This window comes from Flavobacterium noncentrifugens, assembly GCF_900100375.1.
GTDB lineage: Bacteria > Bacteroidota > Bacteroidia > Flavobacteriales > Flavobacteriaceae > Flavobacterium > Flavobacterium noncentrifugens.
This window is the reverse complement of record NZ_FNEZ01000002.1, coordinates 461373-519043: the sequence shown is the minus strand read 5'-3', so window position 1 is coordinate 519043 and position 57671 is coordinate 461373. Positions and strand designations below refer to the sequence as shown.

Sequence of the window (57671 nt, the reverse complement as noted above, 5' to 3'; positions counted from 1 at the left end):
TCAGGAATGAAGTGAGGGAATTGATTTAAAAAAAGCCTCCGGATTGGAGGCTTTTTTTATTTTACAAATTAAGGCTCCTTTACCTCACTCATAATCTCACTTTTATTCTGTGCATATTCATAACCCTGATGCCACCATTGTTTCATCTGGGTTTTATTAAAGATCAATGCATTGTTCGTAAGCTGCACCGGAGTATAATACATATTAAGTTTTACATTCTTATTGTTTGCCGCAAGTTTGCCAATGGTAATGTCGTGTTTTTCGACCTGGTCTAAAAGCGTCGCAAACAGATCGACCATCAGTGAAAACGGATTTTTCCCGATGACACGTGGCGCGGTTTGCACTTCCGTTTCCAAAATCACCACATCAATTTCTGTGGCACCGCGCTGGATGGCTTCACGAATTGGCACGAGGCTCGAAAATCCGCCGTCGCCATATTCGCTGCCATTCTTTTCGACCAAACTCATAAACGGAATGTAGTTGCACGAGATCCAGATCCAGTCGCAAAATTCATCATACTCAAAATCGCGGATGCATTTGTATTCGACTTCATTTTTAGACAAATTTGTTACCGTCACTACAATGTTGCATTTCGAAGATTTAAGCTGGTTAAATTCCGACAACGAAAAATTATCGCGAATGTATTTTCTAAGTCTTTGGCTTTCACCGAAAGTACGTTTTTTCTTCAAAAACTGCCGGATCACATTGTAATGATTGATCGAAACCGTTTCAATTCCGTTTTTATTTTTGATGACAAACGGATTGACATTGAAGATTTTATCCATGTCGACGCTCGTATAAATGCCGTAAATTTTCTCGACATTTCCCAACGCCAGATGCGGAATCAGCAAGCTCCCGGTCGAAGTCCCAAGCAGCAAATCATATTCGTGCTTGTTCTCCTGAATCAGGTATTGCGCCACCCCGCCGGCAAATGCGCCCTTGCTGCCGCCGCCGGAAATCACCAGCGCTCTCATATTTTTCTCATACATTTATTCTTCAAGCAGTCGTTGCAATTGGGTTTTCTCGCGAATCGGAAGATCGGTGCGTATTTTAATGAAAATCTCGCGGTATTTTTTATCTTTCAGCAATTTCCTGATGTTGTCTTTTGAAAATTTGACGAACTGCCAACGGTGGCTTCCAAGTCCGTATGTCAGACTGCGCAATACATCTTCGGTGTAAATCTCAAGGTTTAGCAGTTTTTGCAAAGCATTTTGCTGCAAAGTCGAATCGTAATTCGTTCCGGTGTATGAAAGCAATTCCTGATAGATTTTCGCTTTTGCGGGTTGTTCCTTTAGCGTGATAAACGCCAAAGACAAATGCAGCAACCTCAGATTTTTGTCCTGAAAACCTTCCCAGTCTTTTGAAATGGTAAGGTATCGATTTTGTTCTGCCGGAAATTGGTTCCACAAATTAAAAAGCGCAATTTCCTGCGTTTCATAAGATCTGTCATTTAAAAGCGTTTCATAATCGGCGCGGAAATTTTCTGGAATTTCTTTTAAAGAAGTCGCAACTGCCTGCCGAACCTGCAGGTCATTCGTTTTTAAAGCTGCGAGCAGAACGTCCTTTTTAAGTTCCATCGGATGCGATGCCGATTGATACACGAGCAATTCTTTTACCGGATAATACACGTCGCTTTGCATCATCCTGATGATTTCGGCTTTGTCTTTTGTCAGGAATAACGGTTGGTCACGCAGTTTGATATATTGTTTCATTAACTCGTTTTTCTGTAATAAAACAGTGGCTTCTGCTGTTGGAAACCCAGCCGATTCGAGCCAGGTTTTCTTAAATTTTACAATATCAAAATCAGAAACGGCTCTGATTTCATTCAAAAAATCATCCGTAGTCACATTCGCATAAGCGTATTTCTCCAGATAATTTTTAACCGCCAGGTTGAATTTTTCTTTTCCTACGCTTTCACGAATGGCATGCAACGCCCACGCGCCTTTCTGGTAAAACGTAAGCGAACTCGCCTTTGGATTCAGCACCGGAATCGTATCGGTTTTTGCCGCATCTTCAAGCTGGCGCGAAGTATTGTATAATTTATTGTAAAAATAATCCTCCCCGAAAATTTCGCGTTCAGCCAACAGCGCATAATACGTCGCAAAACCTTCCTGGAGCCAATGGTCTTTACCCGATTTTGCAGTCACCAGATCGCCAAACCACTGGTGTGCCAACTCATGCGCGTTGACATTCACATAACTTCGGTCGTTGTAACCTACGCTGTCTACAACGAAATCACGCGAGAAAACCGTGGCCGAAGTATTTTCCATTCCGGCATACAAAAAGTCATGCACCGGAATTTGCTTGTAAATTTCCCATGGATATTGCACACCGATTTCGCGTACTAAAAAATCGAAAATAGCCACGCTGTAACGATACGTTGGTTCGACTTTATCATCATCGCCTTTTTCATAATATTCGTCAAGCGGAATTCCCGAAAGCGACTTCTCAGTACGTTTTTGAAAATGCCCGATCGCAACCATTGCCAGATAACTGCTCATGGGTTTTTGCATGCGGTATTGCCAGGTAATTTCTTCTGCGTTTGGGATTTTTTTGAGCAATGTCCCATTTGAAATGACTTCGAAACTTTTCTCAAACGTAATGTCGAGATTGAAAACGGTTTTCTCATTTACATCGTCAAAACTCGGAAGCCAATGGCTGGTGTTTTTCCCTTGGCCTTGTGTCCAGATTTGTCCGTTGATATTTTCGGGTTTTGTATCTTCTTTGGTAAAATCCCAATTTACAAAATACATGGTTTGGGTTGGAAACGCTTCGTATTCGAACGTCAATTTATTCTCGCCTTTTCGAAATCCGTTAAATAAAAGCAGTTGTTTGTTGCTGTTCTTGAATTTAACGTTGCTGTTGTTGATCTTGACATTTGTGAATTCCATCTTTTGTGCGTCGATGCGGATCGTATCGATCTTTTTGTCCTTGACTTCAAACGTATAAGTGCCTTTTCCGACAACATTCCGCTTTACCGGATTGATGGCTATTGAGGCAGAAATAGTTTTAAAATCGACTTGTTCCGATTGTTGGCAAAAAGCCATCTGAAAAAAAAACAATAACAACAGACTTGGGAATTTCATGCAAAGTTTTTTTGAATATTCCAAAGTTATTGAATTCGTCAGAAAAATAATAATGTTTAAGGAAAATTGATATTGGATAATTGACAAAGGATAATGAGTGTTAAATCCTGATTGTCCATTTCCCAATTAAAAACTATCTTCGCTCCTTAGTATAACTGTCTAATTGGCTGATTGTCTAATTTGCCCATTCGCTAATTTCAATGAATAACCTCCTGCAAACACCGATCGAATACCTCAAAGGCGTTGGCCCTGCCCGCGGCGAATTGCTGCGCAAGGAACTCGGGATTTTCAAATACCAGGATTTAATCAATTTCTATCCAAGCCGCTACATTGACCGCACGCGTTACTACAAGATCAACGAATTGCAGAACAGCAATACCGAAGTGCAGGTCGTTGGAAAAATCATCAATATCAAAACCGTCGAGCAGAAAAATGGCAAGCGTCTGGTGGCCACTTTCGCGGATGACACGGGCCAGATGGAACTCGTTTGGTTTCAGGGACAAAAATGGATCCGCGAGAATTTAAAGCTCAACTTGCCGTATGTCATTTTCGGAAAAACAACATCTTTCGGCGGCATTTTCAATATGGCGCATCCCGAATTGGAACCGCTCACCGAACACGAGCAAAGCCTGAGATCAGCCATGCAGCCCGTTTATCCATCAACCGAAAAACTTACGCAGCGCGGCGTTTCAAACCGTGTCATCAATAAAATGATGCAGCAATTGTTTATGGAAACACAGGCATTGTTCGTCGAAACTTTGCCACAATATTTGATCGAAGAATTAAAATTGATTCCGAAAAACGCGGCGTTGTTCAACATCCATTTCCCGAAAAGCAGCGACATTTTGGCGAAAGCGCAATTCCGGTTAAAATTCGAGGAATTGTTTTTCATCCAATTGCAATTGATTACCAAAAACCTCGTTCACAAACACAAAATCAAAGGCCATGTTTTTGATAAAGTTGGAGAAAATTTCACGAACTTTTACAACCATCATTTGCCTTTTGATTTGACGAATGCACAAAAAAGAGTGTTGAAAGAAATTCGGAACGATATGGGAAATCCGGCGCAAATGAACCGCATGTTGCAAGGCGATGTCGGTTCGGGAAAAACAATCGTCGCATTAATGAGCATGCTTTTGGCGAAAGACAATGGCTTTCAAAGTTGTTTAATGGCGCCAACGGAAATCCTCGCAAACCAGCATTTCATCGGCCTGACCGAACTCGCAAAAGACCTCAACATTACGATAAAAATCCTGACCGGATCGGTAAAAACCGCCGAAAGGAAAATCATTCACGAAGCGCTTGAAAATGGCTCACTCGACATTTTAATTGGCACACATGCGTTGCTTGAAGACAAAGTGCAATTTCAAAATTTAGGTCTTGCGATCATTGACGAGCAACACCGTTTTGGTGTAGAACAACGCTCGAAATTGTGGAAGAAAAACGACATTCCGCCGCACGTTTTGGTCATGACCGCAACACCAATTCCAAGAACTTTGGCAATGAGTTTGTACGGCGATCTTGATATTTCTGTCATTGACGAATTGCCGCCCGGCAGAAAACCGATCCAAACTGTGCACCGGTTCGACAGCAACCGTTTGAAAGTATGGAAATTCATCGCAGACGAAATTGCAAAAGGCCGCCAGATTTATATCGTTTATCCATTGATCCAGGAATCTGAAAAAATGGATTATAAAGATCTGATGGATGGATACGAAAGCCTTTCGCGCGATTTTCCGTTGCCGAAATATGCAATTTCCATCGTTCACGGAAAAATGAAACCTGCCGATAAAGATGCCGAAATGAAACGATTTTCTCAAGGCAAAACCAACATTATGGTCGCAACAACTGTGATTGAAGTCGGCGTGAATATTCCGAATGCCAGCGTCATGATCATCGAAAGCGCCGAACGTTTCGGATTGTCACAGCTGCATCAATTGCGCGGGCGCGTGGGCCGAGGCGCCGAACAGAGTTATTGCATATTAATGACTTCCCAGAAATTATCTGCCGACAGCAAAATCCGGATGGAAACAATGGTGCGCACCAATGACGGATTCGAAATTGCCGAAGTCGACCTAAAATTACGCGGTCCGGGCGACATCATGGGAACGCAACAAAGCGGTGTCCTGAATCTTCAAATTGCCGATATCGTCCGCGATAAAGACATTTTATTATTGGCCAGAAATTACGCCGTTCGCCTACTCAAAGACGATGCGCAAATGATCAAACCAGAACATCAGGCGATGCGAAATGTATTCATTGAAATGACCAAAAAGAAAAACATCTGGAATTACATTAGTTAAATTTTCGGTTATGTTGTTAAATAAAAATTAACAGCAAAAAAATTTCAACTTTTAACGGTTAGATTTGTTTAAAGGCGAAAACGACTTCGCAAATAGCGACTTACCTGAACTTTATGAAAATAAAATACATTGTCTACACTTTATTAATTGTCGGAATCGGCGCGTTGATCTTCCACCGGATTTCCGAAAATAAAGCTGCAAAAGAAGATCCGAAAGAAAAAAGCGGCAAAAAAAAACCAGTCAACGTCACCGGAATCATTCTGAAACCAGAAGTTTTCGCCGATAATTTATCGCTTTCTGGTTCGCTTGAAGCCAATGAGCAAATCGAGATCCGCAGTGAAGTTTCCGGCGTTGTCGAAAGCATTAATTTTACAGAAGGCAGTTCGGTAACCAAAGGACAAGTTTTGTTTAAAGTTAATGATATCGAGCTTCGGGCACAACTTGGAAAAGTCAAAAGCGCACAAAGCCTGGCGTCTGAAAACGAACGCCGCGCCAAATTGCTCTTGCAAAAACAAGCGATCAGCCTGGAAGAATACGACATTGCGAGTGCCGACTTCCAATCTGCGAAAGCAGAAACGCAATTGATCCAGGCGCAATTGGGAAAAACAACGGTCCGCGCGCCATTTTCTGGAAAAATCGGGCTTCGTTACATTTCAAAAGGCACTTACGTCACTCCGGAAACGGTGATCGCAAATCTTGTCAATACGAGCCAGCTCAAAATCACGTTTTCCATTCCTGAAAAATATGCGGCTCAGATGAAAATCAACAGTTCGCTGAGTTTTACCACTTCTGATTCTAAAGAAAAATATACGGCCAAAATTTACGCTTTCGAACCCGGCGTTGATGTGGCTTCAAGAACGTTAAAAATGCGCGCCATTGCACAAAATCCGGGTGGAAAATTATTACCTGGAACTTTTGCAAAAGTCGCATTGCCGTTGGAAAAAGTCAACGATGCCTTATTGGTGCCAACCGAAGCTTTAATTCCGATCCAGAACGGAAAGAAAATATTTATTGCCAACGGCGGAAAAGCAAAAGACATCGTAGTTGAAACCGGCGCCAGAACGGCAAAAAGCATCTTGATCTTAAGCGGTTTAAAAGCCGGAGACACGATTTTGACCAGCGGTGTCATGTCGCTAAAAGACGGCAGCCCGGTAAAAGTAAAACTTCAAAAAAATTAGATTTGAATCGTAAAATAAACATCTGATTTCCATGAGTTTATCCACTTTAAGCATCAAACGCCCCGTATTTACGATTGTAATGAACCTTGCGATCATCCTTTTTGGAATTATTGGTTACACCTATCTTGGCGTCAGGGAATTTCCATCGATTGATCCTGCGCAGATTTCTGTTCGTACGAATTATTCGGGCGCGAATTCCGATATTATCGAATCCCAAATCACCGAACCGCTCGAAAAAGCGATCAACTCGATTGACGGAATCAGAAACATTACGTCTTCAAGCGCGCAAGGTTCCAGTACGATTACGATCGAATTCAACCTCGACAAAAATTTAGAAGAAGCCGCAAATGACGTGCGTGACAAAGTGTCGCAGGCAATCCGGAGTTTGCCTCAGGATATCGATGCGCCGCCGGTAGTTTCTAAGGCTGATGCCGATTCAGAACCCATCATTACGATGACCGTTCAGAGCGATACGAAAAATGTGCTCGAGCTTTCCGATTATGCTGAAAATGTCATTGCTGAAAGGCTGCAGACGATTCCGGGCGTGAGTTCGGTTCAGATTTATGGCCAGCGCCGATATGCGATGCGTTTGTGGCTTGATCCGGTGCGAATGGCTTCTTATGGCTTAACTGTTTCCGATGTCCGAACAGCACTCGAAGCACAAAATGTCGAACTGCCTTCTGGAAAACTGACTGGTGCAAATACCGAATTGACCGTAAAAACCCTCGGAAATCTTTCTACCGAAGAAGAATTTGAAAACATCATTTTAAGCGCAGATGGTGAAAAAACGATCAAATTAAGCGATGTTGGAAATGCGTCACTCGAAGCCGAAAACCTTGAAACCAAACTCAGCGATTCCGGGCAGGTTATGGTTGGTTTGGCGATAATTCCGCAGCCGGGAACGAATTACCTCGACATTGCAAAAGCGTTCCATACACAATACGACCAGCTCAAAAAAGACCTTCCAAAAGGGTTTAAGCTCAACATTGCGATCGACAATACGCTGTTTGTAAAAAAAGCGGTTGTGGAAGTTGCAGAAACGCTCGGAATCGCGATTGTTCTCGTAATTTTAATTATTTATTTATTCTTCCGGGATTGGGCGATTGCATTTCGTCCGCTGATTGACATTCCGGTTTCATTGATCGCGACGTTTTTTATTATGTGGCTTTTCGGATTTTCTGTAAACGTACTGACGTTGCTTGCCATCGTACTGGCAACCGGACTTGTAGTTGATGACGGAATTGTAGTCACCGAAAATATTTTTAAGAAAGTCGAAGAAGGCATGTCGCCAATTGAAGCGGCAATTAAAGGTTCAAACGAGATTTTCTTTGCCGTGATTTCGATTTCGATTACACTTGCTGCGGTATTTCTTCCGGTGATTTTCCTCGAAGGTTTTGTCGGGCGGTTGTTCCGGGAATTCGGCGTTGTCATTGGCGCAGCCGTATTGATCTCGGCCTTTGTCTCGCTTTCGCTGACACCGATGCTGAACGCATATTTAATGAAAGGTGGCGAACAGAAAAAATCAAAATTCTACAATTTCACCGAACCGTATTTTGTCAAATTAAACAAAGGTTACGCCGAATCTCTGGGCAATTTCATGAAACGAAAATGGATCAGTTTTCCAATATTGATCGGCTGTCTTGGATTGATCTGGCTGTTCTTTAGCATTATCCAAAAAGAAACCGCTCCTTATGACGACCGAAGCCTCATTTCTGTAAATGTCACGACACCCGAAGGTTCGTCTTATGATTACACCGACCGGTTCATGACTGAACTCAGCAACCTGATCAACGATTCGATTCCGGAAAAAAAAGTCAGTTTGGTGATTACCGCGCCAGGATCTGGAACATCAGTAAACAGCGGCCGCGTCAGGCTTTCGCTGGTAAATCCCGAAGATCGCGAACGCTCCCAAAAGGAAATAGCCGAAAAACTCACCAAATGGACTAAAAGATTTGCCGAAGCGAAAACAAGTGTTTCAGAAACGCCAACCATTGCCGTTAACAAACGTGGCGGTTTGCCGATTCAATATGTGATCCAGAATCAGGATTTCGAGAAATTGCGGGAAAAAATTCCGGTTTTTATGGATGCGGTTTCACAAGATCCGACCTTTTCAAATTCAGATGTCAATCTGAAATTTAACAAACCTGAAATCTATGTAACCATTGATCGTGAAAAAGCGCAAAGTTTGGGCATTTCTGTCATGGATGTTGCACAAACACTGCAATTGTCGCTTAGCGGACAACGTTTTGGTTATTACATGATGAACGGAAGGCAATACCAGGTCATGGGCCAGTTTGACAAAAAAGACCGCGATACACCGATGGATTTGACGTCGATGTTTGTCAAAAATAACAAAGGCGAATTGATCCAGTTAGACAACGTCGTGACCACTGAAGAGCAAAGCAGCCCCCCGCAATTATACCACAACAATAGGTTGATGTCGGCAACGGTTTCTGCAGGTTTATCTCCGGGAAAAAGCATCAGCGACGGCATTGACGCGATGGAGCGCATTAAAGAGAAAGTGCTCGATCCGACTTTTACAACCGATTTACAAGGAGAATCCCGCGATTATGTGGAAAGCAGTTCGAATACGGCATTTGCATTCGGACTCGCATTATTGCTGATTTTCTTAATTTTAGCAGCACAGTTTGAAAGTTTTATCGATCCATTCATTATCATCCTGACAGTTCCAATGGCTGTTGCCGGAGCGTTATTTTCATTGTGGCTTTTCGGGCAGACGTGGAATATTTTCAGCCAGATTGGAACAATTATGCTGATTGGGCTCGTAACGAAAAACGGAATTTTAATCGTAGAATTTGCAAACCAACTCCGCGAACAGGGAAAAACAAAAATGGAAGCGATTATGGAATCTGCCGAATCGCGTTTGCGGCCGATCTTGATGACTTCGCTCGCAATCGGTTTTGGTGCTTTGCCAATTGCGTTGTCGCTCGGAGCTGCATCAACGAGCCGGATCGGAATGGGCGTCGTAATCGTTGGCGGAACCTTATTTTCATTGGTTTTAACCTTATTCGTTATTCCCGCGATTTATTTTATGTGGTCAAGGGAACGCAAACACCGTCCAGAATTTGACCATATCGAAGAATATGAAAAAGACATTAAACAACATTCGTAAATGAGATTTCTTTATTATATCAGCTTGCTTTTATTGGCTTTGCCTATTTCTGCGCAGCAACTTTTAACGGTTGAAGATGCGATAAAAATCGCGTTGGAAAACAATTATGAAATTAAGATTTCGAAAAATGACCTTCGGATCGACCAGACAAATGTAACAGTAGGAAACGCCGGATTGTTGCCGACTGTTGCTGCGAATATCGTTGACAACAACGGCATCCAGAATACTTCACAAACCCGAAGCGATGGAACGGTCAACAATCTCGACAATGCCAAAAACAACAGTCTGAATTATGGCGTGGGTTTAAACTGGACTATTTTTGACGGTTTTGGGATGTTTGCGCGTTACGACCAGTTGAAGGAATTGCAAAAACTCGGCGAGAGCGAACTAAAATTGACTGTTTTGAGTAAAGTCAGCGATGTGATGACGACATATTTTGACCTGGTTCAGCAACAGCAGCAGCTCAAAGCGCTAGATACGACGATTTTAATTTCTCAGGAAAGAGTCACATTGGCACAAAACCGTTTTACCATTGGAAAGGCTGCAAAATTGGAAGTGCTGAATGCGAAAGTCGATCTGAATACAGATGAAACGGCTTTGTTGCGTCAGAAAGAAACGTATGCGAATACTAAAATCGCCTTGAATCAAATCCTTGCCCGCGATACAACAGCCGACTTTTTCGTTGCCGATACAATCATAGTCGATTCGAAATTACAACTTCCGGAATTGACCACATTGGCACAAAAACAAAACCCGGAATTGCTGCAGCAAATCATCAACAAACGCATCGCCGAATTGCAACTGAAGCAGGTCAGAGCCATTCGATATCCAACAATTGCGGTGAATACCGGCTATAATTTTGTCGATACACAATCGAGTCTGGGATTTACAACACAAACCAATTCACGCGGACTGACATATGGTTTTACGGCTTCGGTGAATTTATTTGACGGATTGAACCAGCATCGGAACGAGCGTGTCGCAAAAATCCAGATTGAGAATTCCGATTTGTTGATCCAACAGCAAAACCAGACGTTGATGTCGCAACTTGCAACGGCTTATCAAACGTATCTGACGAATATCAAACTGATTGAACTCGAGCAAAAAAACGAGGAAATCGCGAAGGAAAATTTACAGATTACGCTCGACAAATTCAAGATCGGAAACATTACGACGATTGAAGTCAGGACTGCACAGTTGAATTACGTGAATGCAAAAGTCCGCAACAGCGATGCCCAATATCAGGCCAAATTATCCGAAATCACTTTAAAAGAACTTGCCGGAAACCTGAGTTTCTAAGATCATAATTTGCTTATATTTGTGGAAATCCACTCTGAAAAATGATTTCATACAATACCAAAGACTGGTTTACTTTTATTTTTAAGTTTCACAAGGCCGATACATTCCGGACGCTTGCTCCTATTATGGCCGCCATTGGATTGTACTCCGGAATTGTGGGTTACATGGAAGTCGAATTCTGGAAATTATCTGATACGAGCTACATTAAAAACATCACGATCATGCACAGCATGCTGGGATTTGTAATCTCGCTGCTGCTTGTTTTCAGGACAAATACAGCATACGAACGCTGGTGGGAAGGCAGAAAATTGTGGGGCGCTTTGGTCAATAACAGCCGGAATCTGGCAATTAAATTATCGGCGATTTTAAAGTCGGATGACGATAAGAAATTTTTCAGGGAAATGATTGCAAATTATGCTTCGGTGCTGCACATTCATTTGAAAGACAGCGACGTCAGCAAGGAGCTTTTTGACAATTTGGATTTGGAGATCGATCATCACAAACACCGCCCGAACCAGATTGCACAGATGATGTTTGAACGCATTAATATTTTATACGAACAGCAAAAAATCACAGGCGACCAATTGATCATTTTAAATTCAGAGTTGCAGTCTTTTACTGATATCTGCGGCGCTTGCGAGCGGATTAAAAACACGCCAATCCCTTATTCTTATAGCGCTTTCATCAAGAAATTTATTTTCTTTTATGTGATGACTTTGCCTTTTGGGTATGCGTTCAGTATTGGATATTATGTTGTTCCTGTGGTCGTTTTTATCTTTTATGTATTGGCCAGTTTGGAATTGATCGCGGAGGAAATTGAAGATCCGTTTGGCGATGATGAAAATGATTTGCCAACGAGAAAAATCTCTGAAAACATTAAAAAGCACGTCGAAGAACTCATCTGATTTTCATTCGAAAACAAAAATTTAGCATTTCCTTGAAAACGTTTTCGCAAATTATTCCTTACTTTTAAGGCTTACTCCTTTTTGGTATGAATGCACAGAAAACGCTTCTTCACACACCGGTTTTATCGAATGAAAAATCCCTCAAGACTTTGGTCGAAAACCGCACCGTTTACTCTTTAAACAATTGCGAACTCAATCTTTTTGAAACCTATGAAGCATCGCAATTGGTGCCTCTGAAGTTCAATGATCTTGTGGTGACGAGCATGTTGCGCGGAAAGAAAGTCATGCATCTTTTTGACGACCCGGGTTTTGATTACCTGCCGGGAGAAACTGTTGTGATTCCGTCCAATGTCGAAATGAAAATTGATTTTCCTGAAGCGGCAAAGAATAATCCTACGCAGTGTCTGGCATTGGCGATCGATCAGAGTAAAATTACCGACACCTTGAATTTCCTGAACGAGCGTTATCCGAAAGAAGGCAGCGACCAATTCTGGCAGCTTAATTACCAGAATTATTTCTTTTACAATAATGTAGATTTGGCCGCGACCATTAATAAACTGATCAAAGAATGCATGAGTACGTCGATCACGAAAGATGCGCTGGCCGATTTGACTTTGCAGGAATTATTGATCAGAATTATCCAGACGCAAACCGCAAAATCGATAGACGACGGATTTTTCAATGATCCGAACAATCCGATCAGCGCTGTTGTTGAATACATCCGAAAAAACTTAAAAGAAAACATTTCGCTCAAAAACCTCAGCGACAAAGCGTGTATGAGCACGACTTCGTTTTATCGTTTTTTCAAGCGTGAAATTGGCATGAGCCCGATTGAATTTGTATTGAACGAAAAAATCCGCTGTGCCAAAAAACTGCTCAAAAATCCCGGAATGCAAATTAATGAAGTGTGTTATTTATCAGGATTTGAAGATTGCAATTACTTTATCAGATTGTTTAAAAAACATGAAGGCATTACGCCCAAACAGTATCAATTGCTGTATGTGAATTAGGACAATTAGAAAATTTGCTACCCGAGGCTTTAGCCGAACTGGCGAAGCAATTAGAAAATTAGATAATTTCTGCTACTCTATATATTTTACGGGTTCTAATTTTAATTCTTCTTCGGGCGTAAAAATGCGGTATTCAATTTTAAATGTTTTTTTTAAAGGCGTTTCCAATGAAAATCCGCCAACCCCAAAAGCATCGATCACATCTAACGTGAAATGTGCGTGTTTCCAGTATTCGTATAAATCTTTGTCGACCCAGAATTCGGTATCTTCAATTGTTCCGATGCAAACGTCGCCCATTCGTTGGTAATAACCGCCTTTTTCAAAACACTGCGGCTGCGTGCCTTCGCAACATCCTCCGGCCTGGTAAAACATTAAATCGCCGTGTTTTTCTTTTAAAACTGCAATTAAATCTTTGGCTTTTTTTGTGGCGTCGATCCTGGTTTTCATAGTCTGGATTTTATTAAAGGTACAATATTGGCAAAATTAAAACGATATAAAATAAAAAACACCGCACCAAAAATCAGGTACGGCGTTTTCAACAAATCAATTTTTAAAAGAATCCGAGTTTCTTTTTGTCGTAAGAAATCAGCATATTTTTAGTTTGTCGGTAATGTCCGAGCATCATTTTGTGGTTTTCACGCCCGATTCCGGATTGTTTGTAACCTCCGAAAGGCGCGCCAGCAGGATAAGAATGGTATTGGTTGATCCAAACACGCCCGGCCTGAATCGCTCTCGGAACCTGATAAATTTCATGTGCATCGCGTGTCCAGACTCCGGCTCCGAGTCCGTACATCGTATCATTTGCAATTTCAATCGCTTCTTCAGTGGTTTTGAAAGTCGTTACGGCAAGCACCGGCCCAAAAATTTCTTCCTGGAAAATACGCATTTTGTTGTGGCCTTTGAACAAGGTTGGCTTAATGTAATAGCCGCCTTCGAGGTCGCCGCCAAGATGATTTTCATCGCCGCCGGTCAAAACCTCTGCGCCTTCTTCTTTTCCGAGTTTGATATACGAAAGGATTTTTTCTTTTTGTACGAGTGAAGCCTGAGCACCAATCATTGTTGATTTATCCAAAGGATTTCCTGCGATAATCGCTTCGGTTCTTTCGATTACTTTTGCAATGAATTTGTCGTAAATGTCTTCGTGGATTAACAGTCTTGACGGACAAGTACAAATTTCGCCTTGATTCAATGCAAACATTACCGCGCCTTCAATGGCTTTGTCAAAGAAATCATCATCGTGGTCTGCGACTGAAGGAAAGAAAATATTTGGGGATTTTCCACCGAGTTCCAAAGTCACCGGAATGATATTTTCAGTCGCATATTGCATCACCAAACGGCCTGTTGTAGTCGATCCGGTGAATGCCGCTTTTGACACTTTTTTGTTCGTTACCAAGGCGCGTCCAAGTTCAGCTCCAAATCCGTTTACGATATTAACCACGCCCGCCGGCAATAAATCCCCGATCAGTTCCATCAAAACCAAAATGGAAATTGGCGTACTTTCAGCCGGTTTTAAAAGCACTGTATTTCCTGCTGCCAAAGCCGGAGCAAGTTTCCACACAGCCATCAAAATCGGGAAATTCCACGGAATGATTTGGGCAATCACGCCTAAAGGTTCGCTTAACGCGATGGAAACCGTATTTTGATCGAGTTCGGCAATGGAACTTTCTTCTGCACGGATCACACTTGCAAAATACCTGAAATGGTCGATAGCAAGCGGAATATCTGCTGCCAAAGTCTCACGAATTGGCTTTCCGTTATCAATCGTTTCCACTGTCGCGATATATTCGAGATTGTCTTCAATTACCTGAGCAATTTTATTCAGCAAATTGCTGCGCTCCGTTGAAGAAGTTTTTCCCCAGGTTTTGAAAGCTTCGTGTGCGGCATTGACTGCCAATTCTAAGTCGGCTTTGTCAGAATGCGCCGCTTGTGTAAAAACTTTTCCGTCAATTGGAGAAAGCACGTCAAAATATTGGCCGTTGACCGGAGCCGTAAATTTTCCGTTGATATAATTGTCATACTTTGCCTTAAATTCAGGTCTTTGTGCGATATTGCTCATAATGCTAAATTTTTGATTCACTCAAAATTAGCTTTCGAAGCACAATTAAAGTAGCATAAATCGGTCAGGTTGTAGCATTAAAATTTCAGATGTGTTGTTTTAACTATCATTTATTAAAGCATTAACAAAAAGGAAATTAAAATAATACATTATTCTCAGAAGAATTTTTAACTGATAACACAAATCAATGGCTATTTTTCTGAATCTGATTCGTTCGCATGATTCATTTTCGAAACCGTCTCTACAAAATCTTTCTTTGTACTGTCTGAATACGCTTTATCATTGATATTGAATTCTTTGCCCGGAATGTCGCCTGGCTTTTTATCGTCAAGCGAATTTGGATTCGTTTCAAAGCTGTGGTTTCCCGGTTTTGGCGGATCGTTTGGCGGAAGGCCGTCGCCAGGAACTTTATAACCATCTTTATTCGGGTCTTTTTTGGGATTGTAGATATGCTCTTCCATGATTTTAGTGTTTTGAATTTTGATAAATTTACATTTGGATGGACGAAAATCCATTACAGAATTATTCAATTATCTTACATCAATCTAAATCGGTTTTTTTGTTGATATTGTTAAGATTCATTGTCCATTATCCATTGTCAATTGTCCATTGTTAATTATCTTTGCAGCCGTACAAAAAAATGATCTATGAAAATTTCATACAACTGGTTAAAGCAATTCATTAAAATCGACTGGAAATCTGAAGAAACCGCTGCGTTGCTGACGGATCTCGGCCTCGAAGTGGAAGTGGTTGAAAAATACCAATCGGTAAAAGGCGGATTGGAAGGAATTGTCGTTGGCCAGGTTTTGACTTGCGTACAACATCCTAATGCCGACCGTTTAAAAGTAACGACTGTCGATTTAGGCGATGGAACTCCGGTGCAGATTGTTTGCGGCGCTGCGAATGTTGCGGCCGGACAAAAAGTACCTGTTGCAACGATTGGAACGGTTTTGTATGATAAAGACGGGCAGCCGTTCACGATCAAAAAAGGAAAAATCCGCGATCAGGAAAGCCACGGCATGATTTGCGCCGAAGACGAACTCGGACTTGGAACCAGTCACGATGGCATTACGGTTTTGAGCGAGGATTTAAAACCCGGAACTTCTGTTGCGAAAGTATTCAAAATTGAAAATGATGAGATTTTCGAAATCGGGTTAACGCCAAACCGCGCCGATGCGATGAGTCATTTGGGAACTGCGCGTGATTTGCGTGCCGGTTTGCTCCAAAAAGGTGTTAGTGTTGAATTGATCACGCCATCGGTAAGTAATTTCCGAATTGATAAAAGGACTTTAAAAATCGATGTGGATGTAAAAGACATCAAATTGGCCCCGAGATATTGCGGCGTAACGATTTCCGGAATAAAAGTCAAAACTTCTCCGGAATGGTTGCAAAACCGTCTGAAATCAATTGGGATCAATCCAAAAAATAATGTAGTCGATGTTACGAATTATGTGCTGCACGAACTTGGGCAGCCGCTTCATGCATTCGACGCATCTAAAATCACCGGGAAAATTTCGGTAAAAACATTGCCTGAAGGGACAAAATTCACAACTTTAGATGATATTGAAAGAACGCTTCACGCGGAAGATTTAATGATCTGCGACGAAAAAGGACCGTTGGCCATTGCAGGTGTTTTCGGTGGAAAAAATTCAGGAGTTTCTGAAAACACGAATGCCATTTTCCTCGAAAGCGCTTATTTCAATCCAGTGAGCATTCGCAAAACGGCGAAAAGACACACTTTAAGCACCGATGCTTCTTTCCGTTTTGAAAGAGGAATTGATTCGACCATTACCGAATATGCGCTGAAACGTGCGGCTTTGCTGATTCAGGAAGTTGCAGGCGGGGAAATTACGTCAGATGTCATCGACATTTATCAAAAGAAAATCGAGGATTTCCCGGTGTTTTTAAATTATGCGAAAGCAGCGAAACTAATTGGGCAGGATTTGCCAAAGGAAACGATTAAGAAAATCCTGGCTTCGCTTGATATTAAAGTCAATAGCGTGACCGATGCCGGTTTGGGACTGATTATTCCGTCGTATCGTGTCGATGTGAACCGTGAAATTGACGTGATTGAGGAAATCCTTCGCGTTTACGGTTACAACAACATCAACTTCACGAAAAAATTGAACGCGACCGTATCCAATTCGCCACGAACAGAAGATTACAAAGTGCAGAATATCGTTGGAAATCAATTGAATTCGTTGGGCTTTCACGAAATGATGGCGAATTCACTGACTTCTCCGGAATACATTCAGCTGACAGAAATGTTGAAAGAAGAACACAACGTTACGATGCTAAATCCATTAAGCAGCGAACTTTCGGTCATGCGCCAATCGTTATTATTTTCAGGTCTGGAAGCGGTTTCATACAACATCAACAGGAGAAATTCGGATTTAAAATTGTTCGAATTCGGGAAATCATACCACAAATTTGAATCGGGTTACGAAGAGCAAAAACACCTCACTTTATTCGTTTCGGGGAACCGTGGCGGGGAAAGCTGGGCGACCACGCAAAAAACTTCCGATTTCTTTTTGTTTAAAAGTTATGTGAATGCAATCCTGTCAAGGCTTGGCATCGAAAAAACACAAACCCAGCCGTTGGAATCTGATTATTTTGCGGAAGGCATTGCGATTGCTGCAGCGAATGAAATTTTGGTCGAATTCGGGACCGTGAAAAAATCGGTCTTGAAACATTTCGACATCAAACAGGAAGTTTTGTTTGCTGATTTCAACTGGAATTTGATTCTGAAACTGATTTCAAACAAGATCAAATTTGCCGACATCCCGAAATATCCTGAAGTGCGGCGCGATTTATCCTTATTGGTAAACAACGAAGTATCATTCGAATCGGTTTATAAAATTGCGCGCCAAAGCGAAAAATCATTATTGAAAGAAATCAATTTATTCGACGTTTACGAAGGCAACAATCTGCCGGAAGGCAAAAAATCATACGCCGTAAGCTTTGTCATCCAGGACAATTCGAAAACGCTTACCGATGCCCAGGTAGATAAAATCATGGGCAAGTTGCAATCCAATCTCGAAAGTGAATTGGGCGCTACTTTGAGGTAATCTCAGCGATAAAAATCATCAAACGCATTTCTGCTTTAAAACGGAAATGCGTTTTTTGTTGTTAAAATTTTCGTGAAAAAAGCGGCTACATTTTAAAAAATGATTAGCTTTAAATATCGTTAATCGATTAAACAACCATCAGATGAAAATTCCAGAACAATACCTTCCGGTCGTTCCGTACCTCGTTTTAAATGATTCCAAGCGGTTTTCAGAATTTGCCAAAACCATTTTCGAAGCGACAGAACAACACATGAGCCTGCACGAAAACGGCGATGTGATGCATGGCGAACTCCGGATTGGCGACGCGGTAATTATGTTTACCCAGGCATCTGAAACTTTCCCGAACAAACCCGCAGGCATGTTCATTTATGTTGAAGATGTTGGTAAAGTTTATGATCTGGGCTTGCGCCAAAAATGCCTGAGCCTGATGCCGCCCGAAAAGAAAGATTACGGCTACACGGCTGGATTTGAAGATCTTTTTGGGAATCAATGGTGGCTGGTGCAGGGCGAATAGAAAAATAATTTATATTTGGATAACAACAACTTAAATAAACAACAATGAAAATCAAAATTTTAGCAATCGTCGCTTTTTTATTTGTGGCTAGCTCGATCAAAGCACAATCTGCGGCAGACAAATGGCCGGCACTTAAAGAATTTCATGGCGTCATTTCGCAGACTTTCCATCCGGCGGAAACCGGCGACCTGAATCCGATCAAAGCACGTTCGGAAGAACTTTACAACAAAGCAGCGGCTTTATTAAAATCGGATATTCCTGCAGAATACAGGACGAATGCGATCTTGGCATCGGCAGAAAAATTGCAGATGAAAGCAAAAGCACTTGACAAGTTGGTCAAAGCCAAAGCGCCTGATGCGGATATTACGAAATCATTGACGGAAGTCCACAATATTTTTCATGACATTGCCGGACTTTGTTCCGAAGAAAAGAAATAACCTGAAGCCCGATCTAAAAATCGGGTTTTTTTATTGGAATCTTATAATTTTTGAGTCAAGTCCTGTAAGCAAAATATTACTCAAAAACTGCAATTTTGAATATCCGCTTAAACGAATGAAATGCATCTCAAAAAGATCAAAAACATTTGTTAGTTATATAAAAAAATTGGGAAAAATTGCTATTTGAAAAAGGTGTTCTGTGCAGAACGCCTTTTTTATTTTGGTTTTAACGTTGTATGCCGAGACGTTTCAAGATGCATTGCTTACTTTTGTAAAACACACTTTTTTTATGAAAACAATTGCAGCAATCAGGAAAAATTACAATTTTATCATCTTCCAAAAATTAATTGTCGGTTCTGTTCTAATAGGTTTTCTGGCAGCTTTCCTTGGAATGTCTTTAAAGAAAATAACCGAACATTATGAATCGGTTTTTTTCAACCAGGCTTCAGAAAATAAATTCTTATTTGTGGTTTTTCCAGCTATCGGATTGTTTGTGATTTACTTTTTGAGACAATACCTTTTTAAGAAAAAAGAAAACAAAGGCATTAAAGAAATTTTTGAAAGCACGAATTCTAAAACCAAAAACCTTCCAGTCTATAAAATTACGTCACACTTTTTCAACGGATTTCTCACCGTGATTTTCGGCGGATCGACCGGAATTGAAGTTTCGACAGTAGTTGCTTCGGCCACCATCGGATCAGTTGCCCAACAAAAGGAAAATGTCTTTCGCAAATACAAATCGGAGTTGATCTGCGCTGGGGTTTCAGCCGGGATTACAGCACTTTTCTGCAGTCCGCTTGCCGGGATTTTATTCGCTTATGAAGTCATTTACAAAAAAGTATCGCGGGTATTTTTATTCACAAACGGGATTGCGATTTTAGTGGCGTTTGGTGTGGTCACGATTTCAAAAGAAGCACCGCTTTTCGCGATCGACATTGCAACCTGGCATTTCAGGGCAATTCCGTACTTTATCCTTTTGGGGATTTTAGCCGGAATGCATTCGGTTTACCTGACGAAATGTGTGCTGTTTTTTAAATCGAATTTCTTCAAATCGAAAACGCAAATGACAAGAATTGCTTTCGGAGCGGCGATCATCAGTATGTTGTTATTGATTTTGCCACAATTGTATGGCGACGGTTACCACGCGATCCATCAGGTTATTGAAAATCCGAATCTCGTCCTGACATTGACATTGGCACTGACCTTTATGTCATTAATTTTCATCAAACCAATTATCACTTCTGCGACTTTGGCATCCGGCGGAGATGGTGGTGTTTTCGCGCCAAGTTTATTTATTGGTGCTTTTTTGGGATTGCTGACGGCTTTGGTCCTGAATACTTTTTTTGATGCGCATTTGATTCCGCTGAATTTTCTCGTGATCGGAATGGCAGCAATGCTGAGCGCGAGCATTCACGCGCCCTTTACGGCTTTGTTCCTCGTGTGCGGACTGACTGGCGATTATACCTTGTTCTTCCCGATTCTATTGGTTTGCCTCGTTTCAAAATACACCGCAAAAATGATTTATCCGTTTACGGTATATACGATTCCGGTCCCTTTATCCAAATAAATCATGCCGATCAAAAAAATCAAACGCGGTTATAGAACGACAAAGTACATTTTATATAAGGAAACTTTAGTCGATTTTAAGGAACATTTTTGGGCGTTTCTGGGTTCGTTCATCGGAATCGGGATTATCGCTTATCTGCAATCGCGGCAGCTTCCAAATTCAGATGTTGTTTTCCTGATCGGGTCGTTTGGCGCATCGAGCGTTTTGGTTTATGGCGTGATCCAAAGTCCGTTGGCGCAACCGAGAAATTTAATCGGCGGGCATTTGGTTTCGGCCATTATCGGTGTAACTGTTTTAAAAATATTCCCGGATGTTTTATGGATTACCGCCCCAATGTCCGTTTCGCTTTCGATTGTCATGATGCAAATTACAAAAACGCTGCATCCGCCGGGTGGCGCAACTGCTTTAATTGCCGTTACAGGTTCGTCAGCGATTAAAAACATGGGCTATTGGTATGTGATTTCACCGGTTTTGAGCGGCGCTTTAATATTATTGATTGTTGCTTTGATCTTCAACAACATGACTTCAAACAGGCATTATCCGAGTCATAAAAAGTACCACAAACTTCGAACTCGAATTCGGGAAAAATTTCTAAAAAGATAATTGTAGCTGCATTTTGTTAATTACTTTTTCGGGGATTACTGAATATAAATTTTACCTTTGCCCTTTCAAAAATAATAGAATTATGGTTTATAAATTCAGAGTAATTCTCGACTCGGAAGAAGATATTTTCCGCGATATTGCGATACTGGAAGACGACACGCTCGAAGATTTTCACAATGCGATCGTCAATGCTTTTGATTTTGACGGAACAGAACTTGCGTCGTTTTATACCTGCGACGACCAATGGAACCAAGAAGATGAAATTTCGCTTTTTGACACCGGCGATGTTCCGGGCGAACAGAAAATCATGAGCGATTATTCCCTTTCGGAGATATTAAATACAAACAATACGAAAATTATTTATGTATATGATTTCTTAAATATGTGGACATTTTTAGTGGAACTGGCTGCGATTGAAGATGTTGCTGCAGCAGAAATTTATCCAAATACTTTATTCAGCCACGGAATCATGCCGCTTGACGCCGGAGATAAATCGTTCGAAGCCGATGACATGCACAATGACATTTACGGCGAATTTGAAGACGATTTAGACGAAGACGACCTGGATATGTTTGATGACAATGAGAATTTTGAGGATTTCGGGTTTGAGGAAAACTGGAATTAAGTTCAATTAATAATTAACAAGTAATAATTAACAACTCCAAACCGGATTTTAATTAGGACACTTTCAATCGCGACAATTTTCAATTATCCATTATTAATTGTCCATTAAATTTATGATCAATCTTTACAACACCAACATTGACACGCTTTCGATTCACCGTGTGGGAAACAAAAGCCGCAACGAAGCGATTTTCTTATCTGAACAGCCGTTTGGGATGAACGATGAAGTCGCGCCGCTGATCAAGGAATTTTTCTTTAAGCCGTTTCGTGACAAGGAAGAAAATTATTATCAGTTTGCACATGAGATCGATCTGGAATACAACGACATGTACAAATTTGCGACAGAAATGTTTGAAAATCCATCGAATGCACATGACATTTCGAAGAAAATCACGAAGCATTTATTTGAACAATCGAATCATCCGCACATTAAGAATGGTGAAGTTTATGTGACTTATCTGACGAATTTAACGATTGACAACAATCCTGTGGATGCTATCGGGATTTTTAAAAGCGAGTTGCAGGCCGACTTTTTACAGTTTGAAGAAAAAGGAACGACGCTCGAAATGATTTTGCAACACGGCATCAACCTGAACAAACTTGACAAAGGCTGTATCATTTTCAATTATAAAAAAGAAGAAGGCTATAAAATCCTGACTGTAGACAGCAACCGTTATGACGCGCGTTACTGGCTTGAGCATTTCCTTTCTGTGGATGCTTTTGAAGATGAAAATTTCATCACCAAAAAATACCTGAAATTTTGTCAGAATTTTGCTAAAGATGTCGTGCTTCCTGCTGAAGATAAAAAAGAAGAAGTAATGTTCATGAACCGGTCGGTGAATTATTTTGCCAAAAACGACCAGTTTGAAGAAACGAATTTTTTAAATGAGGTTTTGGACAATCCTGACCTGATCCCGGAATTCAAAAACTATAAAGTAGACAAAGGCGAAAAATACAGCATCGAGGATATTACTTCGTTTCCAATTGCAAATGCTGCGGTTTCAGACGCGAGGAAATCGATTAAAAACGTCATCAATCTTGACACGCACATTCAAATCAAATTGGATTTTATCAATCCCGAAAGCGCTGAAAAATATGTGGAAAAAGGCTGGGACGAAGAAAAACAAATGTACTATTACCTGGTTTATTTTAACAAAGAGCAGAAAAGCTAATTTACTTTTCTAATAGTCAGATACTTAAAACCGGATTGTTATTTGCAGCCGGGTTTTTTTTGTACCTGAAAATAAATTTCATCGATAAAGTGTTGTTTTATTTGTAAGTATTGTATTTCAAATAAAATAAATACATGTAGTTCATCGGATTTTTAGACATGAACAACTGATTTTTTAGTAAGTTTATTACTCCAAAATCTACAGCGAATGAAATCGATTACTTACAAAAAACACTCCTTGAAAGGCAGATTGCTGTGTGCTATTTTTGGGCATAAATTCAAGACGATAAAATTTATCACCGATCATTTTAAAGAATTTGAATGCCGCATTTGCTACCTTCAGGTTACGAACGAAATTACGGATAAGAAAGTTTCGCTTACGCAGGAACACCGTGAAATTAACCGCACTTTGATCAGGCTTTATAAAAAGAAAGACTACCAATTTTAATTTGTGCTAATTTAATTTTAGCAGTAACAAATTCTTACCTTGTTCGTCCAATAGCCAACTTAAAAAACGAACAATTTGGAAACCATACTCTCCATAAAAAATCTGAGCAAAAACTACGGTTTGGTTCAGGCTGTTAAAAATGTTTCCCTCGAGATCCAAAAAGGCAATGTTTACGGCATACTCGGCCCGAACGGTTCCGGAAAATCCACCACTTTAGGAATTGTTTTAAATGTCGTCAACAAAACTTCGGGCGAATACAGTTGGTTTGGCGGCACGATGCAAACCCACGACGCACTCAAAAAAGTCGGTGCCATTATCGAAAGACCAAACTTTTATCCCTACATGACTGCACAGGAAAACCTGGAGTTGGTCTGTAAAATCAAAAACATCAATTATTCAAAAGTGACTGAAAAGCTCACGCTCGTTGGGCTAATCGACAGGAAAGACAGCAAGTTCAGGACTTTTTCTCTTGGTATGAAACAGCGGTTGGCAATTGCTTCTGCTTTATTGAACGATCCCGAAATCTTAATTCTGGACGAACCAACCAACGGATTGGATCCGCAGGGCATTCACCAGATCCGGGATATTATCAAGCATATTGCTTCTCAGGGAACGACGATTTTGCTTGCTTCGCATTTGCTTGATGAAGTCGAAAAAGTGTGTTCTCATGTTTTGATTTTGCGAAAGGGCGAAATATTGTATTCGGGTTCTGTAGACAGCGTGTCGGCAAACCAGGGATTTTTTGAACTTCAGGCCGAAGATAATACTGCTTTAAAAGCTTCGCTTCAGCGGCATTCAGCCATAGAAAAAATTACCGAAGACAACGGAAAATTACTCGTTTATCTTAAAGAACCTTTAGAAGCTGTAACATTGAACCGTTATTTATTCGAGCGAAATATTGCACTTTGCCATTTGGTGAAACGAAAAGTGAGCCTTGAAGAGCAGTTTTTAGAACTGACAAACAGCCAATCATCAATCATCAATCATCAATCAAAAATAATTAAGGAATGAAACGATTAATCGCTATCGAACTCCAAAAAATATGGAAAAACAAAGCAAGCCGTGTGCTGATGCTGAGTTATTTCATCCTGCTTTCCTTTATTGCGCTGATCGCATCGATCAAATTCAACATCGGGAATTTCCAGCTTCACATTGCCGAACAGGGTATTTTTAATTTTCCGTACATCTGGCATTTCAACACTTATATTGCTTCCATTTTAAAATTTTTCCTGGCCATTGTAATTGTATCGATGATGGCAAACGAATACAGCTATGGCACATTGAAGCAAAATTTGATTGACGGGATGAGCAAACGGGAATTTATCGAATCGAAGTTCCTGACGGTTGTCCTTTTTGCATTGGCATCAACCGTTTTCGTATTTCTGATGTCGCTGATTTTAGGCTTCAGCTTTTCATCTTATACAGAAGTGGGAATCGTTTTTTCAGACATGGAATATCTGATCGCATATTTTGTAAAACTTACCGGATTTTTCTCTTTTTGTTTATTTCTTGGAATTTTGGTCAAACGTTCGGCATTTGCACTTGGATTTCTTTTGGTCTGGAACATTCTTGAAGGCATTGCAAGCGGCATACTTCATTTCAAAATTTTTCCTAACGGCAGCACCGCATCTTACATTACACAGTTTTTTCCTCTGGAAGCCATGTCTAATTTGATTGTGGAGCCATTTACGCGTTTGTCAATCATCAAAACCATCGGGACACAAATCGGAATGGAGAATACAAAAGATTATGGTGTGCACTGGTATGGTATTTTAATCGTTTTGGCATGGGTGGTTATATTTATGTTAATGTCTTATAAATTATTAAAAAAACGGGATTTATAGTATCTTTGGCGAAGTTATGACTCTCTCCAGATATTTCATTTTTTGCCTGTTATTCTGTTTGTTTCCGATACTTTCGAAGGCACAATATATTGCTATAGATGATACTTTTACGGCCGAACAACTTGTCAGGAATGTTTTGATCAACAGTCCGTGTGCGACCGTTTCGAATTTTAGCGTGAGCGGCGATGATTATACGCCTGGAAAGCAAAGTTTTGGAAAATTTGATTCGAACGGCAGTATTTTTCCCTTTGCGAATGGAGTGGTGCTGGCTACTTCAACGGCACGATTGGTGGAAGGCCCAAATACTTCTGTTGTCAGCAATGGCTTGGACAATTGGGGAGGCGATTCCGATCTTGCAGCGGCACTTCCGGGGGTTTCTCCAATCAATGCAACGGTATTGGAATTTGATTTTCTTCCGTTTACAACCCAAATGAGCTTTACCTATATTTTTGCTTCTGAAGAGTATCATGAAGATGCGCCATGCCGTTATTCCGATGCATTCGCCTTCCTGCTAAAGAAAGCAAACACCACCGATTCCTATCAAAACCTCGCCTTTGTCCCGAATACTACCGATGTGGTTTCTACGATAAATGTCCATGACTATTACAGCAATTCTGACGGGACAAAAGTTTGCGCTGCGGCAAATGCACAATATTATGCAGGGAACAATCCGTCGAATTATGCGACAAACATGAATGGGCAGACGGTTCCGCTAACAATCAAGGCGACCGTCGTTCCGGGAACTTTATACCATATCAAATTGGTAATTGCCGATGATCAAAACTACCAATATGACTCGGCCATATTCCTTGAAGGTGGAAGTTTTACTATTGGAACCGATATTGGCCCAGATCGTTTGATCAGTTCATCAAACCCGGTGTGCCAGGGATCGCATTATGAACTCGATGCTACAGAACCCGCTGCGGTATCTTACCAATGGTATTTAAATAGCCTTCCAATTCCAGCACCTGCAGGGAATTTGCCAAAAATCGACGTTTTCAATTACGGTGCCGGAGATTATCATGTAGACGTAGCGATTGGCGCTTTGGGCTGCATTGCTACCGGCGATGCCAAAATAGAACTTGCAGCACTTCCCGCGCTTGCTCCTGCCACATTGGTGCAATGCGATCTTGACCATGATGGCAGTGCTGTTTTTAATCTGACAACCGCCGACGCCATTGTAAAAAATGGGGATAATACACTCGCAAATGTTATTTATTATGTCGATTTGCCAAATGCCCAGGCAGGAACAAATCCGATCACAAATCCACAGGCATACACCAGCGTGCCTAAAATTATTTTTGCCACAGCAGCAAACCGTTATGGATGTTCCGGAATTTCGCAGGTACAATTGTCGCTTTCGAACAATACGCTGGTTGATACAAGCCTCGAAGTTTGCGACGATGATGCTGCAGCTCTACAGGACGGAATTTATGAATTTTTACTGCACAATGCCGATGCTGCTATCTTAAGCGGACTTCCGTCAGGGCTCAATATCCAATATTTCAAATCAGACAGTGATGCTTTGCTGCATCCCGAAAATGCGCTGTCAGACACTGCTGCCTATCGAAACGAAATTCCTTTTTCACAGGTTGTTTTCGCAAAAGTGACCAATGGTTCCGATTGTTTCGGAATCGCAAAAGTGACATTAATCGTTGACACGTTCAATCCACCAAATTTCGAAGAGGAGACCAGATACATTTGCTTAGGAGAAACCATCACACTCGATGTCCAATCTGGTTTTGATAATTATTCCTGGTCGCATGATGCAACAAACAACACCCATTTAGCACAGGTTGCAGCCGCTCAGGATTATTTGGTCACCGCTTTTGAAAAGAAATGCAGCAAAACGAAGAAATTTTCAGTAGTCGTTCCTGAAGTTCCGGTAATTACAAGCATCGACATTACCGATTTATCAGGTTCTGAAAATAGCGTCTTGATTCATTACACCGGAAATGCGATTTATGAATTTTCGCTTGACGGTAAGATTTTCCAGGACTCGCCTAATTTCACAAATGTACCTGCAGGAAGCTATACTGCAATTGTCAGAAGCAGGTGTGATGAAGACCACAGGGACATTTTTGTACTTGATTATCCAAGGTTTTTCACGCCAAACAATGATGGCTATAACGATTTGTGGAACATCAACAGCTTAAAACAGGAAAATCAGTCTGCTATCGTTTTTATTTATGACCAATACGGGAAATTGCTGAAACAATTAAGCACACTCGGAAAAGGATGGGATGGGAAATTTAACGGAAAAGATTTGCCTGCAGCCGACTATTGGTTTATTTTAACACTCGAAAACGGAAGAATCGTTAAAGGACATTTTTCGTTAAAAAGATAAATTTGCTTTTACAGTACAATATGATGAAAAAAACGATTTTTTGGTGTTTACTCTTATTCCCTTTTTTCATCCATGCGCAATTCAGCAAAACCCACTATATTCCGCCCCTTTCAAGTACAGATAATCCTTCAGGAATAGCTGAAGATCAATATCTTTATGTATCAACACCCAGCATAAACCCCGTAAATTTTAGAGTGATCGCTTTGGGAGGTGATACTATAAATGCAACCGTTTCACGGGATGCGCCATACATCCAGAGAATTGGTACAGGTGAAAATACCCAGCTGATCGTGCGCGAAGACTTGGTAAACCGGGTACTTTCAAACAAGGGCTACATTATCGAAGCCGAGGACATGGTCTACGTGTCTGCCAGGGTTATGGCCGGAGGGCAAAATCAGGCTGGTGCCTTAGTTTCAAAAGGACTGGCTGCATTGGGTAAAGAATTCAGAATCGGCTCTATGCTGAATACCAATACGACTGCCAGTGCATACGGCTCGGCATTATACACTTTTGTAGCAGTCATGGCGACAGAAAACAATACAACCATTACATTTAGCGATATCAAACCGGGCGCGGTATTGCTTCGTAATGCCGCCGCAGGAAACCACCCTGCCCCTATTGTCTTGAACAGCGGACAAAGTTTTGTCATGGCGGTTTCAGGAGAAGACGGAGAGCCCAACAGGGATGCACTTATTGGCGCATTAGTTGCATCTGATAAACCGATAGCCGTGAACTGCGGATCATTTTCGGGAACGAATGCCAGCCAGAACCTTGACCTTGGTTTCGACCAGATTGTGGATGCAGAGCGCACGGGGAAAAACTATGTTTTCATCAGGGGCGACGGAGCCGATATCGTCGAACGTGTATTGCTTGTGGCACACCATCCAAACACTACAATATCCATTAATGGCGTATTGTCTCCCATTGTGCTTAACGCCGGGGAATATGCTTCTCTCGACGGAAATTATTACGACGCCAATGGAAATTTATTCATTACTTCTTCCGAAAATATTTTTGCCTATCAAAGCGTAGGAAAAATAAATACCGGACCCAGCCTTTACGCCAATCAGGAATTATTTTTTGTGCCGCCATTGAGCTGTCAAACACCGCACAGCATTGACAATATTCCGCAGATCGACAAAATCGGCACCAAGCTTTTCCCTGGGCGCATTACGCTGATTACCAAAACCGGATCGGTGCTGAGTTTTAGGATCAATGGCATTTCTTATGCGTATAATGATTTGACTACCATTCCCGGATTGGTCAAAACCGGACCTCTAACTGTCACAGGAAATCCTGATTATGTTACCTATAACATTAAAGGCCTCTCTGGAAATGTGGCCGCTTTTTCTAACAGTGAATTGTATCTGGCTTCCTATGGAACAAACAATGCCGCGACTTTCGGAGGGTTTTATTCGGGCTTTACTTTCAACCCCGAGATCAGTTTTGATGCTGTAAATGCAGCTGTAACCAATTGCCTTCCAAATACCAGGCTTACCGTAAATTCACTAAGCCCTTTTGATGCGTTTCAGTGGTTCTTTAATGATGCGCCAATTGCCGCACCGGATGGCATTCGCAATTATTACATTCCGCTGCAACCCGGTTATTACCATGTAAAAGCTTCGATTATAGGTTGTGGCATACCATTGTTATCGAATAAAATCCCGGCAAGTTATTGCCCGGCAGATTCTGATAATGACGGAAGCGTCAACAACATCGATCAGGACAATGATGCCGATGGGATCTCAAATTGTACAGAATCACTGGGCAGCAGCAACATCAACCTCGCTTTAGTAAACAGTCTGAATATCGGCCAGATTACCAAAGGTAATTATTCAAATTCTTATCGAAATACGGTAGTGACAAACCTTCCGGGAAATACTTTGGTAAACCGCAACAATGACTTTCTTTCATCTGTAACAGCAGGTAAAGGCAATTCGTTAAACATGCAATTGAATTTTGACCAACCAAGTTCCAAACCAATTTCATTAAAAATTAAATATCCTGATGCTACTGATCCCGGATATTTGTTGGATTCCAATTCTGAATTCAGGATCAGCAGTGGCGTAAATGAAAACATTACGGTACTGAATCCTAACAATCAGTTGCTCATTGATACCAATTATGACGGAATTTTCGAGAGCGGAATCACCAGCTATTCGTCATTTGAAATCCATTTCAGGATCAATGGTAACGTTCCGCTTGCAGCCGGAAGCGGTACTTTTAGTTTTAATGCCAACCTGATCCGTGAATTGAAATTTGAGCACATCAACCTTTCCAACACTACAACCTCAAAAGCTACTTTTTCGATTATAGCCACCTGCATTCCAAAAGATACCGATGGGGATGGAATTACAGATGACAATGATCTCGATAGTGACAATGACGGAATTACTGATGCTATCGAGGCGCAACGAAATATTTTTATCCCGAGGTTGAATGCAGATGCAAATCATGACGGAATTGACGACGCCTACGGAACCGGAATTATTCCTTTTGACAACGACAATGACGGCGTTCCTGATTATCTGGATCTTGATAGCGATAATGACGGGATTTATGATCTAATAGAATCTGGAAACACCAGCTCAAACGATGCTGATTTGAACGGTCGAATTGATGGAAGTGCCACCAGTTTTGCAAACCAGGGCCTATCCGTCAGCATCCAAACCACGCCCACATCAGGTATTTTAAACTATACTGTTGCCGACACGGATTTTGACGGAATTGCCAATTATCGCGATAAAGACAGTGACAATGATGGCTGTACCGATGTGAATGAAGCTGGTTTCTCAGATCCAAATAATGATGGAATTCTAGGAGGTGTTCCTGTTACAACCGACGCCAATGGACGCGTGACAACAGCTGGAGGTTACACCATATTGCCAAATAATGAGTACATCACTTTGATACCAATTACCATTACTGCCCAACCACAAAATTTAAATACCTGCTTGTTGCAGCAGGCTTTTTTTACGATTAACGCAACTCCGGTAAGCGCTTACCAATGGCAGGTTTTTACTTCCGGAAACTGGGCAGACATTACGAATAACACACAATATTCAGGAGCGACAACTGCAAATTTGACGATTGCGGCCGTTACGCAAAACATGCATAATTTCAGATACCGCGTCGTTATGTCCATCACTGGGAAAATCTGTACCCTGAATTCGGCTGAAGCCTTGCTTAAAGTGTTGCCACTCCCGGCAGTGGTTACGCCGGTAAAATTCTTTGAATGTGATGAAGATGCCGTTATTGACGGCCGGACCAAAATAGACCTTACTAGTACGAAATCAGCTATTTTACCCGGACATACTACTGAAATCTTTGAATACTACAAGTCATTCCCAGGTGCTCAAAATCAAACGGCAACTGAGTTGATTGTAACGCCAAATGACTTTTATACCGGAAACAATATTATTTGGGTGCGCGTCACAAACAGCAACTCCTGTTTTAACATTACAGAAATGAACATTACAATATCTGCAACCCAGATTCCGGCAACATTCTTAGACACTTACCAGAATTGCGATGACTTTTTAGACGCCAACGGAAACAACAATGCCAATAATAACGACCGTGACGGAATTTCGTTTTTTGATTTTAGTGCGACGACTGCGAGAATTCAGGCACTAATTCCGATATCGACACCGTTTACGATCAAATATTATAAAAACCGCGCAGATGCTGTAGTTCAAAGAAACCCCATCACTGATATCGTAAACTACAGGAATATCGGTTACCTGAATTCTCAGGACATTTGGGTACGGATCCAGAGCGATGTTGATCCAAACTGTTTTCATTTCGGGCCTTATGTAAAATTAATTGTAGACCCATTGCCTGCAATCACTAAAACTGAAGAAGTGCTGCTTTGCCAAGACGGGCCGATCATTATAGAAACTCTCGATCCCGGCCTACCAGCCAATGCCATACTTTCAGATTATACTTTTGAATGGACACACAACGGCAACATTGTTGGCACAAACGCAACGCTTCCCATTTCAGAAACCGGAACATTTTACGTCAAAGTGACAAGCCGGCAATTGTGTGAAGAAACCAAGGAAATTACGGTTGTATTGTCAAATAAAGCCCATATCAAAGACATTCGGGTAAATGATTTATCCGACGAAAATACGATTGCCATTACCGCAACAGGATACGGCAATTATGTTTATAGCCTCGATTATCCGAATGCCTATCAGGCTTCAAACATTTTCTACAATGTGGAGCCTGGCGTTCATAGCGTTTATGTTAAGGATTTAAATGGCTGTGGCACGGTTGGGCCTATTGGTGTTTCGGTGCTGGGCATGCCAAAATTCTTTACCCCGAATGGCGATGGTTACAATGACACCTGGAACTTTAAAGGCACAACTTCGACTTATTATCAAAATGCAGTCATCCGCATTTTCGACCGTTTTGGAAGATTGGTCAAACAGATTTCCGGTTTGGGTGAAGGCTGGGACGGAACGATCAATTCGGTTCCGTTGCCCGCAGACGATTATTGGTACGCGATTGATCTTGAAGACCGAAAAACCATCCGCGGCCACTTTTCTTTAAAACGTTAATTATTCCTTCTTTTATATGTATAAATTTATTCTTTTGTGCTTCACTTTTGCACAGGTATTACAAGCCCAGCAAATGAAACCTTCGGCCGGAACCATTAAACATTATGAAAATTTTCCGTCGAAGCTGGTCAAACCCAGAAACATTGATGTCTGGCTCCCGGAAGGTTATTCCAAAAACGAGAAATATTCGGTGTTGTACATGCACGACGGGCAAATGCTTTTTGATGCGAATACGACCTGGAACAAACAGGAATGGAGGGCAGATGAAACCGCTTCTAGATTGATGGCAGAAAAGAAAACGAAAAAGTTCATTATCGTTGGGATTTCGAGCATTGCCGAGACCAGGCGCAGCGATTATTTTCCTGAAAAGCCGTTTGACGAACTCTCTAAAAGTGAACAGGATTCTTTATACAATATTAAAAAAGAGGGCGAATTGTTATTTTCCGAAAAGATCAATTCGGATAATTATTTGAAATTTATCGTAAATGAACTCAAACCGTTTATCGACAACATCTATTCGGTTTATTCCGATTCGAAGCATACATTTATTGCGGGTTCGAGCATGGGCGGATTGATATCGATGTATGCGATTTGCCAGTATCCGAACGTATTTGGTGGTGCAGCCTGTATTTCGACACATTGGCCCGGAGTTTCCAAACTCGAAAACAACCCGGTTCCGGCTGCTTTTATGAATTATATGGCAGCACATTTGCCGTCTGCTGAAAACCATAAAATTTATTTTGATTTTGGAACGGCAACGCTTGATGCGGCATATGAACCTTTTCAGCTTCAGGCTGATAAAGTCATGAAAGCCAAAGGGTACAAAGCAGGCAAAAACTGGATGACGAAAAAATTTGAAGGCGCCGATCATTCGGAGCAATCATGGGCGGAACGGTTTGATGTTCCTTTGGTGTTTTTGCTGGGAAGGTAATTTGATTTACGATTTTTGATTTAAGAATTAAGAATTTCGGAGCGTTGATGAGATGCTTTTAGACGGCGAATGTTTGCGTTAGGGATAGCAGCGGAAATCCTTTTAAGATTTCCTGTAGCGCAGCGAAAGAAAATTTAAAAGATTAACTCACGAAATATTTATTTTGTATGTGTTCGTTCAGTTCGCTTCGCTCGGGTGTAGCGAATAGCCCGGCCGCAGGTAACGCCCAAATAAAAATTTTATTGGATATTGAAATAAAAAAAGCCACTCTTTTCAGAATGGCTTTTCATGTATATAAACTTTCAGATTAGAATTTGAATCTTTTTCTGTCGGTTTCTGTCAAATAGATTTTTCTCAGACGAATCGATTTTGGCGTTACCTCAACATATTCATCTTTTTGGATGTATTCCAACGCTTCTTCCAGTGAGAAAATGATCGGCGGGATGATCCTTGCTTTTTCATCATTTCCGGATGAACGAACGTTCGATTGTTTTTTCTCTTTAGTTACGTTGACACACATATCATCGCCACGGGAGTTCTCACCAATCACCTGACCTTCGTAAATTTCGGCATTTGGTTCAACAAAGAACTTACCGCGATCCTGCAATTTATCGATAGAATAAGGAATGGCTTTTCCTTTTTCCATAGAGATCAACGAACCTTTATTGCGTCCAGAAATTTCTCCTTTGTAAGGCTCATATCCTATAAAACGGTGTGCCATAATAGCCTCACCAGCTGTTGCAGTAAGCAATTGGTTACGCAATCCAATAATTCCACGTGATGGAATATTAAATTTCACGATCATACGGTCCCCTTTGGTTTCCATACTCAGCATTTCACCTTTACGCATAGTCACGAATTCAACCGCTCTACCTGAAAGTGTTTCTGGCAAATCGATTGTCAATTCCTCAATTGGCTCACATTTTTTACCGTCAATTTCTTTGATGATTACTTGTGGCTGCCCGATTTGAAGTTCATAACCTTCTCTTCTCATCGTTTCGATAAGGACAGACAAGTGCAGTACACCGCGTCCGAAAACCATGAATTTATCAGCAGAATCGGTCTCACCCAATTTCATCGCAAGGTTTTTCTCAAGCTCTTTTGTCAAACGGTCACGGATGTGGCGTGAGGTTACAAATTTACCTTCTTTACCAAAGAATGGCGAATCGTTGATCGTGAACAACATGCTCATCGTAGGCTCGTCGATTGCAATGGTTTGCAAACCTTCAGGGTTTTCAAAATCAGCGATGGTATCTCCAATTTCAAAACCTTCAACACCAATGATCGCACAAATATCTCCAGCAATTACTTGTGCCACTTTTTTACGACCAAGTCCTTCGAAAGTGTGCAATTCTTTGATACGTGATTTCACTATGGTTCCGTCTCTTTTTACAAGAGAGATTGGCATGCCTTCTTTAAGAATTCCTCTTTCAAGACGACCGATTGCGATACGACCTGTAAAGGCAGAAAAATCTAAAGAGGTAATCAACATTTGTGGTGTTCCTTCTCCAACATTTGGTGGTGGCACATTTTTGATTACCATATCCAATAATGGTTCAATACTGTCAGTTTGGTTTCTCCAGTCATCAGACATCCAGTTATTTTTTGCAGAACCGTAAACTGTTGGGAAATCCAATTGCTCTTCTGTTGCTCCAAGTTCAAACATCAGATCAAAAACTTTTTCATGTACTTCTTCCGGAGTACAGTTTTCTTTATCAACTTTATTGATCACGACGCAAGGTTTCAAGCCAAGATCCAAAGCTTTTTGCAATACGAAACGCGTTTGTGGCATTGGACCTTCAAAAGCATCGACCAAAAGGCAAACACCATCAGCCATGTTCAATACACGCTCTACTTCACCACCAAAATCGGCGTGGCCCGGCGTGTCGATAATGTTGATTTTCGTACCCTTGTAAACAACAGAAACGTTTTTAGAAGTAATCGTAATTCCTCTTTCGCGCTCTAAGTCGTTGTTGTCTAAGATAAGGTCTCCCGTGTTTTCGTTGTCACGGAAAAGTTGACAATGGTACATGATTTTATCAACCAAAGTAGTTTTACCGTGATCGACGTGGGCAATAATTGCAATGTTTCTGATAGATTCCATCTGTGATTTTTAATGGGCGCAAAGGTACACTTTTTTTTCGTATAAAAAATCTTTCATTGATAGTTTACTGTTTGTTAACGCTTTTGCAACAAATTTCGGCTGCAAAAAACAAGTTTGTACCTACAATTGTAAAGTGAACAATAATTTATATATATTTGGTGTAATGAAAAACAAAGTCAACAAAATATCTTTAATTTTTGTTATTTTTTTAATGTTTTTGGCTATTCTGAGTCATAAACTATTAATCCACTTTTTCACCGGCAATAACTACCAGACTTACAGCCTTTCGGCCAATTTGACGATTATTTTAATCTCGGGGATCATCTTCAATTACATCATTTCAAAAAACAACATCCGCAGCAATAAAATCTTTGAAAAGCTGCGCCAGAATAACGAAGAAATCAAGGCTTCGAACGAGCGCTATGATATTGTTGCCAAAGCGACCAGCGATACCATTTGGGACTGGCAGATTTTAAACGACGATTTCATTTGGAATAAGGGAATCCAGGGTGTTTTCGGATATAAAAAAGAAGATGTCGGGGAAACCTCAAAATGGTGGTTTGACCGGATCCATCCTGAAGACAGCATCAAGATGTCGATCAAGCTCTATTCATTTATCGAACAGAAAACGGAAAAATGGCAGGATGAATACCGTTTCAAATGTGCCGACGGCAGTTACAAATATGTTTTTGACAGGGGTTTTTTAGTCAAGGATGATTACGGAAACGCGATCCGGATGATCGGGGCGATCCAGGACATCACGAAGCAAAAAGAAGAAGAGCAGCGTTTAAAATTGCTTGAAACCGTAATTACACAAACCAAGGATTCGGTTATCATTACTGAAGCAGAACGATCGAACAGGGCGATTCCTAAAATCGTATTCGTGAACCCGGCATTTTCAGAGATGACCGGTTTTGAAGCAAGTGAAGTCATTGGAAAATCCCCTACGATCTTCATGGGCAGAAGATCGGTAAAAAATGAGATTTCCAAATTATCCAAAGCATTGAGGCGAAAAGAAGAATTCAAGTTTGAAACCTTAAACCACCGAAAGGACGGCGGCGAATACTGGGTCAATTTTTCAATGATCCCGATTACCAATAAAGAAGGCGAGCATTCCCATTGGATTTCAATCCAGCGTGATATTTCTGAAGAAAAAAAACAGGAAAAAGAAAAAGAACAACTCATCCGGGAGCTGACGCAGAACAATAAGGATTTAAAGCAGTTCTCGTACATTACCTCGCACAACCTTCGGGCACCGCTTTCGAATCTTACCGGATTGCTTAATTTAATGCAGGACATTCCGGTTGAAAGCCCGGAGCTTAAAGAAATTCTGAACGGTTTTTCTACTTCCACACATTTGCTCAACGAAACCATCAACGACTTGGTCAAGGTTGTGATCATCAAAGACAATCCTTCAATACAAAAAGAAGAAGTACTGATTAAGGACGTATTTGAAAACGTTTTCAACCAGCTTACGTTCCTGATCAGCCTTCACAAACCGATCCTTAAAATCGAACTTGAAAAGGTTACAATCTTAAACATCAACAAAGCCTATCTCGAAAGCATTTTGTTAAATCTTTTTACAAATGCGATAAAATACCGCTCTCCTAAAAGAACACTCCGTATTTTTGTGTCCTCGAAAGAGGCTGGCGAAAACATTGTTCTGACGTTTAAAGATAATGGAATCGGGATTGATCTGGAGCGAAACAAAGACAAGATTTTTGGCTTGTACCAACGTTTTCACAATTATCCCGACAGCAAAGGCCTTGGTTTATACCTGGTAAAATCACAGGTAGAAACGATGGGCGGATCAATTTCGGTAGAGAGCGAAGTAGATAAAGGAACAACATTTACGATAACATTCAAAAAATAATCAATGTTAGATTTAATACTGTGTGTAGACGACGACCCGATTACGCTGATGCTTTGCAAGATGGTTATTGCAAAATCGGCTTTTGCCAAGGAAATCGTTACGGCACAAAATGGAGAGGAAGCGATTAATTATTTTGACGAACTCAAACTGAACAATCTTGGCGCAGATATCACAAAGTACCCCGCTTTGATCTTCTTGGATTTAAACATGCCCGTAATGGGCGGTTGGGAATTTTTAGACCATTTTTCGCAAGTGAGCTATGCACCGTTATTTCCAAAAACAAAAGTACTGGTACTTTCTTCTACAATCGATCCGAAGGACATTGAGAAGTCTAAAACATATCCTATGGTCATTGATTTCTTATCAAAACCAATTACTAAGGAAATGCTGAATGATTTAAGGAGTATGTTTTAAAAGGTAAATATAAGCATAAAAAAAGCTCCCAGAAACTGAGAGCTTTTTTTATATCGTGAATTGTATTGATTACAATTTAGAAACGTGTTTCGTTAATTTCGATTTCAAATTAGAAGCTTTGTTATCATGGATGATATTTTTCTTAGCTAATTTATCGATCATAGAAATTACAGCAGACAATTTTGACGAAGCATCAGATTTATCTGTAGCCAATCTTAATGCTTTAATGGCATTACGAGTCGTTTTGTGCTGGTATCTGTTTAATACTCTTTTCTTTTCGTTGCTTCTGATTCTCTTTAGAGCTGACTTATGATTTGCCATTTTTTCTTAAATAATTTTTATAACTTATTGTAGTCCGTAGGGGAATCGAACCCCTGTTACCAGGATGAAAACCTGGCGTCCTAACCCCTAGACGAACGGACCATTATTCATCTAGTTTGTTTAAATTCTCTTCAATGTAATATGAACTTATTTGTAGCCCGTAGGGGAATCGAACCCCTCTTACCAGGATGAAAACCTGGCGTCCTAACCGATAGACGAACGGGCCTTACTTCTCTAATGCGGATGCAAAAATACAACTATTTTTTATTCGCACAATAGCTGACGTAATTATTTTTGATTTTTTTTAGTATGCCTTTGCAAACAGTACCCTTCCAACAGATGGTTTTCCAGTAAGCACGCAGCTTCCCGACTCTTCTACTCTATCCAAGGGAATGCAGCGGATTGTTGCTTTTGTAAGGTCTTTGATCTTTTCTTCCGTTTCAGCAGTTCCGTCCCAATGTGCAGAAATAAAGCCTGTTTTGTGTTCTAAAATATCTTTAAATTCTTCAAAATTAGAAACTTCGGTGATGTGCGTATTTCTGTAATCAAGCGCTTTGTTGAATAAATCGGTCTGGATTTGCTCGAGCAGCTCATTCACATAATTTACGATTCCGTCTTTCAAAATGACTTCTTTTGTGAGCGTATCGCGTCTTGCCACTTCGAAAGTGCCGTTTTCGAGATCTTTCGGGCCGATAGCAATACGAACAGGAACACCTTTCAATTCCCATTCGGCAAATTTAAATCCTGGCTTCTGGGTTGTCCTGTCGTCAAATTTAACGGACAGTTTCAGTTTTTTGAACTGGGCAACCAAGGTATGCGCCGCATCTGAAATTGCAGCAAATTCTTCTTCTGTTTTATAAATTGGAACAATGACGATTTGGATCGGCGCTAAATTCGGCGGTAAAACCAATCCTTTATCATCTGAATGCGTCATGACCAAAGCGCCCATCAAACGTGTCGAAACACCCCAGGATGTTCCCCAAACGTGCTCCTGCTTGCCTTCTGCATTGGCGAATTTGACATCAAAGGCTTTGGCAAAATTCTGACCTAAAAAGTGAGACGTTCCAGCCTGAAGCGCTTTTCCATCCTGCATCAATGCTTCGATACAATAGGTTTCATCTGCACCAGCAAAACGCTCGGTTTCGGTTTTTAATCCTTTGATTACCGGAATGGCCATGAAATTTTCGGCAAAATCAGCATACACGTGCATCATTTGTTCAGATTCTTGGATGGCTTCAGCTTTGGTCGCATGTGCCGTATGGCCTTCCTGCCATAAAAATTCGGCAGTACGCAAGAAAAACCGTGTTCTCATTTCCCAACGCACGACATTCGCCCATTGGTTGATCAATAATGGCAAATCTCGGTACGACTGCACCCAGCCTTTGTATGTTGACCAGATAATGGCTTCACTCGTGGGACGAACGATCAGTTCTTCTTCAAGCTTGGCATTTGGATCTACCATTAATTTTCCCGGCCTGTCAGGATCGTTTTTCAATCGGTAATGCGTTACGATCGCACATTCTTTTGCGAAACCTTCGGCATTCTTCTCTTCGGCCTCAAACATGCTCTTTGGAACGAACAACGGAAAATAGGCATTCTGGTGCCCGGTTTCCTTAAACATCCTGTCAAGTTCTGCCTGCATTTTTTCCCAAATCGCATAGCCGTAAGGCTTGATCACCATACAACCGCGAACACCTGAATTTTCGGCAAGATCTGCCTTAACAACCAGCTCGTTATACCATTTCGAATAATCTTCTTCTCTTGTCGTCAGGTTCTTGCTCATATTGAATATTTTGGCACAAAAATTGTTTAACTTTATTTAACTAAATAGTTCGGCAAAACTAGTTATTTTTGTATTGCCCAACAATAAAAAAACTGCAGATTATGAAAACTAATTATTTTTCACCAACAAAAATTTCCGTCTGTTTGCTCGTTGGATTGATGGCCACAATCATTACTTCATGCGGCTCCACTCAAAATACTTCTTACGCAGACAATGATGGGATTTACGGAAATTCAGGCAGACGAAATCCTGGAAATTCGAATAGAAATAACGATCCGTCAAACCAATACAAAGACTACTTCGGATCGTTACAGCAAAACAATGAACCCGACCAGATTTTTACCGATGTGGACAATTACAGTTCCAACAGTTACGATAATGCATCTGACAACAACAATAGCAACGCTCAAAATTATGATTCCGGTTATGCCGGCTGGGGAAACAATCCCGACAATGTTACCGTTAATGTTTATGACAACAACTCCGGTTGGGGCGGTTATTACGGCGGCGGCTGGGGGTGGAATCTAGGCTGGGGATGGAATTCATGGTATGGGCCGAGCTACTATGGCTGGGGTTACAATCCATGGTCTTCTCCTTATTACGGTTACGGATACAACGGTTACGGATGGAATAATTACTATGCCAACAACTGGTACAACCACGGTTATTACTACAGAAACAATTACACAAATGGCCGTAGGACAACTGCTTACCGCGATGGATACGGACGCAACTCCAACACCTATTCACAAGGCGCAAGAAACGGAAATACTAGGAATTCTGCCTACTCTACCGGAAGAAGAAACGATTATTCAAACGGTGGCAGAAATTACAACAATTCCCAAAACCAGGGAACACGACAATATAATAACGGAGGAAGAAATTACAATTACCCAACACGGGCAAACAACGGCAATTATACAAACTCTCCAACGAGATCGCAGCAGAGTGCTCCCGCCAGGAACAGCGGTTTCAACCCGAATAGTCAGCCAACCCGAAGCAGCAGCAACAATACGTATTCGGCACCAACAAGATCATCTGCTCCATCATCAGGCTCATACAGCGGTGGTGGAAGAAGCAGCGGCGGAAGTGGCGGTGGCGGTGGTAGAAGCGGAAGCGGAGGAAGAAGATAAATTCACTAATTATAAAATTACCTATGTTTTGACTTTCAGTTATTTACATAGGTATTTTTTTGAACAAAATTAATTACTATGAAAAAATATTTATTGATTACCATATCCATATTGTCGTTTGGCATGGTACAATCCCAAGAAGTCAGGGATGGCGTGCGTTATGCGCAGGGGCAATTAAGCGGAACGTCGCGTTTCCGATCCATGAGCGGTGCATTTGGCGCTTTGGGCGGAGATTTCTCTGCCATAAATGTCAATCCTGCCGGATCAGGGGTTTTTGCCACAAGCCAGGTTGGAATTACGTTAGCCAATTACAACGTTAAAAATAAATCTTCATATTACGGAAGCAAAAGCGATGAATCCGAAAACACTTTCGATCTTTTGAACCAGGCCGGAGCTGCGTTTGTATTTCATCCTGATAATGACAAAACCAACTGGAAAAAATTCGTGCTTTCGGTCAATTACGAAAACACTAATAATTTTGACAATTCAAAGTTTTCTTTCGGAACCAATCCAACAAATTCTGTAGGTGCCTATTTCACCAATCGCGCCAATAATATCGGCGTTCCGGTTGGCGATCTTGACAATTATTATTACGACGCGTTCACTTTAAGGGAACAAACGGCTTATTTGGGTTATCACGCTTACGTAATCAATCCGACAGATCCGTTAAATCCAGACAATACTACTTATGTATCCAATGTCGCTCCCGGCGGAAATTACTATCAGGAAAACACCTTCAATTCAAAAGGTTACAATGGAAAACTGGCCTTTAACGCCTCAACAGAATACCGCGATAAATTTTACTTCGGAATAAATTTAAACACGCATTTTGTAGATTACAGGCAGTCAACGAGTTTTTATGAAGACAATAGCAACAGCACCACTTCGGGTTTGACAAGCTTGAGATTCGATCAGGATTTGCAGACTTACGGAAACGGATTTTCATTCCAGCTTGGTGCCATTGCCAAAGTAACTAAAGAATTACGCCTAGGATTGGCTTATGAATCGCCAACATGGTATGAATTTACAGATGAAATGCGGCAGGTGGTTCACAGTTCAGGATACAATTTTGGAAATGCAGGCTTCGGCACGGCGGCAACCGATTCTGATGTTTACATTACTTATGATCCTTACCGATTGCATACTCCGGGAAAATGGACGGCAAGCGGCGCGTATGTTTTTGGAAAATCAGCGTTGATCAGCGTGGATTATTCGGTGAAAGATTATGGAAATACGAAATTTCGTCCCAACAGCGATTATTTTGATCCGGTGAATGCCGAATTTAAAGACCAGCTTGATGTTGCTAGTGAAATTCGCGTGGGCGGAGAATATAGGATCAAGCAATTCAGCCTTCGCGGCGGATACCGTTTTGAAGGAAGTCCGTATAAAGATGGTAGAACCATTGGCGATCTGAACAGCTTTTCAGGAGGTTTGGGCTACAATTTCGGATACATCAAATTAGATGTTTCTTATGCCTACACCCAAAGAAAATCAGATGAAGGATTTTTCTCTTACGGATTTACCGGAGGTGCAAATGGCGCGGAGATCAAATCGGTTTACAACACCGTTTCAGCGAGTTTGGTGTTTCAATTGTAAAAAGACAGGCTTTCAATTTAAATCCGTTTCATTCTTTTGGAACGGATTTTTTTTAGCCCTGATGGAGCCGATATCCTTTGAGAGGAACGAACAAAGATAAAGGCGAGAGCGGGAATAGCTTCATAAAATTTCCATAACCGTCACGTTCTAACAAAGAAAAAGTGTAATTTTGCAGCCGCTCCCGAATAATAGCGATACAAACCCATGAGAACCAAGACTTTAAAAAAGAACAAAATCAACGTCATTACTTTAGGCTGCTCGAAAAACGTTTACGACAGCGAGGTTTTGATGGGCCAGCTGCGTGCCAGCGGAAAAGACGTGCAGCACGAAGCACCGGCGGCTGAAGAAGGCAACATCATTGTGATCAATACCTGTGGTTTTATTGACAATGCGAAAGCCGAATCGGTGAATATGATTTTGGAATACGCCGATAAAAAAGAACGCGGACTTGTGGATAAAGTGTTTGTTACGGGCTGTTTGTCTGAACGTTACAAACCGGATCTTGAAAAAGAAATCCCGAATGTCGACCAGTTTTTCGGGACGACCGAATTGCCTTTGTTGTTAAAAGCGCTTGGAGCGGATTATAAGCACGAATTGCTTGGCGAGCGTTTGACGACAACCCCGAAGAATTACGCGTATTTGAAAATTGCCGAAGGCTGCGACCGTCCTTGCAGTTTTTGCGCAATTCCGCTGATGCGTGGCAAACACGTGTCACAATCGATTGAAAAACTGGTTAAAGAAGCTGAAGGTTTGGCCCGGGATGGCGTCAAAGAATTGATATTAATTGCCCAGGATTTGACTTATTACGGACTTGATTTATACAAAAAAAGAAATTTAGCCGAATTGCTCGAAGCACTAGCTGCAATTGAAGGCATCGAATGGATTCGTTTGCATTACGCCTTCCCTACTGGTTTCCCAATGGATGTTTTGGATTTGATGAAGCGCGAGCCAAAGATTTGTAATTACCTTGACATTCCGTTGCAGCACATTTCGGATTCAGTTTTGAAATCGATGCGCCGCGGAACAACTCAGGCGAAAACGACGAAATTATTAAAAGAATTCCGCGAAGCAGTTCCGGGAATGACGATCAGAACAACTTTAATCGTTGGTTACCCTGGCGAAACGGAAGAAGATTTCCAGATCTTGAAAAATTGGGTCGAGGAAATGCGTTTCGAAAGATTGGGCTGTTTTGCCTATTCGCACGAAGAAAATACGCATGCTTATTTGCTTGAAGATGATGTTCCTGCCGATGTAAAGCAACAACGCGCGAATGAGATCATGGAAATTCAGTCTCAGATTTCATGGGAATTGAACCAGGAAAAAATTGGGCAGACATTCAGATGCATCATCGACCGAAAAGAAGGCCAGCATTTTGTTGGAAGAACCGAATTTGACAGTCCTGATGTTGATAATGAAGTGCTTATCGACGCTTCAAAATACTATTTAAAAACCGGTGAATTTGCAATGATTAAAATTACCGATGCAACAGAATTTGATTTGTATGGCGAAGTGGTAATTAATGGATAATTGGCAATAGATAATTGATAATCATTACTTTATAAATAAAAACTCCGGACTTGCGTTCGGAGTTTTCTTTTTAACCAACCTTTTATTCAAATTAAATCACAGTTCCTTTAAAGGACAAAACTTTGGGAGCAGTTTCGGCATTTGTGGTTACTGTTACTGTTTTGGTGAAAGCGCCTTTGTTTGCAGCATTATAAGTTGCGGTAACTTTTGCAGTTTCTCCAGGTTTTACTGGCGTTTTGGTATAATCTGTAGCGGTACAGCCGCAGGAAGCTTTGACTTCTGAAATGACAACTGCGGTTTTTCCGGTGTTTTTGAATTCGAATTCGATGGCTTTCGGTTTGTTTTGTGGAATTTCACCCAAATCGATCGATTCGCTTTTCCAGGTCACTGCCGAAGCGGCGGTTTCAATGATTTTCGCAACAGATTTTGCAGGCAATACTGTAAATGACATTAGTCCTAAAACTGCAGCACATAAGGTAATTTTGATCGTTTTCATAAAAGTAAATTTTAAAATTGATAATAGTTTATGGTTGTCCGGTTTGAACATTTCAAAAGTAGTTGGTTAAACTACAGACCTTTGTTAAGCGGTTTCAAATGTTTGTTAACGACTTGTTAAGCGGCAAATCACAGTGTAATTTTGCCTAATATTGCAGTACTGAACTCATTTCAGACTACGAATGAAATTCAACAAACTCAACATCATTATCGTTCTCGGACTGGTCGCGATCATCGGGATTTTAGTCGCACAATTGCTTTGGACGAAACAGGCTTACAATTTAGAAGAGAAAAAATTCAGCCAGAAAGCGCACATTGCATTGCTTGAAGTCGCGAAGAAATTATATGAAGGTACGAATCACGAATTGCCGTCTGAAAATCCCGTGCAGAAAGTGTCGAATGATTATTATATCGTCAACATCGACAATGATTTTGAACCTGAAATCCTGGAATTTTACCTGAAGTCGGAATTTGAAAAAGCCAACATCAATACCGATTTTGAATATGCGATGTACAATTGCCACAGCGACGAAATGGTTTACGGCAATTATGTTTCACTCGATAAAACCAAAAAACAGAGTTCAGTATATTTTCCAAAACACAAAAACCTCGTCTATTATTTTGCGATCCGTTTCCCGAATGAAGCGACCTATTTGTTCAGTTCGCTGAAATTTTGGTTTGTGTTGTCGTTTGCACTGATTGTAATTTTGCTGGTGTATGTTTACTCGATCTTGACGATTTTACAGCAGAAAAAATACTCTGAACTGCAGCGCGATTTCATCAATAATATGACGCACGAATTTAAAACGCCATTGTCATCAATTTTGATCGCTTCAAATTATCTGATGAAACAGGACAAGATCAAACAGGATGAAAAGCTTGAAAAATATACCGAAATCATCATCAATCAAAGCAACAAACTCAACAGCCACATCGAGAAAATCCTGAATATCGCAAAGTCGGATAATGCGCCGATGGATTTGGACAAACAAGAAATTGAAGTGGTGCCGATTTTAAAAGATGTCATCGAAAACATCCGCCTCAAACATGAAAATATTGTTGCAAACATAGAAGCTGAAAAGGATTTCACAATTGCAGCCGATCCTTTTCATTTTACCAATATCGTTTACAACCTCATCGACAATTCGATCAAATACTGCGAATTAAAGCCCGAAATCAATATCCGCTTGACGGAAGAAAACCGGCAAATCAAATTAGAATTCGCCGACAATGGCATCGGAATTCCATCAAAAAAACTGCCTGAAATCTTCGATAAATTTTACCGGATTCCGAGTCCGAAAAGCAACGAAGTCAACGGTTTCGGATTAGGTTTGTATTATGTGAAGAAAATCTGCAACTTGCACCATTGGAAAATCAAGGCCGCCAACAATCCTGAAAACGGCATCACGATTACCATTTTAATTCCGATTTCATGAAACCAGTCACGATTTTATATGCCGAAGACGACGAAACGCTTGCTTTTTTAACCAAAGACAATCTCGAGCAAAGCGGTTATGAAGTCGTTCATTGCGCCGACGGGAATTTATGCATGCAAACTTTCCGCGAAAGCGCATTCGACCTTTGCATTTTAGACATCATGCTTCCGAAAAAAGATGGTTTTGAAATTGCAGCTGAAATCAGGGCACTGAATACTGAAATTCCAATCATTTTCCTATCGGCAAAAACCCTGAAAGAAGACCGCATCAAAGGCTTGAAGCTTGGCGCAGATGATTATCTGGTAAAACCTTTTAGCATTGAGGAACTGATCCTAAAGATCGAGATTTTTCTGAAACGCTCCCAGAAAACTTCGGCCGTTGAAAAATCAATATACACGATTGGGAAATACCAATTCGACAGCAATAATTTCCTGGTTTTTAACGAAAAAGAAAAAACAACGCTCACGCAGCGCGAATCTGAACTGCTCAAATTGTTCCTCGACAATAAGAATAAAGTGCTGAAAAGAGAAGAAATCCTCAAAGCGCTCTGGGGCGACGACGATTATTTTATGGGTCGAAGCCTTGATGTATTTATTTCGAGACTGCGGAAAATCCTCGCGGATGAGAAAAGCATTTCAATCGAAAACCTGCACGGTATCGGGTTTAAATTTGCCGTTTTAAGCTGAGATCTCATCAAATTCTAATTCAAAACCGTCAAATTCTCATTCACCCGTTCATTTGCTGAAACTTCAATTATATTTGTGTGGTTAACTAAAATCACAGCATTTTGAAAAACAGTTTCCGTTTCCACATATTTTTTGTATTGTTTGTACTTGCCGGACATTTTTCTTTTGCCCAGGGCCAGGTTATCGACAGTTTGAAACGCGTAATCGCTGCTTCCAAAATCGATACTGCCAAAGCGAATTCCTTTAATAAACTGGCGAATGAATTCCGCGAAATCGATCCCGATTCTGTTTTGTTTTACGCTAAAACAGCCCTCGCATTATCACAGAAAAACCGTTATGCATTTGGCGAAGCTTCGGCGCTGATGAACTTTGGAAATGCCAATATCATTCTGAGCGATTACCCGAAAGCCTTGCAGTACTTTAGTCAGGCTCAGGCCAAATTTGAAAAATTGCTTTCTGATTCAGATCTTCCACAGCTAAAAAACGGACTGGCGCGTGCTTATGCGAGTTCGGGAGTGGTTTTTAGTGAAGAAAACAATTATCCGAGAGCGCTTGAACATTATTTCAAAGCCCTGAAACTGTATCAGGAAACCAACCAAAAACAAAGCATTTCAAAGCTGTACAACAATATTGGAATTGTTTACAAATCACAGAAAAACCTTCAAAAAGCACTTGAATATTTGCTCAAAGCACTGAAACAGCAGGAACAAAATGGCGAGCAGACCATTGCGGTGACGCTGACGAATATCGGTGCGATTTATTTTGAACGACAAAACGACCTGAAAGCTTTCGAATATTATGGCAAAGCTGAAAAAGCCTTTGAAAAAACCGAAAACATTCGTGGTTTTGCCTTATTGCAGAATTACCTAGGTGATTATTACATGAAGAACAACGCCAATGAGAAGGCCATTTCCTATTACAACGAATCGCAGCGTTTGTATGCAGAGATGGACAATAAATTTGGCGTTTCTTTGGTGTTATACAGCTTGGGCGAACTTTACAGCCGTGAGAAAAAGTATCCAGAAGCACTGCGATCTGTACAAAAATCACTGGATCTGGCGAAAGAAATCGGAACACTCGACCAGATTAAGGAATCGGAAAAAATGCTAAGTGACATTTACAGCCATCTTGGAAACGAAAAAGAAGCTTTTCTGCATTTCCGGTCTTATGTAAAAATCAAGGACAGCCTTGAAAACGATGAAAATACGCAGAAATTCATACGCGCAGAAATGAACTTTGAATACGAAAAGAAAGAAGCTTTGCTGCATGAAAAGAACAAACGCCAACAGCAATTCTCTTTATTCCTGATCATTGGCGGATTAATGGCGCTGGTGCTGATTTTCGTTTTGTATAACCGAATGCAGATCAAGCGCAGGCTGACCTTGCAGAAAGAAGTCGCCGAATATGAGCAGAAAGCGCTGCATTTGCAGATGAATCCGCATTTCGTTTTCAATTGCCTGGGTTCGATTTCGAGTTTTATCGTACAGAACGGAACCGATTCTGCGATTAAATATTTGTCGAAATTCTCCAAACTCATGCGCTTGACGCTGGAATATTCGAAAGGTTCGCTAATTCCGATCGATAAAGAAATAGAAGGCTTGCAGAATTATCTCGAACTCGAGCAACTGCGTTTCAATAAAAAATTTGAATTTCAGATCACGTCCAGCCCCGAAATTGAAGATGATATGGCGCTTCCGCCGCTGTTGATCCAGCCATTTGTAGAAAATGCAATTTTGCACGGTATGGTTCCCAAAGAAGGCGACGGCAATATTTCGGTGCGTTTCGATCTTGAAAATGAAAAACTCATCTGCACAATTACCGACGACGGCATCGGGTTTAACCAATCTAAAATATTAAAGGAAAATTCAGTCAAGGCGCACCAATCCATGGCATTGGAAATTACAAAAAAACGACTTGAAATGATGCAGGCCGAAACGGCACAATCTGCGCATGTTTCGATCGAAGAAATACTCGAAAACGGTAAATCATCGGGAACGAAAGTCGTGATTTCACTGCCAATACAATATACATCAGATACAAAAATCAGGATATGATTACAGCATTACTTATAGACGACGACAAACATTTGCGCAAGGGAATGAAAAGCCTTCTGGAGCGCTACGCCTCGGAAATCATCATCATTGGCGAAGCCGAAAGCGTGAAAACCGGCATCATCGCCTTGGAAAAATACAAGCCACAGGTGGTTTTTCTCGACATTCATTTGTCTGACGGAACCGGATTTGACATACTCGAGGAATTTGCAAAGACCAACGGAAAAATGGCGTCGCATATCGTGTTCATTACGGCGCATGAGCAATATGCGCTGAAAGCGTTTAAATTCAGTGCCCTCGATTTTTTGCTGAAGCCTGTTGACCCTGAAGAATTGCAGAAAACGATCACAAAGATCAAGCAGACTTTAGAGAAGAACAATTCATTTGAGCACATCGATTTGCTGTTGGAAAACATCCGGAAAAAAGTCGATAATTTTAAACGGATCGCGCTTTCTACATCCGAAGGCATCCATTTATTTGAGATCAGCGACATCATCCGTTGCGAATCGCAGGACAATTACACGAAGTTTTATATCAAGAACCACAAGCCGTTATTGATTTCGAAAACGCTTAAAGAATACGAGGAATTGCTGAGCGAACACGGTTTTGAGCGCATTCATCAATCGCACCTGATCAACCTGGCTTTTTTAAAATCTTACATTAAAACCGATGGCGGTTATGTGGTGATGGCTGATAATGCAAACCTTCCGATCTCGCAGCGAAAGAAAGAACGCTTGCAGGAACTAATCAAAGCTTTCTAAAAATTAAAGTTGTTTTTATGAAAAAAATTACATTTCTGCTGTTGTTTTTTGCGACGGCAGCACAAGCTCAAACCATTGTAAATATTCCGGATGCAGGTTTTAAAAGCTATTTGCTGGCAGCAGGTTTTGATACGAATGGTGACAACCAAATTGACACAAATGAAGCTTTAGCAGTGACTTCTATGGATGTAATCTCCTCTGAATTCATATTTGACCTTACCGGACTTAGTGCTTTTACAAATCTGACTTCTCTTAAATGTGGCGGCTATTATTTTGATTCCATCGACATGACTGCCTTGACGCACTTGGTTACAATTGAATTTAGAAGTGCGCAATCGGTTAATGTTTCCGGATTGGCAGACCTGAAATCTTTAATCCTCGCCAATAATTCGCTTTCCATTTTGGATTTGACAGGATTGGCAAGCCTTGAATACCTCGATGTTTCATCCAATTCTTCATTATCAAGCCTTGATTTAACGCAGACACCCAACCTTAAACAACTGATTTGCAATGACACCTTTTTAAGCAGTTTAAATGTGAGCAACTTAACGGCATTGACTTTGTTAAAATGCAATGATTCAGAATTGAATTCTTTAATTTTTGGTGGAAATAACAATCTCATAGAAATTGACTGCTCTAACAATAATCTGACTTCTCTAAATGTTCCAACCACAACTACGCTGACAAAATTGAACTGCAACAACAACCAACTCACATCTTTAAATGTCGCATCATTGACAGGGCTGACTTTTTTGCAATGCGCCGTAAATTCGATTGCTGATCTAAATGTATTGCCTTTGACAAATCTTATAAATTTTGGCTGTGATTCAAATCAATTGCAAGCGCTCGATGTACACACGTTAATAAATCTGACTGATTTCACTTGCGGTGAAAACATGCTTACCGAACTAAATGTTGCTCCATTGGTCAATTTAGAGTGGTTTTCTTGTGAAGATAACCAACTTACCGAATTGGATATCGCCTCAATGACAAACTTAATAGCCTTTTTTTGTAGAAACAATCATCTTAACGCCTTAACATTTGGAAACGCAACATCGATTGGAGGATTGTATTGCGAGAATAACAATATTTCTGCACTGGAATTGCTCCCGTTGCACGGTCTTTCAAGCCTTACATGCCAAAATAACCCGATCGTTTCACTCGACATTTCCTCAATAGAAACTGGATATGTAAATTGTGGCAGCCCGGAATTAAGTGAAATCAAGGCCGATGTACCCAGCAATTTGAATATGCTAACGATCTCTGCATCGCAACTGCCTCAACTTAACCTAAACAATCTTTCGCAATTGTCAGAATTAACAATCGGCAGTTCACTATTGACTTCATTGGATCTATCAAAGACTGCAGTTAATGATTTATATTTGACCAATTCGCCAAACTTAACCTATCTGAATTACAAAAATGGTTTACTACAGTTTTCCAATTCTGGAAATATTGATACCCCAAACCTTGCGTTTGTTTGTGCAGATGACTTTAACGCTGTATCTATTCGCAACAAAATAATTTCGTTGCCTACAAACAATCAAAATGTGCAGGTAAACTCCTATTGTTCATTTGTGCCTGGCGGAAATTACAATACGATTTCAGGCGAACTAACCTTTGATGCAAACAACAATGGCTGTAATGCTGCCGATTTAAAGCATCCGCTGATGAAGATCACAATCAACGACGGATTTGAATCCGGAGCTACTTTTACTTCTGAAACCGGAAAATATTCTTTTTTTACTCCTGTCGGAAGTTTTACTGTCAAACCGCAAATTGAAAACCCGCTGTGGTTCAATGTATCTCCGGCGCAGGCAGTTGTGAATTTTGACGCAGCCAACAGCTCTATTTCCACTCAAAACTTTTGCCTTACGGCCAATGGCATCCATCCCGATGTTGAAATTTTGATTTTACCAGTTGGGATTGCGCGCCCGGGATTTGATGCCGATTATGAAATTATCTGTAAGAACAAGGGCAACCAGATTTTGTCAGGAACGATTGCAATGACTTTTGATGATGGGCATACCGATTTTGTTTCGGCGACACCAAATCCTGATTTCCAAAACGGAAACACCATAAGTTGGCTGTATAATAATTTTGCGCTATTTGATTCAAAAAGCTATTTTTTCAGATTGAACTTAAATTCGCCGGTTGAGGATTTGCCGGTAAATGACGGCGACATTCTAAATTCTTCGGTAAATATAACGGCCGCCCAGGGTGATGATATTGGATATGACAATACGTTCAATCTTGCGCAAACTGTCGTAAATTCACACGATCCGAATGATAAAACCTGTCTCGAAGGTGCAAATCTTTCTGCGGAAAACATTGGAAAATACCTGCATTACAACATTAATTTTGAGAATACTGGAAGTGCCGATGCAGTGAATATCGTTGTAAAAGACACGATCAATGCTGCAAAATTCGACATCAATTCCCTTCAAGTGTTAAATAGTTCGCACCCGGTAAAAATAAGTGTTAAAGAAAATATTGTTGAATTCATTTTCGAAAACATCAACCTCCCGCCATCAATCAGAAACCCCATTGGCGGGCACGGAAATGTACTATTTAAGATCAAAACAAATTCGAATCTCCCTATAGACAGCAGCGTTGAAAACACCGCAAACATCTATTTTGATTACAATGCACCGATTGTGACCAATGAAGCCAAGACGACTTTCAGGTTGTTAAACAATCAGGTGTTTGAGCGTGACTACAGCATTAGGATTCATCCAAACCCGGCAAAGGATTTTGTAAAGATCCAGTCGAAAAATACGATCAAAACGATTGATTTATTTGATGTTCAGGGACGCATTTTGCAAACATCGGTAGAAAACAAAAAGGAAACTTCGATCGATTTGTCACAACAATCAAACGGCATTTACTTTTTGAAAATCACCAGTGAAAAAGGAGGCAAAATTGAAAAAATCATTAAGAATAACTAACATATTATTATGAAAAAGATAGCCTTTTTATTGATGTTTTTTGCAATGACCACAAATGCGCAGGTAATTAATTTTCCAGATGCAAATTTTAAGGCATTGCTACTGCAAGCTGATGTAACCAATTCAATTGCTAAAAACCGTAGCAACGCTTATTTTAAAATCGACAGCAATAACGATGGTGAAATCCAATTCGCGGAAGCGCTTGAAGTTTCTGAACTGAACTCGGTCAATCGAAATATTTCTGATTTGACAGGAATTCTATCATTTTCGAACCTGGCGTATTTGTCGTTAGAGTCTGATCCTATGACCAACTTAAATGTCAGCAATATGGTATTTTTAAAAAAATTGTTTGCGAATGACGTACCATTGGAAACATTAAATATTTCAGGCACTGCACTCCAAAACTTAACCGTTGTTGGCGCAAATTTGCCTGCTTTAGATTTGCGCCCGATGACAAGCCTGGTCAATGTGAATTGTTCACGGAATATGCGTGTAATGACCAATTTTAATATTTCCGGTTTGACAAATCTTCAGGTGCTTTCTTTGACTTTAACATCAATACAAAATTTTGAAGCCCTTGGCATGACGGAATTAACATATATCGACGGGCCAGTACCTGACAACAACATGGTATCTTTTAGTATCTCTGATTTCAGTTCGGCGGCAATTGATTCTTATCCCTTCACTATGGGTTTTGGAAACAACACTAATCTTACAACAGTCAACATTTCCAATTGCCTTGGTATGACAATGGTGGGTTTTACAGGCTGTACGAATCTCGAAAATGTCAACATTGTAAACTGCCCTGATCTGAATTCATTTAGCAGCAACAACTCCAAATTTACGACTGTTAATCTTACAGGAACTACGAATATTACCCTGATGACGTTTTATAATGGTTTTTTGACGTCGCTAGATCTTTCGGCAATGCACAGGCTCGAAGCTTTATCTATCGTTAACAATCCGATTGCCAATCTCAGTATTAAAAACGGAAGCCGTGAAACATTGGTTCTAACCAATTTGCCCCTACTGGGTTACATTTGTGCCGATGCGGAAGAAATTTCTTATGTTAGACAAACCATCGGAGGCGCACCGGCAGTCAACGATTATTGCACTTTTACGCCTGGTGGCGGATACAATACCATTACCGGAACACTGCGGTTCGATAACGACAACAACGGTTGCAATACAGATCCGGTGTTGCCGCTTATGAAGGTAAAACTGACTGAAAGCAATGGAATCAGCCGCGAGGTTTTTACAAGAAATTCAGGGAATTATACATTTTACACCCAAGCTGGAGATTATACCATACAAACCGATTTCGAAAATCCTGCATACTTTATCACAACGCCACAAAACGCACTGATTCATTTTCCTGCAGCCGAAGGTTTGCTACAAACACAGGATTTCTGCATTACCGCAAATGGGAACCATCCCGATATAGAGATTGTGATGGCCGAATTGAGCGCAGCTGCACCGGGCTTTGAAATACTTTATAAAATTTCATTCAAAAACAAAGGAAATAAAACATCAAACGGAACAGTTACACTTGATTTTGAGAGTAGCGTCATCGATTTCATTTCAACATCACATCCCGTATTTAGCATCATTCCAAACCGCTTAATTTTTAATTATACCAACCTGATCCCTTTTGAAAACAGGGAAATTACAATCCGGATGCGCATTCATTCGCCTGTAGAAATAAACCCTGTAAATATTGGAGATATCCTGCATTTTACCGCAACAATTGATCCAATTGATGCTGATGACACGCTGGCCGACAATGTATTTATTTTTAATCAAAAGGTTACCGGCGCATTCGACCCTAATAATAAAATTTGCCTTGAAGGTGACAATGTCACTCCTGAAAAAATTGGAAAATACCTGCATTACAATATCAATTTTGAAAATACCGGCAATGCCAATGCTGAAAATATCGTGATCAGCGATACCATCGATCCTAATAAATTTGACATCAAATCATTGCAGGTTTTAAATAGTTCGCATCCCGTATATGTCAAAACCGAAGGCAATACAATTGAATTTATTTACGAAGGCATCAACTTGCCACCGTCTCACATGCATCCGATTGGCGGCCATGGAAATGTGCTTTTCAAAATTAAAACCAACTCAAATCTTTATGCTGGCGATACGGTAGAAAACACCGCAAACATCTATTTTGACTACAATGCTCCGATTGTGACCAATGAAGCCAAGACGACTTTCAGGTTGTTAAACAATCAGGCGTTTGAGCGTGACTACAGCATCAGGATTCATCCAAACCCGGCAAAGGATTTTGTAAAGATCCAATCGAAAAATATGATCAAAACGATTGATTTATTTGATGTTCAGGGACGCATTTTGCAAACATCGGTAGAAAACAAAAAGGAAACTTCGATCGATTTGTCACAACAATCAAACGGCATTTACTTTTTAAAAATCACCAGTGAAAAAGGAAGCAAAATTGAAAAAATCATCAAAGAATAAATGATCGTTGACCATCATAAAAGTTTTATCATGAAAAAAATATTCTCTTGCTTATTATTGATTGGCACCATGGCACATGCCCAGGACATCATCGAGTTTTCAGATCCAAATTTTAAAACCGCGCTTTTAAACCATCCGACACTGGTGGATACAAATGGTGACGGCGAAATTCAGTTTACCGAAGCCGAAACCGTTTTAGATCTGGAAGTGAGCGCCTCCAATATTTCGGCTATGCCAGAAATACAATATTTTATCAATTTAAGGAATCTTGCATGCAATGGTAACAACCTGGCAACATTGGATATAAGCATGTTGCCACAGCTTGGCATTGTGTTTTGCGACAACAACGCATTAACATCGTTGCTGTTAAACCATGCTCCACACGCTATGTCGCTTTTTTGCAATGACAATCAACTCGTTACATTAGACCTGAGCAATCTGGGGATTGAAACTTTATATTGCCAAAATAATGCCTTAACTGCTGTAAACTTATCCGGGATTACACAGTTGTATGAAAGTAATTTTTCTAATAACCAACTGACGGCTTTGGAATTTCCTGAATATTCCATTTCATCCGGAGACATTCTTACGATTTCTAACAATCCGCTTACTTCCTTTACGCTAAGGCATAGCAGTCTGGTTAATTTTGTCTGTACGAATACTGCAATAACAACATTGGATGTTTCGCATTGCTCGTTTTACCGTACCGGCGTAAACCTCAGCAACAACCCAAACCTGCAATACATCAATCTGAAGAATGGCGTTGGTGATTCCTGCGATCCTGCGATTGATTCGAGCTGCAACCGCGGATGGCAAATCGACAATTGCCCGGCCTTAAAATATATTTGTGTGGATAGTTTTGAAGAAGGTACTTTTTTTAGTGAGCATGTTACCAATGTACCTGTATATTCCCCGTATTGTTCATTTGTACCTGGCGGAAATTACAATACCATTACAGGAAATGTACGCTTTGACGCAAACAACAATGGCTGTGATGAAAATGATCTTGCCATGCCGTATATTAAAATCAGGGCAAATGACACAACAGACGAAAATGCAGCGGTTACTGATCACAATGGAAATTATTCGATTTACACCACTTCGGGCAACTTTACAGTAGCGCCCATTATTGAAAGACCTGAACTTTTTAATATCAGCCCTTTATCAGCAGTGGCGACATTTCCTTTCGATAATGCCAGCCATGAGATCACACAGGACTTTTGCATCACACCCGAAGGAATGCATCCTGACGTAGAAGTGGTCGTTGTGCCACTCACTACAGCGCGCCCAGGATTTGATGCGGTTTATAAAATCGTCTATAAAAATAAAGGAAATCAAATACTTTCAGGAAGCGTTGTTTTTAATTATGACGATAGTTTTTCTGATTTTGTTAATGCTGTTCCTGATCCTTCCGCCGGGCAAATTGGATTGCGCGCCTTTCTCTATAATAATTTACTGCCTTTTGAAAGCAGGCAAATCATTGTAACGCTCAATATTAATTCGTCTGTTGAAACCCCGCCGGTACATAGCGGTGATGTTTTGAGTTTCTTGGCCTCGGTATCGCCAATTGCAACTGATGAAACGCCGCTTGACAACAATTTTACATTCAACCAAACAGCCGTTAATGCAATTGACCCGAATAGTAAAATTTGCCTTGAAGGAGAAATATTAGATTCAGCGCAAATTGGCAAATATGTGCATTACAATATTAATTTCGAAAATCTGGGAACTGCTAATGCAACAAACATCGTGGTCAGGGATGTGATCGACAGCAACAAATTCAGCATGGAGTCACTTCAGGTCTTAAACAGCTCACATCCTTTAAGCACGAAAGTCAAAGGGAATGTCGTTGAGTTCATTTTTGAAAACATCAATTTGCCACCTTCCTCCATAAGCCCGATTGGCGGACACGGAAACGTGCTGTTTAAAATCAAAACCAAATCCGATATTCCAATAGACGGCACCATAGAAAACACCGCAAATATCTATTTCGATTACAATGCGCCAATTGAAACCAATGAAGCAAAAACGACTTTCAGGCTGTTGAAGAACCAGCAATTTGAGCGCGACAGCAGTATCAGTATACATCCAAACCCGGCGAAAGATGTGGTGAAGATCCAATCGAAAAACACGATTAAATCGATTGCGCTATTTGATGTTCAGGGCCGAATTCTTCAGTCATCGGCAGAAAACAAAAAGGAAACTTCAATCGATCTGTCACAACAATCCAAAGGCATTTACTTTTTGAAGATCAGTACAGAAAAAGGAAGCAAGATCGAAAAAATCATCAAAGAATAAGAAAAAGAATTATTGGTTATGTGAAGTAAAATCGCGATCTGTAAAAAGGTCGCTTTCTTATAGTACCAATAAGCCGAAATCGCGTAAAACCTGAATCGTTTTTGAATGCCAGAAGAGTTCAAAATCTTCAAGCCCGGCATTTTCAAAGCTGGTTTTAAATTCGCCCAACGTCGTTGTTTTTGAATTCGAAACACTGATTTTTGGCAGCATTTCCTGAAACCAACCGCCTTCTCCAGCATTTGCAGTGACCGTAAAACTTTCCTTTTTGTCGTGAAATTTCAGCGAAATCATGTTCCAGCTTCGGCCTTTTTTGGTTTTTGTGAAACGTTCCATACTTGGCTTTCCGCCGAGCCAAATGACTTTTGCCGAATTTTTAATCGAAAGATCGGTGTCTTCATTTAGTGCATTAAAAATAAAATCATCAGGGATTTTGGTACGCGGAATCTTAAATTCGAACCAATCCTGCAACGGATAATCGAAACAAATGCCGTGCATATAATTGAACAGCGATTTCTTTAATCCGAAACTGAATTTATCGTGATCGATTCCGGTTTGATCTGTGTAATTGATGTCGTTATTGGCAAACGAACCCACAATATCCGATTCCTTCACCACGCCAAATTGCTCCGGATACAAACCCACCGGACTGTGCGCCGTCATTGCAAACTG

General features: G+C 40.7%; 42 protein-coding genes and 2 tRNA genes (2 of these 44 cut by a window edge). 32 read left to right on the top strand and 12 right to left on the bottom strand.

The window, feature by feature from the left end; all coding sequences use genetic code 11:
• Window positions 1-29, top strand: partial view of a DUF7935 family protein gene (locus BLS32_RS07005; RefSeq protein ID WP_091393311.1) — the 3' end only. It extends 493 nt beyond the left edge of the window; 29 of the gene's 522 nt are visible here — the last part of the coding sequence; its start codon lies off the left edge, out of view; the stop codon is at window positions 27-29.
• A 39-nt stretch (window positions 30-68) separates the two neighbouring features.
• Here BLS32_RS07005 and BLS32_RS07000 read toward each other — a convergent pair whose 3' ends face one another.
• Together BLS32_RS07000 and BLS32_RS06995 are read right to left on the bottom strand one after the other, a co-directional pair.
• Window positions 69-974, bottom strand: a complete 906-nt coding sequence (locus BLS32_RS07000; RefSeq protein WP_091394656.1) for a patatin-like phospholipase family protein — start codon at window positions 972-974, stop codon at window positions 69-71.
• A gap of 15 nt (window positions 975-989) precedes the next feature.
• A complete protein-coding gene (locus BLS32_RS06995) occupies window positions 990-3086 on the bottom strand; it encodes a M1 family metallopeptidase (RefSeq protein WP_091394653.1) in 2097 nt (698 codons plus the stop codon).
• Window positions 3087-3286: 200 nt separating this feature from the next.
• Here BLS32_RS06995 and recG point away from each other — a divergent pair, with 200 nt between their 5' ends.
• From recG to BLS32_RS06965, 6 genes are all read left to right on the top strand, one after another.
• Window positions 3287-5389, top strand: coding sequence for an ATP-dependent DNA helicase RecG (gene recG / locus BLS32_RS06990; protein WP_091393307.1), 2103 nt, complete (start codon window positions 3287-3289; stop codon window positions 5387-5389).
• A 113-nt stretch (window positions 5390-5502) separates the two neighbouring features.
• On the top strand, window positions 5503-6567 hold the full coding sequence (locus BLS32_RS06985) for an efflux RND transporter periplasmic adaptor subunit (RefSeq protein ID WP_091393304.1): 1065 nt from the start codon (window positions 5503-5505) through the stop codon (window positions 6565-6567).
• Between the two features lie 31 nt (window positions 6568-6598).
• Window positions 6599-9700: an efflux RND transporter permease subunit gene (locus BLS32_RS06980; protein ID WP_091393300.1), complete on the top strand. Its 3102-nt coding sequence runs from the start codon at window positions 6599-6601 to the stop codon at window positions 9698-9700.
• A complete protein-coding gene (locus tag BLS32_RS06975) occupies window positions 9701-10999 on the top strand; it encodes a TolC family protein (RefSeq protein WP_091393298.1) in 1299 nt (432 codons plus the stop codon). It begins immediately after the preceding gene.
• 41 nt (window positions 11000-11040) lie between these two features.
• Window positions 11041-11904 carry a bestrophin family protein gene (locus tag BLS32_RS06970; RefSeq protein ID WP_091393296.1) on the top strand — a complete coding sequence of 288 codons (864 nt, stop codon included), beginning with the start codon at window positions 11041-11043 and terminating at the stop codon, window positions 11902-11904.
• An 86-nt stretch (window positions 11905-11990) separates the two neighbouring features.
• On the top strand, window positions 11991-12914 hold the full coding sequence (locus BLS32_RS06965; RefSeq protein ID WP_091393294.1) for an AraC family transcriptional regulator: 924 nt from the start codon (window positions 11991-11993) through the stop codon (window positions 12912-12914).
• Between the two features lie 72 nt (window positions 12915-12986).
• On the opposite strand, the gene BLS32_RS06960 is transcribed toward BLS32_RS06965, so the two are convergent.
• From BLS32_RS06960 to BLS32_RS06950, 3 genes are all read right to left on the bottom strand, one after another.
• A complete protein-coding gene (locus tag BLS32_RS06960) occupies window positions 12987-13361 on the bottom strand; it encodes a DUF779 domain-containing protein (RefSeq protein WP_091393291.1) in 375 nt (124 codons plus the stop codon).
• A 103-nt stretch (window positions 13362-13464) separates the two neighbouring features.
• Complete coding sequence (locus BLS32_RS06955; RefSeq protein ID WP_091393290.1) at window positions 13465-14970, bottom strand: aldehyde dehydrogenase family protein; 1506 nt, start codon at window positions 14968-14970, stop codon at window positions 13465-13467.
• A gap of 191 nt (window positions 14971-15161) precedes the next feature.
• On the bottom strand, window positions 15162-15431 hold the full coding sequence (locus BLS32_RS06950; protein ID WP_139171703.1) for a hypothetical protein: 270 nt from the start codon (window positions 15429-15431) through the stop codon (window positions 15162-15164).
• Between the two features lie 186 nt (window positions 15432-15617).
• Here BLS32_RS06950 and pheT point away from each other — a divergent pair, with 186 nt between their 5' ends.
• From pheT to BLS32_RS06885, 13 genes are all read left to right on the top strand, one after another.
• The gene (pheT, locus tag BLS32_RS06945; RefSeq protein ID WP_091393284.1) at window positions 15618-18038 is read left to right on the top strand and encodes a phenylalanine--tRNA ligase subunit beta; all 2421 of its coding nucleotides are present in this window, start codon (window positions 15618-15620) and stop codon (window positions 18036-18038) included.
• Between the two features lie 142 nt (window positions 18039-18180).
• Complete coding sequence (locus tag BLS32_RS06940; RefSeq protein WP_091393282.1) at window positions 18181-18552, top strand: VOC family protein; 372 nt, start codon at window positions 18181-18183, stop codon at window positions 18550-18552.
• A 44-nt stretch (window positions 18553-18596) separates the two neighbouring features.
• A complete protein-coding gene (locus BLS32_RS06935; RefSeq protein ID WP_091393279.1) occupies window positions 18597-18989 on the top strand; it encodes a hypothetical protein in 393 nt (130 codons plus the stop codon).
• Window positions 18990-19278: 289 nt separating this feature from the next.
• Window positions 19279-20556 carry a chloride channel protein gene (locus tag BLS32_RS06930; protein ID WP_091394650.1) on the top strand — a complete coding sequence of 426 codons (1278 nt, stop codon included), beginning with the start codon at window positions 19279-19281 and terminating at the stop codon, window positions 20554-20556.
• Between the two features lie 3 nt (window positions 20557-20559).
• A complete protein-coding gene (locus BLS32_RS06925) occupies window positions 20560-21159 on the top strand; it encodes an HPP family protein (RefSeq protein WP_091393277.1) in 600 nt (199 codons plus the stop codon).
• A gap of 82 nt (window positions 21160-21241) precedes the next feature.
• Window positions 21242-21784 (top strand): IS1096 element passenger TnpR family protein, encoded by a 543-nt coding sequence (locus tag BLS32_RS06920; RefSeq protein WP_091393274.1) that lies wholly within the window; start codon window positions 21242-21244, stop codon window positions 21782-21784.
• Between the two features lie 112 nt (window positions 21785-21896).
• On the top strand, window positions 21897-22955 hold the full coding sequence (locus BLS32_RS06915; protein WP_091393273.1) for a nucleoid-associated protein: 1059 nt from the start codon (window positions 21897-21899) through the stop codon (window positions 22953-22955).
• Between the two features lie 207 nt (window positions 22956-23162).
• Window positions 23163-23402 carry a hypothetical protein gene (locus BLS32_RS06910; protein ID WP_091393270.1) on the top strand — a complete coding sequence of 80 codons (240 nt, stop codon included), beginning with the start codon at window positions 23163-23165 and terminating at the stop codon, window positions 23400-23402.
• Between the two features lie 75 nt (window positions 23403-23477).
• A complete protein-coding gene (locus tag BLS32_RS06905) occupies window positions 23478-24413 on the top strand; it encodes an ABC transporter ATP-binding protein (protein ID WP_091393268.1) in 936 nt (311 codons plus the stop codon).
• Complete coding sequence (locus tag BLS32_RS06900; RefSeq protein WP_091393265.1) at window positions 24410-25246, top strand: ABC transporter permease; 837 nt, start codon at window positions 24410-24412, stop codon at window positions 25244-25246. The genes BLS32_RS06905 and BLS32_RS06900 overlap by 4 nt, the downstream gene beginning before the upstream one ends.
• A gap of 16 nt (window positions 25247-25262) precedes the next feature.
• Window positions 25263-27593, top strand: coding sequence for a T9SS type B sorting domain-containing protein (locus BLS32_RS06895; RefSeq protein ID WP_091393262.1), 2331 nt, complete (start codon window positions 25263-25265; stop codon window positions 27591-27593).
• Window positions 27594-27613: 20 nt separating this feature from the next.
• Window positions 27614-32158, top strand: a complete 4545-nt coding sequence (locus tag BLS32_RS06890; RefSeq protein ID WP_091393258.1) for a T9SS type B sorting domain-containing protein — start codon at window positions 27614-27616, stop codon at window positions 32156-32158.
• Between the two features lie 16 nt (window positions 32159-32174).
• Window positions 32175-33089, top strand: a complete 915-nt coding sequence (locus BLS32_RS06885) for an alpha/beta hydrolase (RefSeq protein WP_091393255.1) — start codon at window positions 32175-32177, stop codon at window positions 33087-33089.
• A gap of 307 nt (window positions 33090-33396) precedes the next feature.
• Here BLS32_RS06885 and typA read toward each other — a convergent pair whose 3' ends face one another.
• Window positions 33397-35193 (bottom strand): translational GTPase TypA, encoded by a 1797-nt coding sequence (gene typA, locus BLS32_RS06880; protein ID WP_091393253.1) that lies wholly within the window; start codon window positions 35191-35193, stop codon window positions 33397-33399.
• A 211-nt stretch (window positions 35194-35404) separates the two neighbouring features.
• Here typA and BLS32_RS06875 point away from each other — a divergent pair, with 211 nt between their 5' ends.
• The gene (locus BLS32_RS06875; protein WP_245699379.1) at window positions 35405-37066 is read left to right on the top strand and encodes a PAS domain-containing sensor histidine kinase; all 1662 of its coding nucleotides are present in this window, start codon (window positions 35405-35407) and stop codon (window positions 37064-37066) included.
• Between the two features lie 3 nt (window positions 37067-37069).
• Window positions 37070-37480, top strand: coding sequence for a response regulator (locus tag BLS32_RS06870; RefSeq protein WP_091393247.1), 411 nt, complete (start codon window positions 37070-37072; stop codon window positions 37478-37480).
• Window positions 37481-37549: 69 nt separating this feature from the next.
• Here the strand turns inward: BLS32_RS06870 and rpsT are convergent, their stop codons facing one another.
• From rpsT to proS, 4 genes are all read right to left on the bottom strand, one after another.
• Window positions 37550-37801 (bottom strand): 30S ribosomal protein S20, encoded by a 252-nt coding sequence (rpsT, locus tag BLS32_RS06865; protein ID WP_091393245.1) that lies wholly within the window; start codon window positions 37799-37801, stop codon window positions 37550-37552.
• A 30-nt stretch (window positions 37802-37831) separates the two neighbouring features.
• A tRNA-Glu gene (locus BLS32_RS06860) sits at window positions 37832-37903 on the bottom strand.
• A gap of 52 nt (window positions 37904-37955) precedes the next feature.
• A tRNA-Glu gene (locus BLS32_RS06855) sits at window positions 37956-38027 on the bottom strand.
• 78 nt (window positions 38028-38105) lie between these two features.
• A complete protein-coding gene (gene proS, locus BLS32_RS06850; protein WP_091393244.1) occupies window positions 38106-39584 on the bottom strand; it encodes a proline--tRNA ligase in 1479 nt (492 codons plus the stop codon).
• A 101-nt stretch (window positions 39585-39685) separates the two neighbouring features.
• Between proS and BLS32_RS06845 the strand changes: the two genes are divergently transcribed.
• The 3 genes from BLS32_RS06845 (at window position 39686) to rimO (ending at window position 43840) form a co-directional block, all read left to right on the top strand.
• Entirely contained in the window at window positions 39686-40717 is a 1032-nt protein-coding gene (locus BLS32_RS06845; RefSeq protein WP_091393241.1) for a hypothetical protein, read from the top strand.
• A 78-nt stretch (window positions 40718-40795) separates the two neighbouring features.
• Window positions 40796-42313, top strand: a complete 1518-nt coding sequence (locus tag BLS32_RS06840; RefSeq protein ID WP_091393240.1) for an OmpP1/FadL family transporter — start codon at window positions 40796-40798, stop codon at window positions 42311-42313.
• A gap of 204 nt (window positions 42314-42517) precedes the next feature.
• Entirely contained in the window at window positions 42518-43840 is a 1323-nt protein-coding gene (gene rimO, locus BLS32_RS06835; RefSeq protein WP_091393237.1) for a 30S ribosomal protein S12 methylthiotransferase RimO, read from the top strand.
• Between the two features lie 91 nt (window positions 43841-43931).
• On the opposite strand, the gene BLS32_RS06830 is transcribed toward rimO, so the two are convergent.
• Complete coding sequence (locus BLS32_RS06830) at window positions 43932-44336, bottom strand: DUF1573 domain-containing protein (RefSeq protein ID WP_091394647.1); 405 nt, start codon at window positions 44334-44336, stop codon at window positions 43932-43934.
• A gap of 181 nt (window positions 44337-44517) precedes the next feature.
• On the opposite strand from BLS32_RS06830, the gene BLS32_RS06825 reads away from it, so the two are divergent.
• The 7 genes from BLS32_RS06825 (at window position 44518) to BLS32_RS06795 (ending at window position 57002) form a co-directional block, all read left to right on the top strand.
• Window positions 44518-45771, top strand: a complete 1254-nt coding sequence (locus BLS32_RS06825) for a sensor histidine kinase (RefSeq protein ID WP_091393234.1) — start codon at window positions 44518-44520, stop codon at window positions 45769-45771.
• A complete protein-coding gene (locus BLS32_RS06820; RefSeq protein WP_091393230.1) occupies window positions 45768-46457 on the top strand; it encodes a response regulator transcription factor in 690 nt (229 codons plus the stop codon). Before BLS32_RS06825 ends, BLS32_RS06820 begins: the two co-directional genes overlap by 4 nt.
• 101 nt (window positions 46458-46558) lie before the next feature.
• Window positions 46559-48511, top strand: coding sequence for a tetratricopeptide repeat protein (locus tag BLS32_RS06815; protein WP_091393227.1), 1953 nt, complete (start codon window positions 46559-46561; stop codon window positions 48509-48511).
• Window positions 48508-49269 carry a LytR/AlgR family response regulator transcription factor gene (locus BLS32_RS06810; protein ID WP_091393225.1) on the top strand — a complete coding sequence of 254 codons (762 nt, stop codon included), beginning with the start codon at window positions 48508-48510 and terminating at the stop codon, window positions 49267-49269. The genes BLS32_RS06815 and BLS32_RS06810 overlap by 4 nt, the downstream gene beginning before the upstream one ends.
• 17 nt (window positions 49270-49286) lie before the next feature.
• On the top strand, window positions 49287-52217 hold the full coding sequence (locus BLS32_RS06805; RefSeq protein WP_091393222.1) for a T9SS type A sorting domain-containing protein: 2931 nt from the start codon (window positions 49287-49289) through the stop codon (window positions 52215-52217).
• Between the two features lie 9 nt (window positions 52218-52226).
• Window positions 52227-54704 (top strand): T9SS type A sorting domain-containing protein, encoded by a 2478-nt coding sequence (locus tag BLS32_RS06800; protein ID WP_091393220.1) that lies wholly within the window; start codon window positions 52227-52229, stop codon window positions 54702-54704.
• A gap of 30 nt (window positions 54705-54734) precedes the next feature.
• The gene (locus tag BLS32_RS06795; RefSeq protein ID WP_170227546.1) at window positions 54735-57002 is read left to right on the top strand and encodes a T9SS type A sorting domain-containing protein; all 2268 of its coding nucleotides are present in this window, start codon (window positions 54735-54737) and stop codon (window positions 57000-57002) included.
• 57 nt (window positions 57003-57059) lie between these two features.
• Here the strand turns inward: BLS32_RS06795 and BLS32_RS06790 are convergent, their stop codons facing one another.
• On the bottom strand, window positions 57060-57671 hold the end of the coding sequence (locus BLS32_RS06790; RefSeq protein WP_091393214.1) for a B12-binding domain-containing radical SAM protein. The gene runs 1587 nt beyond the window's last position; the window shows 612 of its 2199 coding nt (coding positions 1588-2199); its start codon lies off the right edge, out of view — the gene reads right to left on this strand; the stop codon is at window positions 57060-57062.

What these genes read in the sequence shown, in the direction of transcription:
- BLS32_RS06995 (WP_091394653.1), bottom strand. Translation starts at nt 3,086, where the DNA reads ATGAAATTCCCAAGTCTGTTGTTATTGTTTTTTTTTCAGATGGCTTTT.
- BLS32_RS06915 (WP_091393273.1), top strand. Translation starts at nt 21,897, where the DNA reads ATGATCAATCTTTACAACACCAACATTGACACGCTTTCGATTCACCGT.
- BLS32_RS06900 (WP_091393265.1), top strand. Translation starts at nt 24,410, where the DNA reads ATGAAACGATTAATCGCTATCGAACTCCAAAAAATATGGAAAAACAAA.
- BLS32_RS06930 (WP_091394650.1), top strand. Translation starts at nt 19,279, where the DNA reads ATGAAAACAATTGCAGCAATCAGGAAAAATTACAATTTTATCATCTTC.
- BLS32_RS06885 (WP_091393255.1), top strand. Translation starts at nt 32,175, where the DNA reads ATGTATAAATTTATTCTTTTGTGCTTCACTTTTGCACAGGTATTACAA.
- BLS32_RS06940 (WP_091393282.1), top strand. Translation starts at nt 18,181, where the DNA reads ATGAAAATTCCAGAACAATACCTTCCGGTCGTTCCGTACCTCGTTTTA.
- BLS32_RS06985 (WP_091393304.1), top strand. Translation starts at nt 5,503, where the DNA reads ATGAAAATAAAATACATTGTCTACACTTTATTAATTGTCGGAATCGGC.
- BLS32_RS06875 (WP_245699379.1), top strand. Translation starts at nt 35,405, where the DNA reads ATGTTTTTGGCTATTCTGAGTCATAAACTATTAATCCACTTTTTCACC.
- BLS32_RS06800 (WP_091393220.1), top strand. Translation starts at nt 52,227, where the DNA reads ATGAAAAAGATAGCCTTTTTATTGATGTTTTTTGCAATGACCACAAAT.
- BLS32_RS06975 (WP_091393298.1), top strand. Translation starts at nt 9,701, where the DNA reads ATGAGATTTCTTTATTATATCAGCTTGCTTTTATTGGCTTTGCCTATT.
- BLS32_RS06955 (WP_091393290.1), bottom strand. Translation starts at nt 14,970, where the DNA reads ATGAGCAATATCGCACAAAGACCTGAATTTAAGGCAAAGTATGACAAT.
- BLS32_RS07000 (WP_091394656.1), bottom strand. Translation starts at nt 974, where the DNA reads ATGAGAGCGCTGGTGATTTCCGGCGGCGGCAGCAAGGGCGCATTTGCC.
- BLS32_RS06950 (WP_139171703.1), bottom strand. Translation starts at nt 15,431, where the DNA reads ATGGAAGAGCATATCTACAATCCCAAAAAAGACCCGAATAAAGATGGT.
- BLS32_RS06820 (WP_091393230.1), top strand. Translation starts at nt 45,768, where the DNA reads ATGAAACCAGTCACGATTTTATATGCCGAAGACGACGAAACGCTTGCT.
- typA (WP_091393253.1), bottom strand. Translation starts at nt 35,193, where the DNA reads ATGGAATCTATCAGAAACATTGCAATTATTGCCCACGTCGATCACGGT.
- proS (WP_091393244.1), bottom strand. Translation starts at nt 39,584, where the DNA reads ATGAGCAAGAACCTGACGACAAGAGAAGAAGATTATTCGAAATGGTAT.
- BLS32_RS06845 (WP_091393241.1), top strand. Translation starts at nt 39,686, where the DNA reads ATGAAAACTAATTATTTTTCACCAACAAAAATTTCCGTCTGTTTGCTC.
- BLS32_RS06965 (WP_091393294.1), top strand. Translation starts at nt 11,991, where the DNA reads ATGAATGCACAGAAAACGCTTCTTCACACACCGGTTTTATCGAATGAA.
- pheT (WP_091393284.1), top strand. Translation starts at nt 15,618, where the DNA reads ATGAAAATTTCATACAACTGGTTAAAGCAATTCATTAAAATCGACTGG.
- BLS32_RS06825 (WP_091393234.1), top strand. Translation starts at nt 44,518, where the DNA reads ATGAAATTCAACAAACTCAACATCATTATCGTTCTCGGACTGGTCGCG.
- rimO (WP_091393237.1), top strand. Translation starts at nt 42,518, where the DNA reads ATGAGAACCAAGACTTTAAAAAAGAACAAAATCAACGTCATTACTTTA.
- BLS32_RS06890 (WP_091393258.1), top strand. Translation starts at nt 27,614, where the DNA reads ATGATGAAAAAAACGATTTTTTGGTGTTTACTCTTATTCCCTTTTTTC.
- BLS32_RS06910 (WP_091393270.1), top strand. Translation starts at nt 23,163, where the DNA reads ATGAAATCGATTACTTACAAAAAACACTCCTTGAAAGGCAGATTGCTG.
- BLS32_RS06830 (WP_091394647.1), bottom strand. Translation starts at nt 44,336, where the DNA reads ATGAAAACGATCAAAATTACCTTATGTGCTGCAGTTTTAGGACTAATG.
- BLS32_RS06920 (WP_091393274.1), top strand. Translation starts at nt 21,242, where the DNA reads ATGGTTTATAAATTCAGAGTAATTCTCGACTCGGAAGAAGATATTTTC.
- BLS32_RS06810 (WP_091393225.1), top strand. Translation starts at nt 48,508, where the DNA reads ATGATTACAGCATTACTTATAGACGACGACAAACATTTGCGCAAGGGA.
- BLS32_RS06970 (WP_091393296.1), top strand. Translation starts at nt 11,041, where the DNA reads ATGATTTCATACAATACCAAAGACTGGTTTACTTTTATTTTTAAGTTT.
- BLS32_RS06925 (WP_091393277.1), top strand. Translation starts at nt 20,560, where the DNA reads ATGCCGATCAAAAAAATCAAACGCGGTTATAGAACGACAAAGTACATT.
- BLS32_RS06870 (WP_091393247.1), top strand. Translation starts at nt 37,070, where the DNA reads ATGTTAGATTTAATACTGTGTGTAGACGACGACCCGATTACGCTGATG.
- BLS32_RS06960 (WP_091393291.1), bottom strand. Translation starts at nt 13,361, where the DNA reads ATGAAAACCAGGATCGACGCCACAAAAAAAGCCAAAGATTTAATTGCA.
- BLS32_RS06840 (WP_091393240.1), top strand. Translation starts at nt 40,796, where the DNA reads ATGAAAAAATATTTATTGATTACCATATCCATATTGTCGTTTGGCATG.
- BLS32_RS06895 (WP_091393262.1), top strand. Translation starts at nt 25,263, where the DNA reads ATGACTCTCTCCAGATATTTCATTTTTTGCCTGTTATTCTGTTTGTTT.
- recG (WP_091393307.1), top strand. Translation starts at nt 3,287, where the DNA reads ATGAATAACCTCCTGCAAACACCGATCGAATACCTCAAAGGCGTTGGC.
- BLS32_RS06795 (WP_170227546.1), top strand. Translation starts at nt 54,735, where the DNA reads ATGAAAAAAATATTCTCTTGCTTATTATTGATTGGCACCATGGCACAT.
- rpsT (WP_091393245.1), bottom strand. Translation starts at nt 37,801, where the DNA reads ATGGCAAATCATAAGTCAGCTCTAAAGAGAATCAGAAGCAACGAAAAG.
- BLS32_RS06980 (WP_091393300.1), top strand. Translation starts at nt 6,599, where the DNA reads ATGAGTTTATCCACTTTAAGCATCAAACGCCCCGTATTTACGATTGTA.
- BLS32_RS06935 (WP_091393279.1), top strand. Translation starts at nt 18,597, where the DNA reads ATGAAAATCAAAATTTTAGCAATCGTCGCTTTTTTATTTGTGGCTAGC.
- BLS32_RS06805 (WP_091393222.1), top strand. Translation starts at nt 49,287, where the DNA reads ATGAAAAAAATTACATTTCTGCTGTTGTTTTTTGCGACGGCAGCACAA.